The sequence below is a fragment of the Paraburkholderia unamae genome, assembly GCF_003096875.1.
In the GTDB taxonomy this organism is placed as follows: domain Bacteria; phylum Pseudomonadota; class Gammaproteobacteria; order Burkholderiales; family Burkholderiaceae; genus Paraburkholderia; species Paraburkholderia unamae.
On the sequence record NZ_QEOB01000001.1, the window covers coordinates 514,739 to 571,430 of the forward strand.

At 67.1% G+C, this 56,692-nt stretch carries 53 protein-coding genes (2 of these 53 cut by a window edge); 35 read left to right on the top strand and 18 right to left on the bottom strand.

Features of this window, described 5'->3' with window-relative positions:
* From C7402_RS02300 to argS, 3 genes are all read right to left on the bottom strand, one after another.
* On the bottom strand, window positions 1–89 hold the start of the coding sequence (locus C7402_RS02300; RefSeq protein WP_112170221.1) for a thiol:disulfide interchange protein DsbA/DsbL. 565 nt of this gene lie to the left of the window's left edge; only the first 89 of its 654 coding nucleotides appear in the window; it begins with the start codon at window positions 87–89; its stop codon lies beyond the left edge, outside the window.
* A gap of 160 nt (window positions 90–249) precedes the next feature.
* Window positions 250–1,113: an SPOR domain-containing protein gene (locus C7402_RS02305; protein WP_116609492.1), complete on the bottom strand. Its 864-nt coding sequence runs from the start codon at window positions 1,111–1,113 to the stop codon at window positions 250–252.
* A gap of 140 nt (window positions 1,114–1,253) precedes the next feature.
* Window positions 1,254–3,038, bottom strand: a complete 1,785-nt coding sequence (gene argS, locus C7402_RS02310) for an arginine--tRNA ligase (protein WP_112170223.1) — start codon at window positions 3,036–3,038, stop codon at window positions 1,254–1,256.
* Window positions 3,039–3,359: 321 nt separating this feature from the next.
* On the opposite strand from argS, the gene C7402_RS02315 reads away from it, so the two are divergent.
* Window positions 3,360–3,686 carry a DUF1840 domain-containing protein gene (locus tag C7402_RS02315; RefSeq protein ID WP_112170224.1) on the top strand — a complete coding sequence of 109 codons (327 nt, stop codon included), beginning with the start codon at window positions 3,360–3,362 and terminating at the stop codon, window positions 3,684–3,686.
* Between the two features lie 112 nt (window positions 3,687–3,798).
* On the opposite strand, the gene C7402_RS02320 is transcribed toward C7402_RS02315, so the two are convergent.
* The 7 genes from C7402_RS02320 to C7402_RS02350 form a co-directional block, all read right to left on the bottom strand.
* Entirely contained in the window at window positions 3,799–4,002 is a 204-nt protein-coding gene (locus C7402_RS02320) for an acid-shock protein (protein ID WP_112170225.1), read from the bottom strand.
* Between the two features lie 231 nt (window positions 4,003–4,233).
* A complete protein-coding gene (gene metH, locus C7402_RS02325; RefSeq protein WP_116609493.1) occupies window positions 4,234–6,951 on the bottom strand; it encodes a methionine synthase in 2,718 nt (905 codons plus the stop codon).
* Window positions 6,952–7,028: 77 nt separating this feature from the next.
* The gene (locus C7402_RS02330; RefSeq protein WP_112170227.1) at window positions 7,029–8,108 is read right to left on the bottom strand and encodes a homocysteine S-methyltransferase family protein; all 1,080 of its coding nucleotides are present in this window, start codon (window positions 8,106–8,108) and stop codon (window positions 7,029–7,031) included.
* 225 nt (window positions 8,109–8,333) lie between these two features.
* Entirely contained in the window at window positions 8,334–8,591 is a 258-nt protein-coding gene (locus C7402_RS02335; RefSeq protein ID WP_112170228.1) for a BTH_I0359 family protein, read from the bottom strand.
* Window positions 8,592–8,764: 173 nt separating this feature from the next.
* On the bottom strand, window positions 8,765–9,553 hold the full coding sequence (gene pcaD, locus C7402_RS02340) for a 3-oxoadipate enol-lactonase (RefSeq protein WP_116609494.1): 789 nt from the start codon (window positions 9,551–9,553) through the stop codon (window positions 8,765–8,767).
* Between the two features lie 422 nt (window positions 9,554–9,975).
* Window positions 9,976–11,469 (bottom strand): DUF3108 domain-containing protein, encoded by a 1,494-nt coding sequence (locus tag C7402_RS02345; RefSeq protein WP_116609495.1) that lies wholly within the window; start codon window positions 11,467–11,469, stop codon window positions 9,976–9,978.
* 148 nt (window positions 11,470–11,617) lie between these two features.
* Window positions 11,618–12,541 (bottom strand): IclR family transcriptional regulator, encoded by a 924-nt coding sequence (locus tag C7402_RS02350; protein WP_116609496.1) that lies wholly within the window; start codon window positions 12,539–12,541, stop codon window positions 11,618–11,620.
* 106 nt (window positions 12,542–12,647) lie between these two features.
* Here C7402_RS02350 and C7402_RS02355 point away from each other — a divergent pair, with 106 nt between their 5' ends.
* The 7 genes from C7402_RS02355 (at window position 12,648) to rfaE2 (ending at window position 20,145) form a co-directional block, all read left to right on the top strand.
* The gene (locus C7402_RS02355; protein WP_116609497.1) at window positions 12,648–13,640 is read left to right on the top strand and encodes a fumarylacetoacetate hydrolase family protein; all 993 of its coding nucleotides are present in this window, start codon (window positions 12,648–12,650) and stop codon (window positions 13,638–13,640) included.
* A gap of 183 nt (window positions 13,641–13,823) precedes the next feature.
* Window positions 13,824–14,990, top strand: a complete 1,167-nt coding sequence (locus tag C7402_RS02360; protein WP_224038877.1) for an ABC transporter substrate-binding protein — start codon at window positions 13,824–13,826, stop codon at window positions 14,988–14,990.
* A 47-nt stretch (window positions 14,991–15,037) separates the two neighbouring features.
* Entirely contained in the window at window positions 15,038–15,862 is an 825-nt protein-coding gene (locus tag C7402_RS02365) for an enoyl-CoA hydratase/isomerase family protein (RefSeq protein WP_116609499.1), read from the top strand.
* A gap of 160 nt (window positions 15,863–16,022) precedes the next feature.
* The gene (locus C7402_RS02370) at window positions 16,023–16,778 is read left to right on the top strand and encodes a PhaM family polyhydroxyalkanoate granule multifunctional regulatory protein (RefSeq protein WP_116609500.1); all 756 of its coding nucleotides are present in this window, start codon (window positions 16,023–16,025) and stop codon (window positions 16,776–16,778) included.
* A gap of 59 nt (window positions 16,779–16,837) precedes the next feature.
* Window positions 16,838–18,043: a patatin-like phospholipase family protein gene (locus C7402_RS02375; protein ID WP_116609501.1), complete on the top strand. Its 1,206-nt coding sequence runs from the start codon at window positions 16,838–16,840 to the stop codon at window positions 18,041–18,043.
* 565 nt (window positions 18,044–18,608) lie between these two features.
* Window positions 18,609–19,478: a ferritin family protein gene (locus C7402_RS02380; RefSeq protein WP_112170237.1), complete on the top strand. Its 870-nt coding sequence runs from the start codon at window positions 18,609–18,611 to the stop codon at window positions 19,476–19,478.
* A gap of 175 nt (window positions 19,479–19,653) precedes the next feature.
* Window positions 19,654–20,145 (top strand): D-glycero-beta-D-manno-heptose 1-phosphate adenylyltransferase, encoded by a 492-nt coding sequence (rfaE2, locus tag C7402_RS02385; protein WP_112170238.1) that lies wholly within the window; start codon window positions 19,654–19,656, stop codon window positions 20,143–20,145.
* A 62-nt stretch (window positions 20,146–20,207) separates the two neighbouring features.
* Here rfaE2 and C7402_RS02390 read toward each other — a convergent pair whose 3' ends face one another.
* From C7402_RS02390 to C7402_RS02400, 3 genes are read right to left on the bottom strand one after another with little or no spacing between them, the layout of a single operon-like run.
* Complete coding sequence (locus tag C7402_RS02390) at window positions 20,208–20,447, bottom strand: hypothetical protein (RefSeq protein ID WP_112170239.1); 240 nt, start codon at window positions 20,445–20,447, stop codon at window positions 20,208–20,210.
* Window positions 20,448–20,499: 52 nt separating this feature from the next.
* Window positions 20,500–21,288: a type III pantothenate kinase gene (locus tag C7402_RS02395; RefSeq protein ID WP_112170240.1), complete on the bottom strand. Its 789-nt coding sequence runs from the start codon at window positions 21,286–21,288 to the stop codon at window positions 20,500–20,502.
* Window positions 21,285–22,196: a biotin--[acetyl-CoA-carboxylase] ligase gene (locus C7402_RS02400; RefSeq protein WP_116609502.1), complete on the bottom strand. Its 912-nt coding sequence runs from the start codon at window positions 22,194–22,196 to the stop codon at window positions 21,285–21,287. The genes C7402_RS02395 and C7402_RS02400 overlap by 4 nt, the downstream gene beginning before the upstream one ends.
* 352 nt (window positions 22,197–22,548) lie before the next feature.
* On the opposite strand from C7402_RS02400, the gene C7402_RS02405 reads away from it, so the two are divergent.
* The 10 genes from C7402_RS02405 (at window position 22,549) to C7402_RS02450 (ending at window position 31,865) form a co-directional block, all read left to right on the top strand.
* The gene (locus C7402_RS02405; RefSeq protein ID WP_116609503.1) at window positions 22,549–23,682 is read left to right on the top strand and encodes an MlaE family ABC transporter permease; all 1,134 of its coding nucleotides are present in this window, start codon (window positions 22,549–22,551) and stop codon (window positions 23,680–23,682) included.
* A 59-nt stretch (window positions 23,683–23,741) separates the two neighbouring features.
* A complete protein-coding gene (locus C7402_RS02410; RefSeq protein ID WP_372460516.1) occupies window positions 23,742–24,623 on the top strand; it encodes an ABC transporter ATP-binding protein in 882 nt (293 codons plus the stop codon).
* A 49-nt stretch (window positions 24,624–24,672) separates the two neighbouring features.
* Window positions 24,673–25,650, top strand: a complete 978-nt coding sequence (locus C7402_RS02415) for an MlaD family protein (protein WP_112170243.1) — start codon at window positions 24,673–24,675, stop codon at window positions 25,648–25,650.
* 77 nt (window positions 25,651–25,727) lie between these two features.
* The gene (locus C7402_RS02420; RefSeq protein ID WP_224044577.1) at window positions 25,728–26,369 is read left to right on the top strand and encodes an ABC-type transport auxiliary lipoprotein family protein; all 642 of its coding nucleotides are present in this window, start codon (window positions 25,728–25,730) and stop codon (window positions 26,367–26,369) included.
* 69 nt (window positions 26,370–26,438) lie between these two features.
* Window positions 26,439–27,761: a VanZ family protein gene (locus C7402_RS02425; RefSeq protein ID WP_116609505.1), complete on the top strand. Its 1,323-nt coding sequence runs from the start codon at window positions 26,439–26,441 to the stop codon at window positions 27,759–27,761.
* A gap of 149 nt (window positions 27,762–27,910) precedes the next feature.
* The gene (locus C7402_RS02430) at window positions 27,911–28,237 is read left to right on the top strand and encodes a (2Fe-2S) ferredoxin domain-containing protein (RefSeq protein ID WP_112170245.1); all 327 of its coding nucleotides are present in this window, start codon (window positions 27,911–27,913) and stop codon (window positions 28,235–28,237) included.
* A gap of 77 nt (window positions 28,238–28,314) precedes the next feature.
* A complete protein-coding gene (locus tag C7402_RS02435; protein WP_116609506.1) occupies window positions 28,315–28,947 on the top strand; it encodes an alpha/beta hydrolase in 633 nt (210 codons plus the stop codon).
* A gap of 316 nt (window positions 28,948–29,263) precedes the next feature.
* Window positions 29,264–30,568 carry a D-alanyl-D-alanine carboxypeptidase family protein gene (locus tag C7402_RS02440; protein ID WP_181565490.1) on the top strand — a complete coding sequence of 435 codons (1,305 nt, stop codon included), beginning with the start codon at window positions 29,264–29,266 and terminating at the stop codon, window positions 30,566–30,568.
* On the top strand, window positions 30,568–31,560 hold the full coding sequence (locus tag C7402_RS02445; RefSeq protein WP_116609507.1) for a D-amino acid aminotransferase: 993 nt from the start codon (window positions 30,568–30,570) through the stop codon (window positions 31,558–31,560). Before C7402_RS02440 ends, C7402_RS02445 begins: the two co-directional genes overlap by 1 nt.
* Before the next feature lie 2 nt (window positions 31,561–31,562).
* Window positions 31,563–31,865, top strand: a complete 303-nt coding sequence (locus C7402_RS02450; RefSeq protein WP_112170307.1) for a DUF493 family protein — start codon at window positions 31,563–31,565, stop codon at window positions 31,863–31,865.
* A 106-nt stretch (window positions 31,866–31,971) separates the two neighbouring features.
* Here C7402_RS02450 and C7402_RS02455 read toward each other — a convergent pair whose 3' ends face one another.
* Window positions 31,972–32,949, bottom strand: coding sequence for a transcriptional regulator GcvA (locus C7402_RS02455; RefSeq protein ID WP_112170248.1), 978 nt, complete (start codon window positions 32,947–32,949; stop codon window positions 31,972–31,974).
* A gap of 101 nt (window positions 32,950–33,050) precedes the next feature.
* Here C7402_RS02455 and C7402_RS02460 point away from each other — a divergent pair, with 101 nt between their 5' ends.
* The 9 genes from C7402_RS02460 (at window position 33,051) to C7402_RS02500 (ending at window position 43,508) form a co-directional block, all read left to right on the top strand.
* Window positions 33,051–33,377: a DUF2917 domain-containing protein gene (locus C7402_RS02460; RefSeq protein WP_112170249.1), complete on the top strand. Its 327-nt coding sequence runs from the start codon at window positions 33,051–33,053 to the stop codon at window positions 33,375–33,377.
* A 140-nt stretch (window positions 33,378–33,517) separates the two neighbouring features.
* Window positions 33,518–34,378, top strand: a complete 861-nt coding sequence (gene lipB, locus C7402_RS02465; protein ID WP_116609508.1) for a lipoyl(octanoyl) transferase LipB — start codon at window positions 33,518–33,520, stop codon at window positions 34,376–34,378.
* Between the two features lie 13 nt (window positions 34,379–34,391).
* A complete protein-coding gene (gene lipA, locus C7402_RS02470; protein ID WP_112170251.1) occupies window positions 34,392–35,405 on the top strand; it encodes a lipoyl synthase in 1,014 nt (337 codons plus the stop codon).
* A gap of 255 nt (window positions 35,406–35,660) precedes the next feature.
* Window positions 35,661–36,713, top strand: coding sequence for a taurine ABC transporter substrate-binding protein (gene tauA / locus C7402_RS02475; protein WP_116609509.1), 1,053 nt, complete (start codon window positions 35,661–35,663; stop codon window positions 36,711–36,713).
* A 16-nt stretch (window positions 36,714–36,729) separates the two neighbouring features.
* Window positions 36,730–37,527, top strand: coding sequence for a taurine ABC transporter ATP-binding protein (locus C7402_RS02480; RefSeq protein ID WP_116609510.1), 798 nt, complete (start codon window positions 36,730–36,732; stop codon window positions 37,525–37,527).
* Window positions 37,524–38,405: an ABC transporter permease subunit gene (locus C7402_RS02485; protein WP_116609511.1), complete on the top strand. Its 882-nt coding sequence runs from the start codon at window positions 37,524–37,526 to the stop codon at window positions 38,403–38,405. Before C7402_RS02480 ends, C7402_RS02485 begins: the two co-directional genes overlap by 4 nt.
* 299 nt (window positions 38,406–38,704) lie before the next feature.
* The gene (locus C7402_RS02490) at window positions 38,705–39,991 is read left to right on the top strand and encodes a dicarboxylate/amino acid:cation symporter (protein ID WP_112170255.1); all 1,287 of its coding nucleotides are present in this window, start codon (window positions 38,705–38,707) and stop codon (window positions 39,989–39,991) included.
* 209 nt (window positions 39,992–40,200) lie between these two features.
* A complete protein-coding gene (locus C7402_RS02495; protein ID WP_116609512.1) occupies window positions 40,201–42,126 on the top strand; it encodes a sensor histidine kinase in 1,926 nt (641 codons plus the stop codon).
* Window positions 42,127–42,158: 32 nt separating this feature from the next.
* Window positions 42,159–43,508 (top strand): sigma-54-dependent transcriptional regulator, encoded by a 1,350-nt coding sequence (locus C7402_RS02500; protein WP_112170257.1) that lies wholly within the window; start codon window positions 42,159–42,161, stop codon window positions 43,506–43,508.
* A gap of 103 nt (window positions 43,509–43,611) precedes the next feature.
* On the opposite strand, the gene C7402_RS02505 is transcribed toward C7402_RS02500, so the two are convergent.
* The gene (locus tag C7402_RS02505) at window positions 43,612–44,145 is read right to left on the bottom strand and encodes a TlpA disulfide reductase family protein (protein WP_112170258.1); all 534 of its coding nucleotides are present in this window, start codon (window positions 44,143–44,145) and stop codon (window positions 43,612–43,614) included.
* Window positions 44,146–44,293: 148 nt separating this feature from the next.
* Between C7402_RS02505 and C7402_RS02510 the strand changes: the two genes are divergently transcribed.
* Window positions 44,294–44,890 carry a hypothetical protein gene (locus C7402_RS02510; RefSeq protein ID WP_244314720.1) on the top strand — a complete coding sequence of 199 codons (597 nt, stop codon included), beginning with the start codon at window positions 44,294–44,296 and terminating at the stop codon, window positions 44,888–44,890.
* Window positions 44,891–45,326: 436 nt separating this feature from the next.
* Here the strand turns inward: C7402_RS02510 and C7402_RS02515 are convergent, their stop codons facing one another.
* Both C7402_RS02515 and C7402_RS02520 read right to left on the bottom strand, forming a co-directional pair.
* Window positions 45,327–46,988: a YifB family Mg chelatase-like AAA ATPase gene (locus tag C7402_RS02515; protein WP_116609513.1), complete on the bottom strand. Its 1,662-nt coding sequence runs from the start codon at window positions 46,986–46,988 to the stop codon at window positions 45,327–45,329.
* 221 nt (window positions 46,989–47,209) lie between these two features.
* Entirely contained in the window at window positions 47,210–47,467 is a 258-nt protein-coding gene (locus tag C7402_RS02520) for an accessory factor UbiK family protein (protein ID WP_112172093.1), read from the bottom strand.
* A gap of 558 nt (window positions 47,468–48,025) precedes the next feature.
* On the opposite strand from C7402_RS02520, the gene C7402_RS02525 reads away from it, so the two are divergent.
* From C7402_RS02525 to ptsP, 7 genes are all read left to right on the top strand, one after another.
* A complete protein-coding gene (locus tag C7402_RS02525; RefSeq protein ID WP_028209287.1) occupies window positions 48,026–48,364 on the top strand; it encodes a P-II family nitrogen regulator in 339 nt (112 codons plus the stop codon).
* Between the two features lie 89 nt (window positions 48,365–48,453).
* Window positions 48,454–49,950 (top strand): ammonium transporter, encoded by a 1,497-nt coding sequence (locus C7402_RS02530; protein ID WP_112172092.1) that lies wholly within the window; start codon window positions 48,454–48,456, stop codon window positions 49,948–49,950.
* A gap of 405 nt (window positions 49,951–50,355) precedes the next feature.
* Window positions 50,356–51,645: a glutamate--cysteine ligase gene (gshA, locus tag C7402_RS02535; RefSeq protein ID WP_112172091.1), complete on the top strand. Its 1,290-nt coding sequence runs from the start codon at window positions 50,356–50,358 to the stop codon at window positions 51,643–51,645.
* 125 nt (window positions 51,646–51,770) lie between these two features.
* Window positions 51,771–52,724: a glutathione synthase gene (gene gshB, locus C7402_RS02540; protein ID WP_116609514.1), complete on the top strand. Its 954-nt coding sequence runs from the start codon at window positions 51,771–51,773 to the stop codon at window positions 52,722–52,724.
* 441 nt (window positions 52,725–53,165) lie between these two features.
* On the top strand, window positions 53,166–53,750 hold the full coding sequence (locus tag C7402_RS02545; protein ID WP_116609515.1) for a PTS sugar transporter subunit IIA: 585 nt from the start codon (window positions 53,166–53,168) through the stop codon (window positions 53,748–53,750).
* 86 nt (window positions 53,751–53,836) lie between these two features.
* On the top strand, window positions 53,837–54,106 hold the full coding sequence (locus C7402_RS02550) for an HPr family phosphocarrier protein (RefSeq protein ID WP_112172088.1): 270 nt from the start codon (window positions 53,837–53,839) through the stop codon (window positions 54,104–54,106).
* A gap of 252 nt (window positions 54,107–54,358) precedes the next feature.
* The gene (ptsP, locus tag C7402_RS02555) at window positions 54,359–56,098 is read left to right on the top strand and encodes a phosphoenolpyruvate--protein phosphotransferase (protein ID WP_112172130.1); all 1,740 of its coding nucleotides are present in this window, start codon (window positions 54,359–54,361) and stop codon (window positions 56,096–56,098) included.
* Between the two features lie 78 nt (window positions 56,099–56,176).
* Here the strand turns inward: ptsP and C7402_RS02560 are convergent, their stop codons facing one another.
* Window positions 56,177–56,692, bottom strand: the 3' portion of a protein-coding gene (locus C7402_RS02560; RefSeq protein ID WP_116609516.1) for a HesA/MoeB/ThiF family protein. It continues 246 nt past the right edge of the window; only the last 516 of its 762 coding nucleotides appear in the window; the start codon falls outside the window, past its right edge — the gene reads right to left on this strand; the stop codon is at window positions 56,177–56,179.

Consider the following 56,692-nt stretch of genomic DNA (forward strand, 5'->3'; position numbering starts at 1 on the left):
TTGCCGGCCACGGGCGCGGCGGGCGAGGCGTGAGCCACCGAGCCGATCAGCGAGAGCGAGAGCAAAAGCGTACCGAGAATTCGTTTCATGGCGTTCAAATCCGTTGGGCTTGGACCGGCGGCGGCCGGCTGTTTGCCGCACCGGCGAGGCGCCCGCGCTGCGCAGTGTCCTGCGCGGGCGCGTCGCCTCGCGTGTGCGGGGGCTTCTTATTGATGGATGGGTCCGCGCCGTGTACGGCGCGGACGGCGATTACTGCTTCGTGAAACGGATGACGGCGGTGTCGATACCGGCGTCGGACAGGCGCTGACGCGTCGAGTTCATGTCATCGAACTTCGTGAACGGCCCGATGCGAACCCGATAGTACGTGACGCCGCCGGCGTCGCGCTGCGTCACCTTCGACTCGAACCCCTGGAACGCGAGGCGCGCGCGCTGCTGTTCGGCGTCGCCCGAGGTCTTGTACGCGCCCACTTGCAGGAAGTAGCCGGTGTTGGCGTCGCCCGGCGCGGGCGCGGCGTTGCCCTGCGCGGGCTTCGCGGCCGGCGGCGTGGGCACGGCGTTGGCCGGCTTCTGCGGTGCGTTGTTGGCGAGGATCTGCGCGGGGTTGCTGCTCGAGTTGTTGCCCGAGTTGCTGGCCGTCTGCGGCTTTTTCGCGATGGACGTGCCGCCCGTGACGGTTTCACCCGTGGACGGTTGCGGCGCGACGGCCACGCCGTTGTTGTTGGCGGCGTTGTTGTTCGAACCCGAGGGCGGCACTTCCACGATCTGCGGTTCTTCGAGCATGCCCGAGGACTGCGACTGGTTCGTGGTCTGGCCCGGCGCCGTGTTGGGCGGCGTGCTTTGCGCGGCCTGCGGCACCGGCTGGCCAGGCGACTTGCCCTGGAGCACGCGGTTCGGGTCGACCTGCTCGTTGTTCTGGCTTGCGTCGGAAGCGGCCGGCGGCGCGACCTTGGAGACGAACGGCGTGGGTGCGCGCGTGATGTAGAGCGCCACCACCACCGCGATCGCAAGGCCGACGATCAGGCCCAGCACGATGCCGAGAAAGGTTCCCCCGGACTGCTTCGACTGCTGTTTTGTAGTGCGGCGCGGTTTTGCCATCGTCTGAATCACCTGCAAACAAGAGAATCCTGGAACGGCCGTCCGCGCGAGGCGGCGGCCCCAAACATGTCGCTTCGTGCGCTGCGGGCGGCGGGGGATGTCAGGACATCGCCGCCGCCGTGCTGCCGCAGCACGCGGTTACGTGGGCTTCTGTGCGCTTACATGCGCTCGGGCGCGGACACGCCGATCACGGCGAGACCGTTCGCGAGCACGCGGCGCGTGGCCGCGAGCAGGGCGACGCGGGCGTCGCGCTCGGCGACGTCGTCGACGAGAACGCGTTCGGCATTGTAGAACGAGTGAAACTCAGCGGCGAGTTCGCGCAGGTAGAACGCCACGGCGTGCGGGGCGAGTTCGCTGGCCGCGTGCGTGAGCATGTCGGTGAATTCGCCGAGTTTCGCGATGAGCGCGAGCGCGCGCTCGCTCGACAGCGGCGCGAGATCGACCTTGGGCAGCGCGGCCAGATCGCCGCCGAACTTGCCCTGCCAGTCGCCGAGGATCGACGAGATGCGCGCGTGCGCATATTGCACGTAGTACACCGGGTTTTCGTCGTTTTCCTTCAGCGCGAGGTCGATGTCGAACACGAATTCGGTGTCGGCCTTGCGCGAGATGAGGAAAAAGCGCACGGCGTCGCGGCCGCGGCGGATGGTCGCTTCGTCGAGCAGATCGGGCGAGACCTCGCTGCCGGGGTTCGCGCCGCCCGACCATTCGATCAGGTCGCGCACCGTCACGTAGCTGCCCGCGCGCTTGGAGATCTTCACCTCCTGGCCGTCGCGCATCACCGTGACCATCTTGTGCAGCACGTAGTCGGGATAGCCCTTCGGAATGCCGATGCCGAGCGCTTGCAGGCCCGCGCGCACGCGCGCGATGGTGCCGTGGTGGTCGGAGCCCTGCACGTTGATGACCTTCGTGAAGCCGCGCTCCCACTTGGTGACGTGGTAAGCGACGTCAGGCAGGAAGTACGTGTAGGTGCCGTCGGACTTGCGCATCACGCGGTCCTTGTCGTCGCCGTAGTCGGTGGTCTTGAGCCACAGCGCGCCGTCCTGCTCGTAGGTCTCGCCCGAGGCGACCAGCGCCTCGACGGTCTTTTCCACGCGGCCTTCGGTGTAGAGCGACGACTCCAGGTAGTAGCGGTCGAACTTCACGCCGAACGCCTGCAAGTCGAGATCCTGCTCGTGGCGCAGATAGGCCACGGCGAAGCGGCGGATCGCTTCGAGGTTCTCGGGGTCTTTCTCGCCCGTGACGGGCTCGCCGTCCTTGGCCGTGACGGTTTCGCCCGCGAGATAGTCGCGCGCGATGTCGGCGATGTATTCGCCGTTGTACGCGGCCTCGGGCCATTCGGCGTCGCCGGGCTTGAAGCCGCGTGCGCGCGCCTGGGTGGAGACGGCGAGGTTGCCGATCTGCACGCCTGCGTCGTTGTAGTAGAACTCGCGGTGCACGTCGAAGCCTTGCGAGGCGAGCACGTTCGAGATGGCGTCGCCGAGCGCGGCCTGGCGGCCGTGGCCCACGTGCAGCGGCCCCGTGGGGTTGGCCGAGACGAACTCGACGAGCACGCGCTTGCCGGCTTCGCGCTGCGAGCGGCCGAATGCCTCGCCCTGCTCGAACACGGCGCCGATCACGGCGCGCTTCGCGTTGGCGGTCAGACGCAGGTTGATGAAGCCGGGGCCGGCCACTTCGGCCGCCTCGACGAGGCCGGCGGCCTCGGGCTGGGCGAGCGCGGCGTCGACGATCTGCTGGGCGAGCTGGCGCGGGTTCGCGCGCATGGGCTTGGCGAGCTGCATCGCGACGTTGCAGGCGACGTCGCCGTGCGCGGCGACCTTCGGGCGCTCGAGCGTGATCGCGGGCACGACGAATGCGGCTTCGCTCGCGCCTTCGGTGGCCTTCGCCACCTGGGCGACAGCTTGCGCGAGCAGGGTCTCCAGGGTGTGTTTCTGTGCGGGCAGCATGCTGGTTGCAAGTCCTGTGCGGGTAATGGGATGCGGGGCCGGCGTACCGTGGGCCTGGGCCCCGGCTTGCCGGCGCGGGCCGCCGGTACGGCTGCGGGCGCCGGCCTTGCGGCGAGATGCCGCGTTGGCTGGCGGCCTCGTTGCGGCAGGCGGCGTGGCGGCGCACTCGGGCGCCGCGCCCTGCGGGTAATTCCGTCCTGACGGATTTTAGCAGGTGCTAATATGTGAAATGAGGTAGCGCGACACGGGCCGCCTTGGCCCGCCTGGCTTCGCAGGCCGGGAAGTCAGGCGCGGATCCGAAAAATCATAAAGGGAACAGACATGCTGGTTACTTTTAAATGTCACGCGGCGCCCGACGTCACGATGCTGGAGAACCTCGCACAATACCTCCTCGGCATTATCGGCAAGCGGCTCGGCCCGCACGGCGTGATTACCCATGACGAACTCGACACCGCTATCGCCAAGCTCGAAGCGGCCATCGCCACGGACAAGAAAGAGCGCCACGAGCAGGAAGGCCACTATCACGAAGGCGAGGATGGCCACTTGCATCACGAACTGCCGGTCGGCCTCGCGCAACGCGCCTTCCCGTTCCTCGACATGCTGCGCGCTGCGAAGAAGGAAGAAAACGATATCGTTTGGGGCATCTGACGCGCCCGAACTGCGCGGCGCCACGGCGGCTGCGCGCGACTTCCGCGATTCCAAAAGCAACGAGCCCGCATGTGCGGGCTCGTTGCTTTTATGCGGGGCGTGTCGCCTCGAATCACTCGCTGGCGGCCGCGGGTTCGGCGGCGGAGGCGGCCGACTTCTTCTCCTTTTTCTTCTTCGGCTTCTTCACGTGCTTTTCGGTGGGCGCCGAGTACGACGACACCGGGCTTGCCTGCTGCGGGGCGGCCGGCTGGGCGAACGATGGCTGCGCGAGCGCCGCGACGCCGAAGGCGGTCAACATCAACATCAGCTTCTTCATACGATTTTCTCCGTCGTGGTTGCTGCGATTTTGCGTTTTAAGGATTTGCTGATAATCGAGCCGGCGCGGCGGCGCACCCGGTGTGGCGCCATGCCCGGCCGGGCCATCTTACAAAGCCGAAAAATTGCGCGCGCGTAATCTTCACCTTGCCGGATGGCGTATGTCGGGCGGTGACAACAGAGGGCGCGCAGCGGGGAGAAGCGCGCCGCCCGAGGCGGCGCGCGGCGGTGCCTAGAGTTGCGGCGCGAGCGCGCGGCGCGCGTCCTCGTCGGAGAGCGACATGCGGCGGGCGTAGTCGGCAAGCTGGTCCTGGCCGATCTTGCCCACCGAGAAGTAGGTGCTGTCCGGGTGCGCGAGGTAGAAGCCCGAGACGCTGGCCGCCGGCAGCATGGCCAGCGACTCGGTCACGCTCATGCCGATCTCGCCCGCTTGCAGGACGTCGAACATGTCGCGCTTCACGAGGTGGTCCGGGCAGGCCGGGTAGCCGGGCGCCGGGCGAATGCCCGCGTACTTCTCGGCGATCAGCGCGTCGTTGTCGAGCGTTTCGCTCGCGGCGTAGCCCCACAGGTCGCGGCGCACGCGTGCGTGCATCGCCTCGGCGTACGCTTCCGCGAAGCGGTCCGCGAGCGCCTTGAGCATGATCGCGCTGTAGTCGTCGTGGTCTTTCTCGAACTGCGCTTCCTTCACGTCCACGCCAATGCCCGCCGTGACCGCGAACATGCCGATGTAGTCGGCCACGCCCGAGTCCTTCGGCGCGATGAAGTCGGCGAGCGAGCGGTTCGGGCGCATCACGCCGTCCACCACGGGGCGCACCGACTGCTGGCGCAGGTTGCGCCACGTGAGCGCGACTTCACTGCGCGATTCGTCGGTGTAGATCTCGATGTCGTCGTCGTTGACCGTGTTGGCGGGCAGCAGGGCGATCACGCCGTTCGCTTGCAGCCAGCGGCCTTGAATGAGGCGCGAGAGCATCGACTTCGCGTCGGAGAACACGCGGCGCGCCGACTCGCCCACGATCTCGTCGTTGAGGATCTGCGGATACGGACCGGCAAGATCCCACGTCTGGAAGAACGGACCCCAGTCGATGTAATTCGCGAGCTCGTTCAGGTCGAAGTTCTTGAACACGCGGCGGCCGATGAACTTCGGCTTCACGGGCTGGAAGTTCGCCCAGTCGATCTTCGTCTTGTTCGCGCGCGCTTCTTCGAGCGTCACGAGCGGCGTGGCCTTCTTGTTCGCGTGCTGGTCGCGAATGCGGTCGTAGTCGGTCTTGAGATCGTCGATGAACTTCGTTGCGCCCTCATCCGAAAGCAGGCTCGACGCGACCGAAACCGAACGCGACGCATCCGGCACGTACACGACCGGGCCTTCGTAGTGCGGCGCGATCTTCACGGCCGTATGCACGCGCGAGGTGGTCGCGCCGCCGATGAGCAGCGGAATCTTCTTGATGCGGAAGTAGTCGTCGCGCTGCATTTCGCTCGCCACGTAGGCCATTTCCTCGAGCGACGGCGTAATGAGCCCCGAGAGGCCGACGATATCCGCGCCTTCGACCTTCGCCTTCGCGAGGATCTCGTTGCACGGGACCATCACGCCCATGTTGACCACTTCGAAGTTATTGCACTGGAGCACCACCGACACGATGTTCTTGCCGATGTCGTGCACGTCGCCCTTCACGGTCGCGATGACGATCTTGCCCTTCGCGCGCACGTCGGCGCCCGATTCGGCGAGCAGGCGCTTTTCTTCCTCGATGAACGGAATCAGGTGCGCCACGGCCTGCTTCATCACGCGCGCCGACTTCACCACCTGCGGCAGGAACATCTTGCCCTGGCCGAACAGGTCGCCGACGATGTTCATGCCGTCCATGAGCGGGCCTTCGATCACGTTGATCGGCCGCCCGCCCGCGCCCATGATCTTCACGCGCGCTTCTTCGGTGTCCTCGACAATGAAGTTCGTGATGCCGAGCACGAGTGCGTGCGCAAGACGCTTTTCCACGTCCTGGTTGCGCCACTCCAGGTTCTCTTCCTTCTTCGCGGCGCCCGTCTTGAACTTGTCGGCGATTTCGAGCAGGCGGTCGGTCGCGTCCTCGCGGCGGTTGAGCACCACGTCTTCCACGCGCTCGCGCAACTCGGCGTCGAGGTCGGCATACACGCCGAGCTGGCCCGCGTTCACGATGCCCATGTCCATGCCCGCCTGGATGGCGTGATAGAGGAACACGGTGTGGATCGCCTCGCGCACGGGGTCGTTGCCGCGGAACGAGAACGACACGTTCGACACGCCGCCACTGATCTTCGCGTAGGGCAGGTTCTGCTTGATCCAGCGCGTGGCGTTGATGAAGTCCACGGCGTAGTTGTTGTGCTCCTCGATGCCCGTGGCCACCGCGAAGATGTTCGGGTCGAAGATGATGTCCTCGGGCGGGAAGCCCACTTCGTTCACGAGGATGTCGTAGGAGCGCTTGCAGATTTCGGTCTTGCGCGCGAACGTGTCGGCCTGGCCCTGTTCGTCGAACGCCATCACCACGCTCGCCGCGCCGTAGCGGCGAATCAGCTTCGCGTGATGCACGAACTGCTCGCGGCCTTCCTTGAGCGAGATCGAGTTGACGATGGCCTTGCCCTGCACGCATTGCAGACCCGCTTCGATCACGTCCCACTTCGACGAGTCGATCATGATCGGCACGCGCGCAATGTCGGGCTCGGAGGCGATGAGGTTCATGAAGCGCACCATCGCCGCCTTCGAGTCGAGCATGGCTTCGTCCATGTTGACGTCGATGACCTGCGCGCCGTTCTCGACCTGCTGGCGCGCAACGGCGAGCGCCTCGTCGAACTGGCCGTTGAGAATCATCCGTGCGAACGCCTTCGAGCCGGTCACGTTGGTGCGCTCGCCCACGTTGATGAACAGCGTGCCTTCGGTCACGTTGAAGGGTTCGAGGCCGGAAAGGCGCAGGGTATGGTCAGTCATGGCGTGGGACCGGATCGTAGGTTGTCGTGTGTGAGCGGGGGCTTTCGAGCGAGAGGGGAGCGGCGATCAAACGGCGCTCAGGCGGCGTCGCGATACTGGCCGGGCCAGCGGCGCGGCTTGATCTCGGCGAGCGCTTTCGCGATGGCCGCGATGTGCTCGGGCGTCGTGCCGCAGCAGCCGCCCGCCACGTTCACGAGACCGGCGCTCGCGAATTCCTTGAGCAGTCCGGACGTGTCGGCGGGCAATTCGTCGAAGCCCGTGTCGCTCATCGGGTTGGGCAAGCCCGCGTTCGGGTAGCACGAGACATAGGTGTCGCACAGCTTCGCGAGCTCGGCGATGTACGGGCGCATGAGCGCCGCGCCCAATGCGCAGTTCAGGCCGAACGTGAGCGGCTTCGCGTGGCGTAGCGAGTTCCAGAACGCTTCGACGGTCTGGCCCGAGAGAATGCGGCCCGAGGCGTCGGTCACGGTGCCCGAGATCATGATCGGCAGGTTCTCGCCGGTGTCTTCGAAAAGCTGGTCGAGCGCGAACAGCGCCGCCTTGGCGTTGAGCGTGTCGAAGATCGTCTCGACGAGGAACAGGTCGCAGCCGCCGTCCATGAGCGCCTTGGCCTGCTCGTAGTACGCGTGGCGCAGTTCCTCGAACGTGACGTTGCGCGCGCCCGGATCGTTCACGTCGGGCGAGATGCTCGCCGTTTTCGGCGTCGGCCCGATCGCGCCCGCGACGAAGCGCGGCTTGTCCGGCGTCGAGTACTTGTCGCACGCGGCGCGCGCGAGCTTCGCCGACTCCACGTTCATCTCCACGGCCAGTTCGCCCATGCCGTAATCGTCCTGGGCCACCGTGGTCGCGCCGAACGTGTTGGTCTCGATGATGTCCGCGCCCGCCGCGAGGTATTGCTCGTGAATCTCGCTGATGATCTGCGGCTGCGTGAGCGAGAGCAGTTCGTTATTGCCCTTGATGTCGCGCGGGTAATCCTTGAAGCGCTCGCCGCGGTAGGCGGCTTCGTCGAGCTTGTAGCGCTGGATCATCGTGCCCATCGCGCCGTCGAGAATCACGATGCGCGAGGCGAGCTGCGCGGGAAGCGCTGCGCCGCGCGTGTATTTGGCGTCTGCGGCGGGGCGCGAGGCGTGCGAGGCTTGGGCTGCTGGCTGGTTCATGGGTCGCGGGCGGGCGTGGCGCCGGTTGGACTGGGAAACCCATTATTGTAGCCGCAGCCGGGGCGGCCCGCTGGCCGGGGGATCGCCCGTCATGCCCGGCGGGCCGGGCGGGCAGCGGGGGCCGCGTGCGGCGAAGGGCCAAAAGAAAACCCCGCCCGGCCAAAGCCGGACGGGGTTTCGTGCGGAGGACGCCGCGCGTTGAGTGCCGCTGGGTGCGCGCGCGCGTCAGTGAAGCACGACGGGTTGCTGCATGAGGCTGTCGAATTGCCCGAGAAATTCGTCGACTTCGTCGAGCGACTGATCTTCTTTCATCAGCTTTTGCACGTCTTCGCGAAAACGCGCCGCCATCACGCCGTCAATGAAGATCTCGCGGCGCGCATTTTTGTCGACGATTTCATAGCCGCCCGCGCGCATGGCGCTGTGGCCGTCCTGCGGAGGAAACTCGACGACGCAATAGTTGGGGCTGTTGTAGATCATTTGCATGGCGACACTCCTTTTTCCTGTGCTCCCTGACCTTCTCGGCCAATACTTGGAGCGTTCGTTCTGGAATTCAAGGGGTGGGTTCCGCATCACCTCTTATGTGGACTGCTCTCCCTTTTCGCTTGCACTTCGACTGCGTCTGCTGCCACTGCGGTAATGCCTTTCGTTCGAACTGCTTAGACCAACTGCTTGAGAAACGTTTCCAGCAACGCCGTGAAACGATGCGACTCTTCTACCGGGGCCAGATGCGCTGCATCGAGCACCACGAAATGCGACCCCTCTATGGCGCGCGCCAGCGCCTGCGTGAGCGTGGCGGGCGTGCCGTTGTCGAAGCGGCCCGCAACGGCGAGCGTGGGCACGCGCAGTTGCGCGAGACGCGCCGCGGCGTCGAAGTCGCGCAATGCTTCGCAGGCCATTGCATAGCCTTCCGAAGGGGTCCGTAATAAAACGTCACAAATTTGCTGCACGGTTTGCGCGTGCGCGTGGCGAAAGTCTTCGGTGAACCAGCGCGCCATCGTCGCGTCGGCGAGCGCCGCGAGACCGTCGCGCCGCACGGTGGCCGCGCGCTCGTTCCAGGTCGCGCGCGCTTCGGGGGGCGTGTGGCTCGCCGTGTCGCATAGCGTGAGCGTGATGACGCGGTCGGGGTAGTCGAGCGCGAACTGCTGCGCGATCATGCCGCCCATCGACATGCCGACGAGATGCGCCTGCTCGATGCCGGTTGCGTCGAAGAGCGCGGCGAGGTCGGCGGCCAGTTGCGCGAAGCCGAACGGCTCGCTTGCCACCGCGCTTGCGCCGTGGCCGCGCACGTCGTAGCGCAACACGCTATGGCGATGGCGGAAATGTCCGGCGAGCGTGTCCCACACGGAAAGATCGCCGCCCAGTTGGTGAATGAACGCCAGCGCGGACCCGCCGCTCCTGTCGTCGAAGACATAGTGCGTATCGATGCCGTTGACAGTCACTTGCATGGGTTCCTCCTTCGCCTTCCAGGCTGGGAGTCAAGCCGTTTGCGAGGTACTGCGTGCACGCGATGCCAGGTGCAGCAAGCCGCGCGCCCAAAGCTCGCGGATGAAGCGCGTTGCGATGTTCGTTACCTTGTAGGTCGCGTCCCTGTTTGCTGCGTCGTTTGTTGTGCAGGCGCTGCTTTTTGTCCGCTATTTGCAGCGTGATTTCGTGTTGGTGCCGTGTTGGTCACTGAGTGCGCGCGGTGCCGTGCTGTCGCGTTCTTCTTGCGTATCGTCTGTTAATTTTTCGGCCCCTGGGCCGTGGTTCATGCCGCGCACAAGGCCTTGCAGTCATCGCCGCAAGGCACGATTCCAGTATGCGCTATTTCGTGCGTTCATGTCGTGAAGCGGGCTGCCCGAATGGCAGTGTTCGTGCGCTTGCGCGCTCAAGGGTGCTCGGGCGCGGGGCCGGGTGAGGTGGTGGAAGGTTCTGCGCCATCCACCGGCGTTTGCGGCATGGATTCTGTCTGCATATTCGCCGAGGGAGCGGCGGGTTGCATCGGCGCTTGGGGCGCGGGTTGTGCCTGTGATTGTCCCTGCGATGGCGGCTGCGCTTCGCCTGGCTGCGCGGGCGGCATTGCGGATTGTGGCGATGTTGTGTCGGGCGTTGCGTTTGGCGTGACGGCGGGTGCTGTCCCGGGCGCTTCGTTTGGCGCGGCGTTGGATGTTGCGCCTGGCGTGGCCGTGGCCGCGTCGGGCGTTGGCGCGCTCGCGTTCTGTGCGGCGGCCGGCACCGTGAGCGCGCCGCGCCACACCAGCTCGAACTGCGTGCCGTTTGGCTCGGTCTGCAAGAGCCGCACCGGCAGCCAGCCGAGCGAGGGCGCAAGCCACACGTCGATGCGTCGCTTGTCGCCCTCGCGGCGCGGCAGGCGCATGAAGTGGCGCGCCGTGACGTAGCCATGATCGGTGCCCACCGTTTCGTCGCCGATCGTGGTGATGGGCCAGGTCTCGCCGCTGTCGTTGTCGGCCACATAGAACTCGCGCGTGACGCCGGGCTTATACGCGTCGGGGTCGCCGCGCACGAGACTCGCGAGCTGCATGATCATGCTGAAGCGGTCTTGCGCGCCATCGCTCAGCGCGAGCGAATCAGGCGTGCGCGTGAAGACGATCTGCTTGTCCGTGCGATTGAACACCGTCACGTTCGAGGGGCGATGGCCGCGCGTTTCGATGTACTGATCGGGTGCGAGGCCAAAGGCGTCGACGTGGCCCTTGCTCGTCCAGGTAAAGGTGCCGACGAAGGGCAAGGGCACGGACACGACCATCTCGTAGCGCTGGCCGTCGCTCGACCAGTGGATCGTGCCGGGCTGATTGCGCACGCCGTTATAGAACGTGTCGTATTGCAGCTCGCCCGATGGCGGCACCGAGAATTTCACGCCGTGCGAAGCCTGCGTGGCCTGCGCCGAGGGTTGCTTGCCGTTGCCGGGCGCGGCGCTCGCCGTGCCGCTGCCACCGGCGCCCGCGGCGGGGGCCGAAGCGGCGGCTTCGGGCGCGGAGGCCGCCTGCGTGTCGGGCTTGGCCGCCGGCGGCGAGGCGGGCGTTTTGGGATGCGGTTTGGGCGGCGTGATCGCCCGCAACGTGTGCGGCTCGGCGGGCTTGGGCGCGGGTTTCGGCGCGGCCGCCTGCGGCGCGGGCGCGGGACCGGCGGGCCGTGCCTCGCGCTCGATGCGCTCGGGCTTGAGCAGCGCCACCTGCACCGGCACGCGCACATGCGCGGCGCTCGGCGGTGCGCCGTGATGCCGCTCGAACCACTCGGCCGCGAGCCAGTGCAGCGCCGTCACCGCGATGAACACGCCGATCCAGCGCCACGGGCGCGTGCGCCGCGGCGTGTGTGCGTCGTGGTTCTGGCGGCGTGCCTCGCGTGAGGCGGCGGAGGTGGACATCGGGCGGGTCGTGGCGTTCGTGACGTTTCTGGGCGTCGGGGCGGCGTGGGTACACACGCTAATGTGACACAACCCGCCGGGTGCGCGCAGAAAGCGGCGCGCTCACGAAGCGGGCCCGGCCGCCCACCGGCATCGCGAATGCCGGCGTTCAGCGCGGCGTCGGACTGTACCCCAATTCGTACGAAATCTTTTCGGCACAGGTGCGCAGCGCGGTATCGACCACGCCGTTCCACTCGATGTCGAACGCGCCCTCGTGACCGAGCGCGATCAGCCCAAGCGCGAGGTCGCCGCTCGCGTCGAACACGGGCGTGCAGAACGCGTGGATGGTCGGCAGCAGCATGCCTTCCACGCGCGCCGCGCCGTGCTCGCGCACCTGGGCGAGCGCGACTTCGAGCGCCTGCGCCGTGCGCGGCGTCGAGCCGTACGAGTAGTGCTGCGCGCCCGCGAGCTCGCGCTCGATCATCGGCGCGGTCTTGCTGCGCGGCAGGTAGGCGGCGAACAGCAGGCCGGTGGCGGAGCTGAGCATCGGCATCACGTCGCCGAGTTTCAGCGACGCCTTCGCGGGGTGGCTCGACTCCATCCAGTGCACGACGGTCGGCCCCTGGTTGCCCCACACGGCGATGCCCAGGGTGATGTCGAGCGTGTCGCGCAACCCGGCGAGCGCGATGCGCGCGAGCTTCACGCCATCCACGCGTGCCAGGCGCGCGAGACCGAGCTGCAACGCGAAGCCGCCCAGTTCGTAGCGCCCCGAGAGCGGGTCTTGCGCGACCATGCCGAGGCGCATGAAGCTCACGAGGTAGCGGTGCGCCTTCGCCGGGCTCATGCCCGCGCGCTGCGCGAGGTCGCGCAGCATCATGGCGCGCGGTTCGTCGGTCAGCACTTCGAGCAGGCGAAAGCCCACTTCGATCGACTGGATGCCGGAGCGCAGCTTTTCTTCGCCGCCTTCGGCGCTTTCCGTGGAATCCGCGGACTCCGCCGCTTCGGCGGTGTCGAGGGCTTCGGCGAGGTCGTCGGCGTGCGGGGCGCGAGCGGTGCTCGCGCGCGGCGAGGCGGATCGGACGGTGGTCGGCATGGAGGCGTTGGGGTTCGGGAAATGCGACGGGCGGCGCACCCGCTTGGGTCGCGCCGATTCACCATCGTAGAATACATTTCCCTTATCGTCACTCACGTCTGACTCCATGAAACTTGCCACGCTGAAGGACGGCACCCGCGACGGGCAACTGATCGTCGTTTCCCGCGACCTGCGCAGCGCCGCCATTGCCGATGCGATCGCGCCCACGCTCCAGCGCGTGCTCGACGACTGGCGCTTCTACGCCCCGCAGCTCGCCGAGCTTTATGACGCGCTCAACCACGGCCGCGCGCGCAACGCGTTCAGCTTCGACGCGCGCAACTGCATGGCGCCGCTGCCGCGTGCCTACCAGTGGGCGGACGGTTCGTCGTACGTGAATCACGTGGAGCTGGTGCGGCGCGCGCGCGGCGCGGAAATGCCCGCCGAGTTCTGGACCGACCCGCTCATGTACCAGGGCGGCAGCGACGACTTCATCGGGCCGTGCGACGACATCGAGTGCGCGTCCGAGGCGTTCGGCATCGACTTCGAAGCCGAGGTGGCCGTGTTCACGGGCGACGTGCCGATGGGCGCGAGCCCCGACGAAGCGCTCAGGGCCGTGCGCCTCGTCACGCTCGTCAACGACGTGTCGTTGCGCAATCTCATTCCTGCGGAACTCGCGAAGGGCTTCGGCTTTTTCCAGAGCAAGCCGGCGAGCGCCTTCGCACCGGTTGCCGTCACGCCCGACGAACTCGGCGAGCACTGGCGCGAAGGCCGCGTGCATCTGCCGCTGCTTGTGCACTGGAACGGCAAGAAGGTCGGCCAGCCCGACGCGGGCACCGACATGGTGTTTCACTTCGGCCAGTTGATCGCGCACGCCGCGAAAACGCGCAACCTGCGCGCGGGCGCCATCGTCGGCTCGGGCACGGTCTCGAACAAGGACGCCAAGCGCGGTTACTGCTGCATCGCCGAGAAGCGGTGCCTCGAGATGATCGAGAGCGGGCAGGCGAGCACGGAGTTCATGAAGTTCGGCGACAGCGTGAAGATCGAGATGCTCGACGAAGCGGGCAAGTCGATCTTCGGCGCGATCGATCAGGCCGTGGCGCCGCTTCACGGCGAGTCGTGAAGCCAGCGACAAGCCAGCGCTGAAGGGTTTCGCCGGATGCCGCGCGCCACGCGTGCGGCTACACTGGCGAACACCCTTTTTTCTTCAAAGCGATCGAGGAGACCGGCACAACCCCAAGCCCTGGCCGCACGCAGTATCCGAAGCCGTACGCAGAATACGCTCGCCCCAACACGAGGAGACCCCGTGAACGCCACTCGCCCCAGCCGTCTTGCTGCACGCATTGCCCTGCTTTTCAGCCTCTGCGCGCCCACGCTCGCGCTAGCACAAATCAAGATCGGCCTCGTCCTTTCGCTCACCGGCCCGGCCGCTTCGCTGGGCATTCCCGCGCGCGACACCGCCGCGATGCTGCCCACCGAGATCGCCGGGCAGAAAGTCCAGTACATCGTGCTCGACGACGCCTCCGACACGACCCAGGCCGTGCAGGACACCAAAAAGCTCATCGACGAACAGCACGTCGACGCGATCATCGGCTCGTCGATCACGCCCAATTCGCTGGCGATGCTCGACGTGATCGCGCAGGGCGAGACGCCCACCATCTCGCTCGCTTCGTCGGCGAAGATCATCGAACCGGTGGACGACAAGCGCCACTGGATGTTCAAGACGCCGCAAACCGACGCGATGATGGCCGGCGCGATCATGGAGCACGCGGCCGCGCACAACGTGAAGACGCTCGCCTATATCGGCCAGGCCGACGCGCTCGGCGAAACCTTCTACGCCGAGATCGCGAAGGCCGCGCAGCAGCGCGACATCAAGCTCGTTGCGAACGAGCGCTTCAACCGCACCGATCCGAGCGTGACGGGCCAGGTGCTCAAGATCGTCGCGGCGCATCCCGACGCCGTTGTGGTGGGCGCGGCCGGCACGCCCGCCGCGCTGCCGCCCAAGGCGCTCAAGGAGCGCGGCTACAAGGGCCTCATCTATCACAACCACGGCGTGGGCAACCGCGACTTCCTGCGCGTGTGCGGCGCGGACTGCAACGGCACCTTCCTGCCCGCGAGCCCCGTGCTCGTGGCCGCGCAACTGCCCGAGGACCGTCCCGGCCGGCGTCACGCGCTCGACTATATTTCGCGCTACGAAGGACGTTACGGCGCGGGCACGGTGTCGGCGTTCGGCGCTTACACGTGGGATGCGGGGCTCCTGCTCGGCAACGCGATTCCTGTTGCGCTGAAGTCGGCCGCGCCCGGCACGCCCGCGTTTCGCCATGCGTTGCGCGACGCGCTGGAAGCCACGCGCGGGTTGCAGGACACCAACGGCGTGGTCAACATGAGCGCCACCGATCACCTCGGCCTCGACGCGCGGGCGCGCGTGATGGTCGAGATCCGCGACGGCAAGTGGATCTATCAGCCGCATTGACGTTATTTCCAAAGCATCAGTAATCCGAAGCAAAGGAGGGCCAGCCCATGAACGATCCTTTTTATGCCCACTACCACGCCCTGCGCGTGCGGCGGCACGAGCACGGCATCGTCGAGATCGTGATGAGCGGCGAGGGTGCGAACAAGAGCGGCCTCGCGACCGCCGACGCCCACATGCACCGTGAGCTGGCCGAGATCTGGCGCGACGTGGACCGCGATCCCGATGCGCGCGTCGCCGTGATTCGCGGCGAGGGCAAGGGCTTTTCGGCGGGTGGCGATCTGCAACTCGTCGAGGACATGGCTACGCATTTCGATGTGCGCGCACGCGTGTGGCGCGAAGCGCGCGATCTCGTCTACAACGTGATCAACTGCGGCAAGCCCATCGTCTCGGCCATGCACGGTCCCGCCGTGGGCGCGGGGCTCGTGGCGGGCCTGCTCGCCGACATTTCGATCGCCACGAAAACGGCGCGCATCATCGACGGGCATACGCGCCTCGGCGTCGCGGCGGGCGACCACGCGGCCATCGTGTGGCCGCTCCTGTGCGGCATGGCGAAGGCGAAGTACTACCTGCTGCTGTGCGAGCCGGTGAGTGGCGAGGAGGCGGAGCGTATCGGCCTCGTCTCGCTCGCCGTGGACGAGAACGACTTGCTGCCGAAGGCGTTCGAAGTGGCGAAGCGCCTCGCCAACGGTTCGCAAACCGCGGTGCGCTGGACCAAGTACGCGCTCAACAACTGGCTGCGCATGGCGGGGCCGAACTTCGACACGTCGCTCGCGCTCGAATTCATGGGCTTCGCCGGGCCCGACGTGCGCGAGGGCGTGCAGTCGCTGCGCGAGCGGCGCGCGCCGCAGTTTCCGGGCGGCGATCCGTTCTGATTGTCCGCGCGCGGCGGGCGTGGCGTCGCACGATGTTCACACGCCGCGCCGCCATGCGCGCGCTATCATCGAAGAAGCGGGTTTGCGCGCGCCGCCGCGCGAGGCATGACGCGGCGCGCATACGCGCATCCGACCACTTACCAATGCGAGGGAGATCCGCATGACCGACCCAGCAGGCTCCATGCCGCCGTTCCCGGGCTTTCCCGGCTTTCCGCCCGCCGAGATGCTCGACCGCATGTGGGGGATGATGCGCCTCACGCCGTTCGGCAGCGCCTTTCCCGGCAGCGAGCCGGGCGTGGCGCAAGCCTTCGGCCCGTCGCTGTCGATGATGTCCGACATGATGACGCCGCTCACCAACATCGAGGAGCTCGACAAGCGCATCACCGATCTGCGCGCCGTCGAGCAATGGCTCAAGCTTAACCTCGGCATGCTGCAATCCGCCATTCAGGCGCTCGAAGTGCAGCGCGCCACGCTCTCCACGCTGCGCGCGTTCGGCGCGTTCGCGCAGGCGCAGATGAACCCGTCGCCGGCCGAATCCGAACCGGCGAAAGCGGGCTTCGCGCGCGAGCGGGCCGCCGAGCCCGAAGCCGCGAGCGCGGCCGACGCCCCCGACGGCTCGGCCTCCGCGCCGCCGGGCTTCGACGCGGCCTCGTGGTGGAACCTCGTGCAGGCGCAGTTCAACCAGCTCGCGCAATTCGCGATGGCGCAGCCCGCCGCCGCGGCGCAGGCGGCCGCCGATGCGGTGAGCGAGGCGCAAACGCAGGGCGAGGCCGCCGCAGCAGCAGCAGCCGCGGCCGCAAAACGCAGCGGCAGCGGCAGCAGCACGGCCAAACGCAGCAGCAGTAGCAATACCGGCACCGGCACGCGCAGCAGCGCGCCGCGCGGGGCGAAGAAGGCGCCGGCGCAGCCGGAATAAGGCGCGCGGCGTCAGGAAGAACCGTCCCGCGGGACGACAACACGGGGAGCGTCGGCGTCATGCGGCTTGCGCTCGTGATGATGGGCGGCGGCGCGCGCGCGGCTTACCAGGCCGGCGCGTTGCGCGCGCTTGCCGAGCTGGCCGCCGAGGCCGAGCCCGCGCGCCGCGCCATGCCCTTCACGGTGATCTGCGGCACCTCGGCGGGCGCGATCAACGCCACCTCGATCGCGAGCCACGCCGACCAGTTCGCGCACGGCGCGGCGCACCTCGTCGATGTCTGGTCGAACATGCGCGCCAACCAGGTCTATCGGACCGACTGGCCCGGCGTGGCGGCCGCGGGCGCGCGCTGGCTCGCCACGCTCGCATTCGGCTGGGCCGCCGGCAGCGTGGGCGCGCGTGCCGCGCCGCGCACGCTGTTCGACAGCACGCCGCTCGCGCAGATGCTGCCGCACACACTCAACTTCCACCGCATCGAGCAGATGCTCGACGAGCGCCTGCTGTATGCGCTCGCCGTCACGGCGCTGAGCTACTCGTCCGGGCGGCATGTCACGTTCTACCAGGCCTGCGAGCCGATCAGCGCATGGCGGCGCGCGCAGCGCACGGCGCGCATGGTCGCGCTCACGCCGAAGCACCTGCTCGCGTCGGCGGCCATTCCGTTCATGTTCCCGGCCGTGCGCCTCGAACTCGACGGCCGCCACGAATACTTCGGTGATGGCTCGATTCGCCAGATCGCGCCGCTTTCGCCCGCCATTCATTTCGGCGCGGGGCGCATTGTCGTGCTGGGCGCGGCCGCACCCACGCCCGAGGTGCCCGCCGCGCGCCCCGACATCGACGTGTATCCGACGCTCGCGCAAATCGGCCAGCAGGTGCTCGCGAGCGTGTTCCTCGATTCGCTTGGCGCGGACATCGAGCGCATCGAGCACGTCAATCGCATGGTGTTGCAATTGCCGCACACGGTGGCGCCCGAAAGCGGCTGGCGACACGTGGAAGTGCTCGCGATCGCGCCGAGCGAGCGCATCGAGTTGATCGCCGCGCGCCATCTCCAGCAGTTGCCGCGCTCGGTGCGTATGCTGCTCGGCGCGGTGGGCGGCAATCGCGCGTCGGGCGCGGCCTTCGCGAGCTATTTGCTGTTCGAGCGGGAGTTCACGCGCGAGTTGATTGAGTTGGGTTATCGCGATACGCAAGCGCAACGCGAAGTTCTTTTGACGTGGCTCAAAACTCCAACGGACGGCGCAGCGATGGATTTGGGGCTGCTCCGGAAGTGAAAGACCGGCATGCTATTATTGTGTAAGGTTTTTCTGGTCAATTTGACGGAGTGTCAGGGGCGTCACGCGCTTCGCAGCGCGGGTTCCACGGCATTCACGGGCGCAGTGCTGGCCCGCCGGAAAAGCCGCCGGCAAGATGTGGCGGACGGGGCAGTCAGTGTGTTGGGCGGGATTTGGCCAGCTTTTGGCATGCATGCGGCATTCTGTCGCATCGCCCGACAAAGACGCCACAGGCCTTGCGGGAACGCCGGGCGCGCCGTGCCAAAAGCGCGGCGAACGGCCGGCAAGACACGCGGTTATCGGCAGTGATCAGCAGTTTCAGGCAGCCGGGTTCGAGGCACGGAGCAGCTACCCAGAATCCACGACGGCGCCTTTCATTCCGGTTGGCTGGATTGTCGTGGGGCAACGCCGAATGCGTTGCCCGTTCGTACGATTGCGTCCAGGGGGCCGGATACCGCGTAAAATTAAATGCTTTTTTGCCAGCGCGCCGCGTCATGAGACGCGGATCCCGCGGCACGCTACGAATTCGTCATGCGCGCGTTTTGCGCAGATCAGGGGCGGGACTATGAACACGATGCTTTATCCGGAACTTTACAAATCGCTCGAATCGGTCCGTTGGGACATGGAAAAGGACATTCCCTGGGACAAGTTCGACGCGTCGCTCCTTACCGACGAGCAGGCCGCGACCATCAAGATGAACGCGATCACCGAGTGGTCGGCGTTGCCCGCGACGGAAATGTTCCTGCGCGACAACCACCACGACAGCGACTTCTCGGCGTTCATGAGCGTGTGGTTCTTCGAAGAGCAGAAGCATTCGCTCGTGCTCATGGAATACCTGCGCCGCTTCAAGCCGGAAATGGTGCCGACCGAGGAAGAGCTGCACGCCGTGCGCTTCGAGTTCGATCCGGCGCCGCCGCTCGAAACGCTCATGCTGCACTTCTGCGGCGAAATCCGCTTGAATCACTGGTATCGCCGCGCTGCCGAATGGCACACGGAGCCGGTCATCAAGGCGATCTACGAAACGATTTCGCGCGATGAAGCGCGCCATGGCGGCGCGTACCTGCGCTACATGAAGAAGGCGCTCAACAATTTCGGCGACGTCGCGCGCGCGGCGTTCGCGAAGATCGGCGTGCTGATGGCCTCGGCGCGCCGCACCGAGAAGCCGCTGCACCCCACGAACCTGCACGTGAACCAGGCGCTGTTCCCGCGCGACACGGTGCAGTCGCGCCTGCCCGACCCGGAATGGCTCGAGCGCTGGCTCGACGAGCAGATCCGTTTCGACGACGGCTGGGAAAAGAAAGTGATCGAGCGCATTCTGCACAACCTCTCGATCCTGTTCGAACGCACGTTCAACACGGCGCAGGAACTGAACCGCTATCGCAAGGAAGTGGTTCAGCGCCTGCAAGCCGAGCAGGGCACGCAGCAGCCGGCCTGACGCGCCAGCACAACTCGCGTGCGCGCCGCTTCGTGCCCCATTGGCGGCGCGGTGCGCGCAGGACGGCCCGTAGCGCTTTTCGCGTGACGGGCCGTTTTCATTGGTGCTTTCCACTCGCGTGCCGGTCAGTGGCTTGACTGATCCTGATCGGCGCCTTTTATCCGAGCCTCATTCCATGCCCGCTACTTTCGAACGCAAGATCACGACCCGCGAAGCGCTCGCGCAACTGCGCGCCTCGCTGCCCGGCCCGGTGGTGTTCACCAACGGCGTATTCGACATCCTGCACCGCGGGCACGTCACCTATCTCGCCGACGCGAAGGCGCTCGGCGCCACGCTGATCGTGGGCGTGAACAGCGACGCTTCGGTGAAGATGCTCGGCAAGGGCGACGACCGCCCCATCAACAACGAGAACGACCGCATGGCGCTGCTGGCGGCGCTGGAAAGCGTGGACTGGGTGGTGCAGTTCGGCGAGCGCACGCCGATCGAGCTGATCGAGGCCGTGCATCCGGACATTCTCGTGAAGGGCGGCGACTACGACATGGACGCGCTGCCCGAGTCGGCCGTGGTGCGCGGCTGGGGCGGGCGCGCGCTCGCGATTGCGTTCGAGCACGACCGCTCCACCACGAAGCTGCTCCAGAAGGTGCGGGCGCAGGAAGGCGCGAAGTAAGTTTCGAAGTCGAGCCGCCCGGCTGCGGCTCAACTGGGGCTCAACTACCTCTCAACTGCGGCTTACTGCGCGAGGCTCGACGCCTGCACGGCCGGGTCCGCCACCGGGCCGCCCACGGTCGGCAGGTCCGCCGATTCGGAGGGCCGGATCGCCTTCACCACGAGCCGCTCAGGGTGGATCTGCCGGTTCAGGTGCTGGGTTTCGCGCGAGCCCGACGCGGGCGTCGGGCCGAACATGCCGCCAATTGCCGCGAAAGCCAGCAGGTTGGCAAGAATCAGGATGGCGAGCAGCCAGCGCAGCATCGTGTGAAGCTCCGTCGATTTCGTTTGTTCAGATCAGATCAAGGCGCGGCGCTCAGGACTGCGCCGCGATGAGCGCCAGCCCGGCGAGGACCAGCGCGTCGTGGCGAGTATGCGGCACCTTGAGCGCCGCTGTCACTTCCGCCGCTGCGCCGCCGCTCACCACGAGCCGTACCGGCATTTTCCACGCATCTTGCAAATCCGCCCAGGCGCGCTCGATGAGCGCCGCCTGCGCGAGCGCGCAGCCCGCCGAAATCGAGCTGCGCGTGTCGGTGGCGAAGGCGATGCCGGGGGGCGGCGCATCGGCCATGCCGCCCGCCACCACGGGCAGTTGCGCCGTGTGCTCGCCGAGCGAGCGCATCATGAGCGTGAAGCCCGGCGCGATCAGGCCGCCAACAAACGTGCCGTCCGCACGCAGCGCTTCGAGCGTGGTGGCCGTGCCGAAGGTCGCGATGAGGAGCGGCTCGCCCGGATACGCCGCGTGCGCGCCGATCATGCCGGCCCAGCGGTCGCTGCCGAGCGCGTCGGGCGTGGTGTAGCTGTTGGTCACGCCGCCCTGGCGCGCGCAGGCGCGCACGGCGGTGCGCGCGAGACCGGGCCAATGCGCTTCGACGAGCGCGTCGAGCCGTTCTCCCACGGCCGCGCCCGCGACGTTCGAGATCCATGCGCCGGAAGGCCGTGGCAGTCCCGGCCATGCTTCAGGGCAGGCTTGCGCGGCGTCGGCGCCTTCGTCGCGCACGTGGTCCATCGCGCCCGCATGCAGGCGCGACCCGTCCGGTGCGACCAGCGCCCATTTGATCCGGCTGTTGCCTGCGTCGATCAGCAGATATGGGCCGCGGCTCATGCGCCGCCGTCCGCGAGCCGCAGCGACACGTCACCGGTCGTGACGGTCTCGCGCCCGTTCGGCGTATCGAGGAGCAACTGGCCGCGCTCGTCCACGCCGGCCGCCTTGCCGCGCATCAGTTCCTTGCCTTGCTCGTAGAGGGCGACCTCGCGGCCCGCGTACGCATGGCACGCGTTCCAGCGCGCCTGGAAGGGCGCGAAGCCCGCCGCGCCGAAGCGTTGCAGCGCGTCTTCAAGCGCGTTGAGCTCGGCGGCGAGGGTGTCGGTGAGGTTGGCGTTCGGCCACGCGCGCGACAGTGCCGTGGGCGTCGTGCCGGGCACGGCGGCCGTGCTGCCGCCCGCGGCGTTGAGCGCCTCGACTTTGGCGTTGAGCGCGTCTTCGCCGCGCACGTTCGTGCCGATGCCGATCACGACCGCGGTGGCGTCCGCCGTGCTCCAGGCCGTCTCCACGAGTATGCCCACCAGCTTGTCGCCTTCGAGCAGCACGTCGTTGGGCCACTTGAGCGCGATCTGGCCGGGCGCGGTCACAGGCAGCGTGCGCAAGCCGTCCACGAGCGCCGAGCCGATGGCGAGGCTCAGGCCCGCGAGCCCTTCGATCGGGCGCGGCAGCACGCAGCCAATCGAGAACAGCAGCGCGTCGCCGGGTTGCGCGACCCAGGTGCGGCCGCGCCGGCCGCGGCCCGCCGTTTGCAGGTAAGCCACGCGCACGATCGGGCGCGCCAGGGCGTCGCGCTTTTGCGGCAGCGCCTTCAGGCGCGTCATCAGGTCGGCGTTGGTCGAGCCGGTTTCCTCGACGATCTCGATGGGCCAGTCGTGCGCGGCGGGGCCGAACAGCGTGATCGCGCGGTTGCGGTCGATGCGCCAGTCGCCGGCGCTCGGGGTATCGGGGGTGGGGGGCGTCGCGTTCATGTCTCGTATTGTAGTGGCTGGGGCGCGGGCAGCAGCGCCCGGCTTCGTTTGCCCCGGATTTCGCGCTCCGTGTGCCCGAAAAGTGAGCAATTCACAGGCAATCCACAGTTGGCTCACAGCTTATCCACGGAATCATCCACAGGTCGCGGCCGTTCGCTCCCCAGGCGGATTGGCGCCCAATCTGCTTAACTCTTAGTCAATTCACAGCGTACCCACAGGGGGTCCACACGTTATCCAGAGAGTTACCCACAATCCGTTCGCCATTCGTTTGCCCGCAATGCGCGTTCGGGCCGCCGAAACGGGGCTCGTTCGCTACAATGTTTGCTCACCCCGATCCGTCGAGTGCACACCCTTGAATCAAGACACGCCGCCCGGCCTTGAAGTCACGGCCGGCACCCGCGGAAAAACCGTGCGCCTGTCCGGCCAGTGGACCGCGCTCGCGCTCGCGCGCGACCGCGACCAGGGGGGCGCTGCGACGCGTCTGCGCGCGCTCGCCGACGAGCACGTCGGCGAATGGGATCTCTCGGGCGTCGAGCGCATGGATCACGTGGGCGGCCAGGCGCTCTGGCGCATCTGGGGCCACAAGCTGCCGGCGGATCTCGTCGACCTCACGCAGACGCAGCGCGACATCTTCGAGCGCATCGCGCTGCTCGATTCGGTGCGCGAGGCGCCCGAGCGCATCGTGCGCATCGATCCGATCACCCAGCTCGGCCTCGCAATCTTTTCGTTCTTCGACCACCTGTACGGCGGCATCTCGATGTTCGGGCGCGTGATCCTCGATCTGCTGCTCGTGCTGCGCAAGCCGAAGGTCACGCCCTGGATCGAGATTTCGGCGAACATTTACAACGCGGGCGCCCGCGCGCTGCCGATCACGGCGCTCGTCGCGTTCCTGATCGGCATCGTGCTGTCGTACCTCTCGGCGCAGCAATTGCGCCTCTTCGGCGCGAACCAGTTCATCGTCAATATTCTTGGCCTCGCGGTGATCCGCGAACTGGGGCCGGTGCTCTCGGCGATTCTCGTGGCGGGGCGCTCGGGCTCGGCCATCACGGCGCAGATCGGCGTGATGCGCGTGACCGAGGAACTCGACGCCATGCGCGTGATGGGCATCTCGCACGGCCTGCGCCTGATCCTGCCGCGCGTGATCGCGCTGGGCATCGCCATGCCGTTGCTCGTGATGTGGACCGACATCATTGCGTTGCTAGGCGGCGCAATCGCGGCGAAGATCGTGTTGGGCATCGACATTTCGTGGTTCTTCCGCTCGCTGCCCAGCGTCGTGCCGATCGCCAACCTGTGGATCGGTCTCGGCAAGGGGGTGGCGTTCGGCATGCTGGTGGCGATCGTGGGCTGTCATTTCGGCTTTCGCATCAAGGCGAATTCGCAGAGCCTGGGCGAGGGCACGACCACGTCGGTCGTCACGTCGATCACGATCGTGATCCTCGCCGACGCCGTGTTCGCGATTCTGTTCCAGAACGTGGGGCTGTCATGAGCACGACCGGCACGATTGGCACGATGAGCACGATTGCCGCGACCAAAACCACCGGCACGATCACTACGCCGCTCAAGGAGGTCGCGCAGGACCTGCCGCTGCCCGCCATCGGCGAGCCGGTGATCGAGGTGGAAAACCTCACGAAGCGCTATGGGCGCAACATCATCCACCAGCATCTGAACCTCGAGGTCCGGCGCGGCGAGATCGTCACGCTCGTGGGCGGCTCGGGTTCGGGCAAGACCACGCTCGTGCGCCAGATCCTCGGGCTCGAGCGGCCGACCTCGGGCACCATCAAGATGTTCGGCGAGAACATCTCGACCATCGACGCCGAACGCGCCCGCCTCATGCGCACGCGCACCGGCATGCTGTTCCAGCAAGGCGCGCTGTTCTCGTCGCTCACGGTGTTCGACAATATCGCGCAGCCGGTGCGCGAGCTCGGCAAGGTGCCGGCCGCGCTGATGCGCGACATCGTGATGCTCAAGCTCGAAATGGTCGGGCTGCCGTGCAAGCACGCTTCGAAAATGCCCGCCGCGCTCTCGGGCGGCATGATCAAGCGCGTGGGCCTTGCGCGCGCCATCGTGCTGGAGCCGGAACTGCTCTTTCTCGACGAACCGACGGCCGGGCTCGACCCGCGCTCCTCCGACGAAGTGGTGGAGCTCATCAGCACGCTGCACCGCGCGCTCGGCCTGACCGTCGTGCTGGTCACGCACGACCTCGACGCCATGGTCGCGCTTTCCACCCGTGTGGCCGTGCTGGCCGAGCGCAAGGTGCTGGTGGCCGCGCCCGTGGAGGAGGCGGCGTGCGTCGATCATCCGTTCATTCGCGAATATTTTCTGGGCATGCGCGGGCGCCGTGCGCTCCAGGCGCTGCCGCCCGAGCGGCGCGCGAAGCTGCCGCCGGCGGCGCTCGCCTCGGCGTCGGTGGGAGCGAGACCGTGCTAGGACACGCCATTTACCGGCGCGCCGCGGCCGCCAATGAAGGAATCTGACGATGGAAAACAAACCGCATGCGTTCTGGGCGGGCATGTTCACGATAGGCTTGCTGGTCGTGATCGGGCTGGCGGTCATCTTCTTCAGCGCCGACCGCGCGGTGCGCGTGCCGTACGACCTCATCTCGCGTTCCAGCGTGACGGGGCTGTCGCCGGACGCGGCGGTGCGCTATCGCGGTCTCGACGTGGGCAAGGTGCAGACGATCAATTTCGATCCCAAGCGGCCCGGCACGATCCGTATCCGCATCCTCGTCGACAAGCGGGCGCCCATGACGCGCTCGACCTACGGCACGCTCGCGCTCCAGGGCGTGACGGGCATCGCCTTCGTGCAGCTCGACGACAACGGCATCGACCTCTCGCCGCTGCATTCCTCGGAGGCGCATGTGGCCGAACTGCCGCTGCGGCCGGGTCTGCTCGACCAGCTCCAGCGCCGCGGCGACGCACTGTTGCGCAAGCTCGACCGCATTGCGGGCGACATCGACGACATGCTCTCCGAAGACAACCGCAAGCAGGTGATGGCGGCCGTGAACAGCCTCCAACAGGCCGCGAGCAGCGTGAACGGGCTCGCCCAGCAGCTCGAGCCCACCACGAAGCAGTTGCCGGGAGCGGTGAGCGAGTTGCAGCGCACGCTGCACTCGACCAACACGCTCATCACGAGCATGAATCGCCCCGATGGCCCGTTCCAGACCAATCTGAACAAGGCCGGGACGGCGGCGGCCCAGGCGGGCCAGGCGCTCACTTCGATCGACGCCTCGATCCAGGATCTCTCGGCGCGCGTGGGCTACGACACGCTGCCGCGCGTCGATTCGCTGACCGACGACGTGCGCTCGGCCATGCGCTCCGTGGACCGCGCGGCGGGCACCTTCAGCAAGAGCCCGCGCAGCGTGCTGTTCGGCGGCGCGCCGCAGCCGGCGCCGGGGCCGGGCGAGCCGGGCTTCGTCTGGCCTGCCGCCTCAGGGTCGAATGCGGGGACGAAATGAGCCACATGCAAGCGCCGGAACCGCAAAGGATCCCCAAAGGAAACGCAATGTCACGCACACCACGTCTGCCACGATCGATGCAACACGCCGTCCCGGCGCTCCGGGCGAGGCTCCAGGCCTTGCTGGCGGCGTTCGCGCTCGGCGTGCTGCTCACCGCGTGCGCGGGCAATGCGGGCTCGATCAACGACGTTCGCTACGACCTCGGGCTGCAAAGCGCGCAGGCGGCGCCCGCCGCCGCTGCCGCGCCCGGCGCGAAGCCGCTGCTGAAGGTGCTGGCGGTCGTCGCGCCGCCGCCGCTCGACAACGACGGCATCGTCTACCGGATGGCCTTCGATTCGCAGCGCACGGCGCGCTACGCGGAGAGCCGCTGGGCGATGTCGCCCGCGCGGCTGCTCACGGAGCGCCTGCGCACGTCGCTCGGCGCACAGGCCACGGTGCTCTCGGGCGGCGACGCCGTGCAGGCGCCCATGCTCAAGGTCGAACTGTACGAGTTCGAGCAGGTGTTCGAAAGCCCGACGCAAAGCTCGGGCGTGCTCTCCGCGCGCGCGACGCTCATGCAGGGCGGCAAGGTGCTGGCGCAACGCTCCTTCGCCACGCGCGCCCCGGCGAGCACGCCGGATGCGGCGGGCGGCGTACGCGCATTGCAGGCGGCCAGCGACGACTTCGTGAACCAGGTGGGCGCCTGGCTGGGCGGGCAGTCGCTCGCGAGGACGCCTTGATGGCGGCTCACCTGCGCGACGGCACGACGATGCGCGGCGCGACACCGGGGGCAAGGGCGGGATAGCGGCATGATCGACGCGGGACGGTTGCGGCTGCGGCTGCGCGCCCCGCACGGCGGGCGGCGCGGGACGGATGGCGGCGAGGGCGGTGGCGGCGAGCGCGAGGCCGGTGGCGAACCGGGCAGCGTGAGCGATGTCAGTGATGTGAGCGATAAGCGCGCGCCGCACACCGGCGCCCGCGAGCCCCTGCCGCGCCAGGCCTCGACGCTCTCGCGCCAGTCGCTCGCGCTCTACACGGCGCTGATCGTCTACGGCTCGTGGTATCCCTTCTCCGGCTGGCGCTCGCTCGGCCTCAGTCCCTTCGCGTATCTCGGCGATCCGTGGCCGCGCTACTGGACGGTCTTCGACATCATCACCAACATTCTCGGCTACATGCCGTTCGGCGCGCTGATCGTGTTCGCCGTATGGCCGCGCTGGCGCGGGCCGGTCGCGGTGCTGCTCGCCACGGTCGCGGGCACGCTGCTCTCGGGCGTGATGGAAGCCGTGCAGACCTGGCTGCCCACGCGCGTGGCCTCCAATCTCGATCTCGCCTCGAATGCGCTTGGCGCGTTGCTCGGCGCCGTGCTCGCGGCGCCCGCCACCGGCGCGCTGCTCGAACGCGGCTTCCTGCGCCGCCTGCGCTTTCGCTGGTTCGAGCGCGACGCGGCCGTGCTGATGGTGCTCGGCGCCCTCTGGCCGTTCGCGACGATGTACCCCGCGCCGCGCCTGTTCGGCATGGGCGACTGGCCGCGCGCGCTATGGCAGCGCCTGGACGTGTCGATGCAGGACGCCGTGATCGCCTGGACGCCCGCCGCCTGGCATCTGCGCTCGCTGCCGGACATGCTCGTTGCGCGCCTGCCCGACAGCGGCTGGGAGGCGCTCGTCGCGACGCTCAACCTGTTCGGCGCGGCGGCGTTCGCCACGCTCCCCATGCGCTCGCGCGCGCCGCGCGCGCGGCTGGTCGTCGCGCTCATCGCGACCACGCTCGCCGTCAAGGTGGGCGCGACCTTCCTCCAGTCCCAAAGCGGGCTCATCTTCGACTGGGCGACGCCGGCCGCGCTCGCGGGGCTCGTGTGGGGCACGCTCGCGGCGCTCCTCGCGCTGCGCCTGCCGCGCGGCGCGCGCGCGGCGGCGGCGACGCTCGCGCTCGCGGTGGCTCTCGTGCTCGTGAACCTGCTGCCCGTGAACCCGTATTTCGATGTGGTGCTCGCGGACTGGCGCCAGGGCCGCTACTTGCACTTCAACGGCCTCGCACGCTGGCTCTCGTGGACATGGCCCTGGGCCGCGCTTGCGTGGACCGCGTTCTCGGTCGAGCGCGCCTGGCTCGCGCGGCGCGCGCGCGAAAGCGGGTGAGTCCACGCGGCGGAGCGCGCCTGAGCGTTCACGCCATGCTCGTTATAATCGAGCGCATCGCCGCGCACCCAACGCCATGCCTCAAGGCGGCCAGCACGCATTCAGCCTGGCCCGCTCTCACCGCAAGACACTCACCGGTACCCCACGCCATGACCGATTCGTTCTACAAGTACCACGTCTTTTTCTGCCTGAACCAGCGCGAACCCGGCGCGGACCGCCCGAGCTGCGCGAACTGCAACGCGCAAGGCATGCAGGAATACGCGAAAAAGCGCGTGAAGCAGCTTGGCCTCGCGGGGCCCGGCCAGGTGCGCATCAACAAGGCGGGCTGCCTCGACCGTTGCGAGGAAGGGCCGGTTGTCGTCGTGTATCCGGAAGGCACGTGGTACACGTATATCGACGAGAGCGACATCGATGAGATCGTCGTCTCGCATTTGCAGAACGGCCAGGTGGTCGAGCGCCTGAAGATCGATCGCTGATCCGCGCACAAGCAACGCCAACAAGCGCCAACCCGTACCGATCAGTACCCATCAGCACCCGTAAGGACTGCCGCACGATGAACGCCCAGACACAAAAATTCCAGATCGACGGTCCCGTCGGCAAGATCGAATGCGCGCTCGACGTGCCCGAAGCCGGCACGCCGTCGCGCGGCATTGCGCTCGTCGCGCATCCGCATCCGCTCTTTGGCGGCACGATGGACAACAAGGTCGCGCAAACGCTCGCGCGCACGCTCGTCCAGCTTGGCTACACCACCTATCGCTCGAACTTTCGCGGCGTGGGCGAAACCTCGGGCACGCACGACAACGGCATCGGCGAGCAGGACGATCTGCTCGAACTGATCGCCTACATGCGCGCGCAACCGGGCCAGGCCGACGTGCCGCTCGTGCTCGCGGGCTTTTCGTTCGGCACCTTCGTGCTTTCGCACGTCGCGAAGCGCTATGTCGAAGGGGGCGGCGCGATCGAGCGCATGGTGTTCGTCGGCACGGCGGCGAGCCGCTGGGAAGTCGCGCCGGTGCGCGAAGACACGCTCGTGATCCACGGCGAACTCGACGACACCGTGCCGATTCTCTCGGTGTACGAATGGGCGCGCCCGCAGGAATTGCCGATCGTCGTGATTCCAGGGGCGGAACACTTCCTGCACCGCAAGCTGCATATCCTCAAGCGCATCATCGTTGAAGCCTGGCGATAAGTTTTGCGCTTCATCTGACTGACTCCGCTTGAAACTCCGCTGGACACTCGCCGCATCACGCATTTCAAGGGCCCGATGCAAGCCGTTCGTCATGCATCGTATGGCGGCAGAAATGCGTGAAAAATGCACGACAGGTATGCGCAAACGTGTGACATCGCGAAAATCCGCCGCGACGCGACGCGTATAATGGTCGCCATTTTTGTGCTTGCTGCGCCGCAATCGGTGCATGCGCGGCACGAGCAATCCGGCTCTCACAGACCGTGCGCCGCATGGCGCGCTACGTTCATCCCGTCCCCATTCAGCCCGACCTGAACCTATGCGTTTTCTCTCCTCCGGCCAACCGTCTTCTCTCGTTTCTTCCTCCATCGTTCGCAACGTCACGCTCGCAGCGCTCTTGCCCGCCACGCTTCTGGCGAGCGCAGGCACGTTCGCCCGCACGCCCGCCCACACTGCGGGCGTGAAAGTGCAGGCGCAGCCGCAAGCCGAAGTGGCGGTCGGCACTCCCGCGGACAACGTGCTCGGCGGCCTGCCGCCTCCGGGCGTGAACGCGCGCTCGTGGGTGCTCGTCGACGCGACCGCCAACCAGGTGCTCGCCTCCGGCAATGCCGATGAGCGCGTCGAGCCCGCGTCGCTCACGAAGCTCATGACCGCGTACCTCGTGTTCGAGGCGCTGCAATCGAAGAAGATCACGATGGATCAGATCGTCACGCCGAGCGAAGCCGTGCGCCGCGTGAAGAACGACGAGTCGCGCATGTTCATCGAAGCGAACAAGCCGGTGTCGGTGCACGACCTCGTGTACGGCATGATCATCCAGTCGGGCAACGACGCGGCCATCGCGCTCGCCGAACTGGTGGGCGGCAGCGAGGCGAACTTCGTCAACATGATGAACGCCGAAGCGCAGAAGCTCGGCATGGCGCATACGCACTTCGCCGACGTGAACGGCATGCCCGACCCGAATCACTACACGACGGCCGGCGACCTCGCCCGGCTCTCCGCGCGCCTGATTCGCGACTATCCCGAGTACTACAACATCTTCTCGGTGAAGGAGTTCAAGTACAACAACATCAAGCAGCCCAACCGCAACCGCCTGCTGTGGATCGACCCGACCGTCGACGGCCTGAAGACCGGCCACACCCAGGCCGCGGGCTACTGCCTGATCGCTTCGGCCAAGCGGCCGCTCGCGGGCGGGGGCGAGCGCCGTCTCGTCTCGGTGATGATGGGCGAGCAGAAGGAACACGACCGCGTGCAGGACAGCCTGAAGATGCTGAACTACGGCTATAGCGCGTACGACACCACGCGCATCTATCAGGCGAATCAGGCCGTGGCCACGCCGCGCGTGTACAAGGGCACGCTCGACGCCGTGAAGGTCGGCGTGCAGAAGGACCAGTTCGTGACGCTGCCCAAGGGCGCCGCCGACAAGGCCAAGCCGCAGGTCGAACTCACCAGCCCGCTGATCGCGCCGCTCACGCTCGGCCAGCAGGTCGGCACGGCGAAGTTCGTGGGCGCGGACGGCAAGGTGCTCGCGCAGGTTCCGATGGTCGCGCTCGAAGCGGTGCCGCAGGCAGGCATCGTCGGCCGCGTGTGGGATTCGCTCATGCTGATGGTCAACAAGAAGAAGTGATGACGGCGGCTCATGGCGCAGCGCCGGCTGTGGCGGGGGCGGGGAGTGAAACCGCCGAGCCGCTCGTCTGGCTCAACGGCGAACTCACGCCGCTTTCCGAAGCGCGCATTCCCGTGCTCGATCGCGGCTTCATCTTCGGTGACGGCATTTACGAGGTCGTGCCCGTGTATGCGCTCGCCGTGGATGAGGGCAAGGTGCGCGTGCCGTTTCGCATCGCGCAGCATCTCGCGCGGCTGAAGCGCTCGCTTGAGAAGGTCGGCATTTCGAATCCGTTCGACGAGGCGGGCTGGCGCGCGCTGGTGGCGCGCCTGATCGAGGCGAACGAAGCGGCGGGTGCGCTCGCGCGCGATGCCCACGCCAATGTCTACGTGCAGGTCACGCGCGGCGTCGCGCCGCGCGGCCATGCGTTCCCGGCGGCGGCCACGCCCACGGTGTTCGCCATGGTCAATCCGCTCAAGCTGCCCACCGCTGCGCAGCGTGAAGCGGGCGTGCGCTGCGTGAGCGCCGAGGACAAGCGCTGGCTCAATTGCGACATCAAGTCGACCTCGCTGCTCGGTAACGTGCTGATGGCGCAACACGCGGCGGAGCACGACGCGTTCGAGACGATCCAGTTGCGCGACGGCTTCGTGACCGAGGCTTCGTCGGCGAACGTGTGGGTCGTGAAGGACGGCGCGCTTTTTGCGCCGCCGCGCAGCAACCGGATTCTCGAAGGCATTCGCTATGGCCTGATCGAGGAACTGGCCGAGGCGTGCGGCGTGCGGTTCACGGCGCGTGAAGTGAGCGAGGCCGAACTGCGCGCAGCCGACGAGATTCTCGTGACCTCGGCGACGAAGGAAGTGCTGGCGGTCGTCGCGCTCGACGGCAAGCCGGTGGGCGGCGGCAAGCCGGGCTCGGTCTATGCCGGGCTTTACGCGGCTTACCAGCGCGCGAAGCAACGCGAGGCGCAGGCGCTGCGCGCGCCGGCCGCCGAGCTACAGGAAGTGGAGAAATGAAGATGACCCAGACAGGCAAACCCGGCACCCCCGGCAACCCCGAAGCGAAAGAATCGCTGATCGAATTCCCCTGCGATTTCCCCATCAAGGTGATGGGCAAGACGCACCCCGAGTTCCAGGACACCATCGTGACGGTGCTGCGCGAATTCGACGGCGGCTTCGACGCCACGACCATCGAGTCGCGCCCGTCGAGCGGCGGCAACTACACGGGCCTGACCGTGACGGTGCGCGCCACGAGCCAGGTGCATCTCGACGACATGTACCGCGCGCTCACCGGGCATCCGATGGTGAAGATCGTGCTGTAAACGCCGGCGTTTCGCAGGCAGAGACGCGAACGACGAGGGCCGCCATGCGCGGCCCTCGTCGCATTTGCAGTATTCGCTTTGCGGTATTCGTATTGCGGCCTGCGTTTCAGGGCACGTCGCCCACGCGGGCGCGTTGCGCGGCGGCGGCGGCCGTCATCAGCGGGCCGGCCTCGCAGGCGTCCTCGTAAAGCCGCCGAAAGCGCGCGACTTCGTCGAATACCCAGTCGCGGAATGCCTGCACGCGCTCCGTCTGCATGCGCTGCGGCGGGCAGATGAAGTAGTAGCGCCACGGGCTCGGCCCGTCGATGTCCTTGCACAGGCGCACGAGGCGCCCGAGCGTGATTTCGTGCATGGCGAGCGAACGGCGCACGAGCGCGATGCCCTGGCGGTCCATGGCCGCTTGCAGCAGGTTCGACGAGTCCTGGTAGAGCACGCCGCGCTTCGGTTCGGGCAGGTCCTGGAGGCCCGCCGCGTCGAACCAGGGGCGCCAGAGCTCGTCGTCCGAGCGCAGGAGCGGCAGCTTCGCGAGTTCGCGCGGGTCGGTGGGCAGCTTGCCGCCGTTGAAGTCGGGCGAGCAGGCGGGAAAGAAGATCTCGTCGAGCAGCAGCTCGGCGTGCAGCCCCGGATAGTGGCCGTAGCCAAAGCGGATGGCGACGTCGACATCGTCGCGCGCGAAGTCGGTGAGCGAATTCGTGGATTGCAGCTCGACGTCCCATTGCGGATGCGCCTCGATGAAGCGGCCGATGCGCGGCGTGACCCAGCGCGCCGCGAACGACGAGAGCATCGAGACGACCAGCCGCCGGTCGCGGTCGCCCGCGCGAATTTCCTGGGTGGCGTGCGCAAGCTGGTTGAGCGCCTCGCGCACCTGGCCCGCGTAGCGGCGGCCGGTGTCGGTCACGCGCACGCGCTTGCCGTCGCGCGCGAACAGCGCCACGCCCAGCTCCGCTTCGAGCGCGCGAATCTGGTGGCTCACGGCGCCGTGCGTGACGAAGAGCTCGTCGGCGGCGCGCGAGAAGCTTTCGTGGCGGGCGGCGGCCTCGAAGGCCTTGAGCGCATTCAGCGCGGGGAGCTGGCGCAGGTCCATATCGTATTTTTTCTCACATAGCCGTGAAAATTGATCGTTTTGCTCGACCCCTTATGGCATCTACGATTGTAGCCATCGGAGCAGGTCATTCGGAGTCGAAAATGAGAGAAATTTCTTCGGATATCACGTTTGAAGTGGCAGCCGCTCAAATGGCGTCGGTGCGCGTCACGCGCAGCACCCGACTCACCGTGAAGTGCGGCACCGTGTGGGTCACGCGCAGCGACGACACCGCCGATTACTGGCTCGAACCCGGCCACACGCTGCGGCTGCGGCGCGGCGAGCGCCTGTGGATCGGCGCGGAAGGCGGAGCTGCCGCCTGGGTGGGTTTCGCGGCGCCGGCGCGTCTGGGCGAGCGCGTGGTGGATTGGGCCGCGCGCGCCGCACAGCGGGCGGGCGTTCACATCGGCGACGGCTGGCGCACCGTTTGAGCTTGCGCACGGTGGTTCGATAACGGCGGCGGCGGGAGGGCAACCCGCCGCCGCCGTTTTTCGTGATTATTCAAGGCTATGCAGGGTTATTCGCGGCATGCCCGGCGCGCTTGTCCCGAATTCGGTAAACTCCCGAAATCATGTGCGCCACCCCGGTTTCATCTCCACAAACTTCTTCCGACCCCGGCTTGCCGGCGGCCGCATTGCAAACGGCAAATTCGCCCGTCGTCGTGCGCTGGCGCGGCAACGAGGCGTATCAAGCGAGCTTCGACGCCATGCGCGCGTTCACGGCCGACCGTGACGCCGATACGTCCGACGAAATCTGGCTCGTCGAGCATCCGCCGGTGTTCACGCTGGGTCAGGCCGGCAAGCCCGAGCACCTGCTCGTGGCCGACAGCGGCATTCCGCTCGTGCAGATCGATCGTGGCGGCCAGATCACGTATCACGGGCCGGGCCAGGTGGTGGCGTATCTGCTGCTCGACTTGCGGCGCCGGAAGCTGATGGTGCGCGAGCTCGTCACGCTCATCGAGGACGCCGTGATCGAAACCCTGGCGGCGTATAATCTCGCCGGTGAGCGCAAGGCCGGCGCGCCCGGCATTTACGTGCCAGAACACGCGAGCGGGGCGAGCGCGCTGCACGCGGGCGCGAAAGTCGCCGCCCTCGGCCTGAAGATCCGCAACGGCTGTAGCTATCACGGCGTGAGCCTGAACGTGTCGATGGATCTGGCGCCGTTTCTCGCGATCAATCCGTGCGGATACGCCGGGCTCGAAACCGTCGACATGGCGACGCTCGGCGTAAAAGCGAACTGGCGCGACGTGGCCGCGACGCTGGCGGCGCGGGTCGAGGCGAATCTCGCGGCGCACGCAGCAACACTTCTTTCGGCGGCCGAAGCGGCTGCCACAGACCCTTCAGCCGAAGCGGCTGGAGAGGAACCGGCCGTTTGCGCGGCCTCTGGCGGGGAACCGCCGCAACCGCAGGCTGGCGTTGCACCGGCGGCCTGACTGGATCGAAAGCATGACTGACATCACCGCGAACCCCGCGACGAATCCCGCAGCGAATCCGGCCGCAAGCGCCGCCGACGCCGTTCCCTACGACGCCACCGCAAAGCAGAAGGCGCAGGCCAAGACCTCGCGCATTCCGATCAAGGTCATTCCCATCGAGAAGCTCAAGAAGCCCGAGTGGATCCGCGTGAAGGCGGCCACGGGCAATTCGCGCTTCTACGAGATCAAGAACATTCTGCGCGAGCACAACCTGCACACGGTGTGCGAGGAAGCGAGCTGCCCGAACATCGGCGAATGCTTCGGCAAGGGCACCGCGACGTTCATGATCATGGGCGACAAGTGCACGCGCCGCTGCCCGTTCTGCGACGTCGGCCACGGCCGTCCCGATCCGCTCGACGCCGACGAACCGGCCAACCTCGCACGCACCATCGGCGCGCTCAAGCTCAAGTACGTCGTGATCACGAGCGTGGACCGCGACGACCTGCGTGACGGCGGCGCCGGCCACTTCGTGGAGTGCATCCGCCAGGTGCGCGAGCAGTCGCCCGAAACGCGCATCGAGATTCTCACGCCGGACTTCCGCGGCCGTCTGGACCGCGCGATTTCGATCCTCAACGCCGCACCGCCCGACGTGATGAATCACAACCTCGAAACGGTGCCGCGCCTGTACAAGGAAGCGCGCCCGGGTTCGGACTACGCGCACTCGCTCAAGCTGCTCAAGGACTTCAAGGCGCTGCATCCCGATGTCGCGACGAAGTCGGGCCTGATGGTCGGCCTTGGCGAAACGCCGGAAGAGATTCTTCAGGTCATGCGCGACCTGCGCGCGCACGACGTCGACATGCTGACGATCGGCCAGTACCTCCAGCCTTCCGAGCATCACCTGCCGGTACGCGAATACGTGCATCCCGACACGTTCAAGATGTACGAGGAAGAGGCGTACAAGATGGGCTTCACGCACGCGGCCGTTGGCGCGATGGTGCGTTCGAGCTATCACGCCGACGTCCAGGCGCATGGGGCGGGCGTGGTGTAAGCCAACCCGCGCTTGCTTGCACGCATGCATCGAAAAAGCCCGCTGAAAAGCGGGCTTTTTCGTTTACACCTTCGTTCCACGCCGCACTCGAACAGCGGAAGTCGCGCGTCGGTCCCACGCCCATCCACTTCCGCGCGAAAAGCAATGCTTCAGCAGCGTCATTAGCTATCGCGGATAAATTAGAACCGCCCGTCGCCAGACTCCCTATAGTCGGAACCTTCTTTCACTCGAACGTCGTTCCGCCGGAGTCTCACGATGAACCCACGCGCTCTCTCCGCTTTCGCACACCGTCCGCGCTTTGCCGCCGTTGCATTCGCAGCCGCGTGCCTCGCCGCCACGTTCGGCGCGCCGCGCGCGCATGCTGAAACGCGCGAGGTCGTGATCGCGTATCAGGACATGGTGGTGCCGTGGCGCTACGCGCAGGCAACGGGCGAAGTCGAAAAGGAAACCGGCTACAAGGTCACTTACCGCAAGCTCGCGAGCGGCGCCGACGTGATCCGCGCGCTCGCCTCGGGCTCGGTGCAACTCGGCGAGGCGGGCTCCAGCCCGATCGCGGCGGGCCTCTCGCAGGGCGTGGACCTCTCGCTTTTCTGGATTCTCGACAACATCAACGACGCCGAAGCGCTCGTCGCGCGCGACGGCTCGGGCGTGACGAGCGTCGCGGGCCTCAAGGGCAAGACGATCGGCGTGCCGTATGTTTCGACCTCGCACTTTCATACGCTCGTCGCGTTGCAGAACGCGGGTGTGAATCCCGCCGACGTGAAGATCGTCAACCTGCGTCCGCCTGAAGTCGCGGCCGCCTGGCAGCGCGGCAACATCGACGCGACCTACATCTGGGACCCCGTGCTCGCGCAGGTCAAGAAGAACGGCAAGGTGCTGATTACCTCGGGGCAGGTGGCGAAGGCCACGGGCAAGGCGACCTTCGACGGCTTCGTGGTCGATCGCCGCTTCGCGAAGGACAACGGCGACTTTGTCGCGAAGTTCGTGAAGGTGCTGGCCGCCGCCGACGCCGATTACAGCGCGCACCGCAGCGCATGGAACGCGGCTTCGCTCCAGGTGCAGGCGGTGGCGAAGGAGTCGGGCGCGAATGCGGACGAAGTGCCCGCGAGCCTCGCGCTCTACGCCTTCCCCACGCCCGCCGAGCAGGCCTCGAAGCAGTGGCTGGGCGGTGGCGCGCAGTCGGGCGCGGCGCAGTCGCTGCTCGCCACGGCGACCTTCCTCAAGCAGCAGGGCACGATCCAGAACCTGTTGCCCGACTACTCGGTGGGCGTCGATCCGCAATACGTGCAGCGCGCCGCTGCGCACTGAACGCAAGGAAACGCACATGAGCGCGCTCGCGATCCGCGATCTCACCGTCATCTATGAGGGCGCGCAACGCGGTGCGCCGCCGAACGTCGCGCTCGCGAACGTGAACCTCGAAGTGGCGAGCGGCGAGTTCGTCGTGGCGCTCGGCGCTTCGGGCTGCGGCAAGACCACGCTGCTCAACTGCATCGCGGGTTTCATCGAGCCCGCGCAGGGCGAGGTGCGCGTGAACGGCGAACGGGTGGAGGGGCCTGGCGCCGAGCGCGGCGTGGTGTTCCAGAAGCATGCGCTGCTGCCGTGGCTCGACGTGCTCGACAACGTCTCGCTCGGCTTGCGCTTTCGGCGTGTGCCGAAGGCCGAACGCGAGCGCATCGCGCGCGAACAGCTTGCGCTCGTCGGGCTTCAGGCGCAGGCGCGCGAGCGCGTGTACGCGCTTTCGGGCGGCATGCAGCAGCGCGTGGGCATTGCGCGCGCGCTTGCGAGCGACCCGCAGATCCTGCTGATGGACGAGCCGATGGGCGCGCTCGACGCCATGACGCGCGAGCAGGTGCAAACGCTCGTGCTCGACGTCTGGGCGCGCACGCAAAAGACGGTGTTCTTCATCACGCACAGCGTGGAGGAGGCGCTCTTTCTCGCGACGCGCATCGTCGTCATGACGCCGGGGCCGGGCCGCATCGAGCGCGAATACGAGGTGCCGTTCGCGCGCCGCTATCTCGCCACGCGCGATGCGCGTGCGATCAAGTCGTCGCCGGAATTCATCGAATGGCGCGAGCGGCTGGTGGGACTGCTGCACGCGGACGCGCACGAGGAGCCAGCATGAGCGTGCCCCAAGAATCGTTGAGGGAAGTCGCGCTGAAGGCGCGCAGGGTGCCGGCGCGTTCCGCGACCGGCACGCAGGCGGGGCGCTCGAAAGTCTGGCGCATGCCCGGCGAGGGTTCGACGGCGGCGCTCAGCGCCGCTTCGGTGGCGGCGCTCGCGCTGCTCTGGTGGCTCGCCACGCATCTGCACTGGCTGCCGCCGCTTTTTCTGCCGACGCCCGAGGCGGTCTGGCAAGCGTTCACCGACGCCTGGCACGGCCGCATCCAGGGCGGCCTGCCGCTCTCCGAGCATCTGTTCTGGAGCGCGCTGCGCGTGTTCGGCGCGTTCGCGCTCGCGGCGCTCACGGCCGTTCCCGTCGGCATCCTGATGGGCGTGTCGCGCATCGCGCGCGGCCTGCTCGATCCGCCGCTGGAGTTCTACCGGCCGCTGCCGCCGCTCGCCTATTTGCCGCTCGTGGTGATCTGGTTCGGCATCGACGAAACGGCCAAGATTGTCGTGATCTATCTTGCGTGCTTCGCCCCCATCGCCATGGCGGCGCGCGCGGGCGCGAAGAGTGCGAGCGTGGAGCAGATCCGCGCGGCGGCGTCGCTCGGCGGCGGCTTCACGCAGATCGTGCGCTTCGTCGTGCTGCCGGCCGCGCTGCCCGAGATCCTCACGGGGCTGCGCATCGCCATCGGTTTTGGCTGGACCACGCTCGTGGCCGCCGAGATGGTGGCCGCCACGGCCGGCCTCGGACAAATGGTGCTCAATGCGTCGAGCTTCCTGCGCACCGACGTCGTGGTGATGGGCATCGTGCTGATCGGGCTCATTGCCTGGGGCTTCGATCTGGGCATGCGCGCGCTCGAAAAGCGGCTCGTCCCGTGGAAGGGGCGCGGCTGAGGCGGGACCCCCGCCGTTTCCGGAAATCCAAACACCCATCGGGCGCGTTTCTGGAAAACCAGATTCGCGCCTTTGTTCGTCGAATAAAAATCCTTATAAATCAAAGGTGTGAGCGTCTGTTCACGCTGGCATTGTCCTTGCAAATAAGAACGCGCGGCCAACCCAAGGCCGCGACATAAAAACAGCAAGGAGACAGCCGATGTCCGATCCCACCTTCCGGTTTCGCTGATCCCCAGTTTCGTCCTGTCGCGGCCCGACCAGCTTCGTTCGGCCATTGGCTTAACTCATTTGCGGGAACCATCGTGAAGAAACCTCTCCACAAAGTCCTCTACTTCCAGGTGATCGTGGCGATCGTCATCGGCGTGATCCTGGGCCATTACTGGCCCGCCATCGGCATCGACATGAAGCCGCTCGGCGACGCCTTCATCAAGCTCATCAAGATGGTGATCGGGCCGATCATCTTCTGTACCGTCGTGACCGGCATCGCCGGCATGGAGGACATGAAGAAGGTGGGCCGCGTGGGCGGCAAGGCGCTGCTCTACTTCGAGATCGTCTCGACCTTCGCGCTGGTGCTCGGCCTCATCGCCACGCACGTGCTCAAGCCCGGTGCGGGCTTCAACGTCGACGTCCATTCGCTCGACGCCAAGGCCGTGGCGAGCTTCGCCGAAAAGGCGCATGGCCAGAGCAGCGTCGACTTCCTGATGCACATCATTCCGGACACGATCACCTCGGCGTTCGCACAGGGCGAGATCCTCCAGATCCTGCTGATCGCACTGCTGTTCGGCGCCGTGCTCACGCAACTGGGCGAGCGTGGCCGCGTGGTGACCGAGTTCATCGACAGCGTCTCGGGCGTGCTGTTCGGCGTCGTGAAGATCGTCACGAAGCTCGCACCGATCGGCGCGTTCGGCGCGATGGCGTTCACCATCGGCAAGTACGGCGTGGGCTCGCTCATTCCGATGCTCAAGCTCATCGGCACGTTCTATCTCACGTCGGTCGTGTTCGTGCTCGTCGTGCTCGGCACGATCGCGCGCTTCACCGGCTTCTCGATCATCCGCTTCGTTTCCTACATCAAGGAAGAACTGCTGATCGTGCTCGGCACGAGCTCGTCGGAATCGGCGCTGCCGCAACTCATGCAGAAGCTCGAGCGCCTCGGCTGCTCGCGCTCGGTGGTGGGCCTCGTGGTGCCGACCGGTTACTCGTTCAACCTCGACGGCACCAACATCTACATGACGATGGCGGTGCTTTTCATCGCCCAGGCGACCAACACCGACCTCACGTGGACGCAGCAGCTCACGCTGCTCGCGGTGACGATGCTCACCTCGAAGGGCGCAAGCGGCGTGACCGGCGCAGGCTTCATCACGCTCGCGGCGACGCTCGCCGTGGTGCCGACCATTCCGCTCTCGGGCATGGTGCTGATTCTCGGCATCGACCGCTTCATGAGCGAGTGCCGCGCGCTCACCAACATCGTCGGCAACGGCGTGGCGACCGTCGTGGTGTCGGCATGGGAGAAGGAGCTCGACCGCAACAAGCTGCGCGCCGTGCTCTCGGGCGATGTCGAAGAAGTGAAGGAAGGCGCGGGCGTGTAAGCCACGCCATGCGGGGCGGGCGGGCGATGCCGTCGCGTCCGCCTCGCGCCGTCCGCGGCTTCGCCTGACCGTTTCATCTTCATGCGGCTCGTGCCGTTGGGCGGTGCACCGTTTCCCCTGCGTGCGCATCGCCCGTTTTTGCCTTTCCACCCAAGCCGGCCCGGCGCCGCTTCACATCGCGCGTTCTCCCCGGACGCCGCACGGCGAGCATGTGCCACAATTCCGCTCATCCCCTCGACCGTCTGGAAGCCGCTGACGTGACGCGCCGCCTCATCATCCTCTTCGCGCTCGCCGCCGGGCTCGTCGCGGTCTGTGCGCTCACGTGGGCGCTCACCTGGCAGACCGGCATCGACGCGCTGCGCCGCAACGCCGCCGTGCGCGGCGACCGCACTGCGGCCTCGCTCAAGAGCACGCTGGAGCGCTACGACTCGCTGCCCTATATCGTGGGCGAGCATCCGCTCGTGCAGGACGTGCTTGTCGATCCGAAGCCCGAGTGGGTCGCCGCGGCGAACCGCTATCTCGAAGACGTGAACCGCCACGCGCGCGCCACCACAACCTACATCATCCGCGCCGACGGCATGAGCATCGCGGCGAGCAACTGGCGCGACCCGGACAGCTTCGTGGGCGTGGATTATCGCTTCCGCCCGTATTTCATCGACGCGATGCAGGGCGGCGTGGGCCGCTTCTTCGGCATCGGCACGATTTCGCACGATCCGGGCTACTACGTGTCGCAGCCCGTGCGGCGCGACGGCAAGATCGTCGGCGTGGCCGTGGTCAAGCTCAATCTCGAATGGTTTCCGGGCACCGATGCCTCGGAGCCGCTCCTCGTCACCGACGATCACGGCGTGATCTTTCTCTCCTCGGTGCCCGCGTGGAAGTACCGCACAGTGCGCCCGCTGCCGCCTGCCGTGGTCGCCTCGATCGACGCCACGCGCCAGTACGCGAGCGAGCCGATCGCGCCGCTGCCCACGAGCGTCGAGCGCGTGCTGCAAGGCGACGCCGACATCGTGCGCATGGGCGCGGGGCTGCGCGCGCCGCGCTACCTGGAAACGCGCCGCTCGCTCGGCGAGCCCGACTGGCACCTCGTCACGATGTCGTCGATCGATCCCGTGCTGGACGCCTCGCGCAACGCGACCATCATGACGGGCTTCGGCTATGTGTCGCTGTGCCTCTTCGGCTTTTACTGGCGCATGCGGCGCGCGCGCGTGAAAGAGGTGATGCGCAGCCGCGCGATGTTGCAGAAGGCCTATGCGATGCTCAACGAGCGCGTGGCCGAGCGCACCGCCGATCTTTCGCAGGCGAACGAGCGCCTGCAACGCGAGGTGGCGGAGCGCACGCGCGCGGAAAGCGTGCTGCGCGCGACCCAGGACGAACTGATCCAGGCGAGCAAGCTCGCCGCGCTCGGCCAGATGGCGGCGGGCATCACGCACGAGCTGAACCAGCCGCTCGCCGCGCTGCGCAGCTTTTCCGACAACACGCGCGTGTTTCTCGAACGCGGCCAGTACGCGGCCGCCACCGAAAACCTGGAGGCGATCGCCTCGCTCACCGAGCGCATGGGCAAGATCGTCAACCAGCTCAAGCTGTTCGTCGGGCGTGCGCGGCCCAGAAGCGCGCGCGCGCCGGTTGCGCGCGCGCTGCGCAACTCGCTCGCGCTGCTCGGCAAGCGGCTCGAGGGCGTGCGTGTGGAGCTTGCGCTGATCGAGGACGGCGCGCCGCCCGCGCCGCTCGACGCGAGCGCGGAGTACCCTGATCTGGTCGCGCAGAGCGACGACCTGCGGCTCGAACAGGTGCTCATCAATCTGCTCGGCAATGCGCTCGACGCGGTGGCGGGCGTGCCCTCGCCACGTATTGCGATCGACGTTCTGGCGAGCGCCGCGACCCTTGCCATCGCGGTGCGCGACAATGGCCCGGGCATTCCCGAGGACGTGCTGCCGCGTCTCTTTGAGCCGTTTTTCACGACCAAGGAAATGGGGCAGGGGCTCGGCCTCGGGCTCGCGATTTCCTCGTCGATCGCACGCGACTGCGGCGGCACGCTCACCGCGAGCAATGACACGGGCGGTGGCGCGTGCTTCGTGCTGACACTGCGCCGCGCTCGCGCGGATGCCGCGAGCGTCGCGCGGGCGGCGGGACTTTGAAGCCCGACAATGAATCAGGATGACGAACGAATATGGTCAATGCAACGCCCGGCCGGGTGCTCTACGTAGAGGATGACGAACTCGTGCGCCGCGCGGGCGTGCAAAGCCTGCAACTCGCGGGCTTCGACGCCGCCGGTTTCGCGAACGCCGAAGCCGCGCTGCCGCTCGTCGATGCCGACTTCGCGGGCATCGTGGTGAGCGATATCCGCCTGCCCGGCATGAGCGGGCTCGACCTGCTCGCGCAGTGCCACGAGCGCGCGCCCGATGTGCCCATCATCCTCGTGACGGGCCACGGCGATATCTCGATGGCCGTGCAGGCCATGCGTGACGGCGCGTACGACTTCATCGAGAAGCCGTTCGCCTCGGAGCGCCTCATCGAAACAGTACGGCGTGCGCTGGAGCGGCGCCTCCTGATGCTGGAAAACCACGCGCTGCGCCGCGAGCTGGCGGGGCAGAACGCGCTCGCGCCGCGCATCATCGGCAAGAGCCCGGCGATCGAGCAGGTGCGCAAGCTCATTGCGAACGTCGCGCCCACGGATGCCTCGGTCATCATCAACGGCGACACCGGCGCGGGAAAGGAGCTGATCGCGCGCAGCCTGCACGAGCTGTCGCCGCGCCATGACAAGCCGTTCGTGGCTGTGAATTGCGGCGCGCTGCCCGAGCCGATGTTCGAGTCGGAGATGTTCGGCTACGAGGCGGGGGCGTTCACGGGCGCGGCCAAACGCCGGATCGGCAAGCTCGAACACGCGAGCGGCGGCACGCTCTTTCTCGACGAGATCGAGAGCATGCCGCTGTCGTTGCAGGTGAAGCTGCTGCGCGTGTTGCAGGACGGCGTGCTGGAGCGCCTGGGTTCGAACCAGCCGGTGCGCGCCGACTTGCGCGTGGTCGCGGCGGCCAAGGGCGACATGAACGAGCACGTGGCGGCGGGGACCTTCCGGCGCGACCTGCTGTACAGGTTGAACGTCGTGACGATCGCGCTGCCGCCGCTCGCCGAGCGGCGCGAGGACATCGTGCCGTTGTTCGAGCATTTCCTGCTCGACGCGGCGGTGCGCTACCAGCGCCCCGCGCCGCTGCTCACCGAGCGCGACCGCATGCGGCTCGCGCAGCGCGACTGGCCGGGCAATGTGCGCGAGCTGCGCAACGCGGCGGACCGCCGGGTGCTTGGGATTCCCGACGATCTCTCGACGGACGCGGCGGGCGGCGCAGACGAGGCGCAGCCGCTCAAGGAGCGCGTGGAGCAGTACGAGCGCGCATTGATCGCCGACGCGCTGCAACAGAGCAACGGCGCCGTCGCCCAGGCGGCGGAGCGCCTGCAAATGGCAAAGGCCACGCTGTACGAGAAGATTCGCCGCTACGGGCTCGTGGCGCGCGGCGAGGGCTAGTCGCGCCGCGGCATGATCGGCATCGCGGTGTGCAGGCGTAAAAAAAGCAGCGGGTTTCCGCTGCTTTTTTCATGGGCGACTGGATCGCGCGTTGTATCGCAAGTCAGGTCGCAAGCGCCTTTTGCAGCAGCTTGTCGAGCTCCGCGAACTGCGGCTCGCCCACATAGCGCTTGAGAATCTTGCCGTCGCGGCCGATCACGAAGGTGGTGGGCGTGAGCTGGACATTGCCGAACTGCTTCGCCGCCGAGCCGTCATCCATCGCCACCTTGAAAGGCAGCTGGCGCGTTTGCGCGTAGTTGGCCACGTACATCGGCGCGTCGTAGTTCATCGCCACGGCCACGAATTCGAGACCGTCGCCCTTGAAGCGGTTATAGGTCTGAATCATCTTCGGCATTTCCTGCATGCAGGTCGTGCAGCTCGTGGCCCAGAAGTTGATGAGATAGACCTTGCCCTTGAGGTCGGCCGTGGAGACCTTCTGGCCGGAGAGCAGCGTGAAGGTGGCGTCCGGCACGCGCTGCTGGCTGCCGAAGAACGCGAAATAGCCGGCCACGGCAATCGCGACGACGACAACCGCCGCGCCGATGCGGCGGATCGCGCCGGAACGCGGGTTCGATGAATTCGGGGATGCAGCGGTCATGAGCCTTGCCTCGTGCGCCAAATGGACGCGGGAATGGAGCCCGGTTATTGTAGCGCCGAATTTCCCGACATAGCGGTTGCGGCACGCCGTTGCGCGCGCCTCAGCGGATAATGGCGCGCTCCTTTCACTTTTGTGACGATCGCGCCCCATGGTCTTAGCCACTCTCCGCCGTGCCCGTCTCTCGCTCGGCGCGCGGATCCGCGTGCCGCACGCTGCCTTCGCGCCTGCGCTGGGCGCGCTCGCGTTGGCCGGCGCGCTGGCCGCCTGCTCCCCCACCTACGACTGGCGCACGATCTCCAACAACGAAAGCGGCTACACGGTGGACATGCCCTCTAAGCCGGACAAGGACGAGCGCGGCATCGACGTGAACGGCACGCCCATGCGCATGCGCATGCAAACGGCCGAAGTCGCGGGCGACGTGTTCGTGGTCGGCACGCTCGATCTGCCGGACGCGCAGCCCGTAACGCAGCAAAAGGCGCTCGATTTCCTGCGCGCCGGGCTTGCGCGCAACGTGGGCGTGCCCCCCGACGCGCACGCGGTGCCGGTGCCGCTCGCAACGGGCGGCGCCGTGGAGGGCGTGGAGATGCAGGTCGCCGGCAAGGCTGGGGCGAACGGCGAAACGCGCACGATCCACGCGCGCCTCGTGGTGAAGGGCGCGCGGGCCTACCAGGTGGCGATCGTCGGGCGCGCCGAACCGCCGGTCGAGCAGGTTGACCAGTTCTTCGGATCTTTCAAGCTCTACTGAGTGTCGGGACTCCGGAGCACACGCGCGGCGGTACAAACCCACCCACGCAGCGACGGGCAGTTACGGTCGGGAGTGAAAGTTTACCCAAAGGTTTACGCGCTAATTCACGGATTTGATTGAAGGTTTACCGGTTACCCACAGCGGCTGTGGGTAACTTTGTGGAAAAAGTGCGTTCGCAGGCCGCAAAGGGCCGCCCTGTGGGCCTTCTGTTAGTTTTGGCGGCTTCCCGCTGAATCCTGAAAAGCTGAAGAATCAAGGGCTTGGCGAATCGCTCGGCGTGTAATGCGAACCATGCACAAATTCGGGCTCAATACGACCAAATGTGCATAAGTCAAGTCTTGACTTCGATTTATTGGCGCTATCCACATTCCGCCGCGGCACAAGCGACCCAAGCGCCGCCCACTTTCGCCGGCTGATTCGCTGGACCGCAGCGGCCCTACCGCTCGGCCAGCACGCGCCGGTACTGCACGGCCTCGGCCACATGCGCGGCGCCTGGCATGGGCGCGTCCGCGAGATCGGCAATCGTGCGGGCGACCTTCAGCACCCGGTAGTGCGCGCGCGCCGACCAGCCGAAGCGCTCGCCCGCCTCGCGCAACAGGGTTTCTCCTGCGGCGTCGAGGCGGCAGACCGCGTCGGTTTCGCGGCCGCTCAATTCGCGATTGGGCTTGCCCTGGCGTTCGATCTGGCGTGCGCGCGCCGCCTGCACGCGAGCGGCGATGACGGCGCTCGGCTCCGCGTTCGCGCTGGCGCGAGCGGCCAGTTCGGCGGGCGGCAGGGCGGGAATCTCGATCTGGATGTCGATGCGGTCCAGCAGCGGCCCCGAGAGTTTGCGCAGGTAGCGCGCGGCGCTTTCGGGCGTGCAGCGGCAGCGCCCGGCGGGGTCGCCGCGCCAGCCGCACGGACAAGGGTTCATCGCGGCGACGAGCTGGCATGCGGCGGGGAAGTCGGTTTGCCAGGCGGCTCGCGAAATTGTGATCGAGCCTACTTCGAGCGGCTCGCGCAGCGTTTCGAGCACGTGACGGTCGAACTCGGGCAACTCGTCGAGAAAAAGCACGCCCAGGTGCGCGAGCGTGATCTCGCCCGGCTGCGGCGGATTGCGCCCGCCGATCAGTGCCGCCGCGCTCGACGAATGATGCGGCGCGCGAAACGGCCGGCGTCGCCATTGCTGCGGCGTGAAGCCGATTGCGCTGGCCGAGAGGATGGCGGCGGACGCCAGCGCCTCGTCGTCGGTCATGGGCGGCAGCAGGCCCGGCAGGCGGGCAGCGAGCATGGACTTGCCCGCCCCGGGCGGTCCGACCATCAACAGATGATGACCGCCCGCCGCCGCGACTTCGAGTGCGCGGCGCGCGCCGCGCTGGCCGATCACGTCGGCCATGTCGGGCGGTGCGGCGCCTGGCGCGGCTTCGAGGTCGCTGGCGCGCACGGGCGTGAGACGCGCGTCGAGCGCCGTGCCCGCGAGGTGGGCGCACAGCGAACGCAGGTCCGCCACGCCATACACGGCGACGCCTGGCACGAGCGCCGCTTCGGCCGCGTTTTGTGCGGGCAGATAAAGCTCGGGTGTGCCGGGCCTGTTGCGCTGTGCGAGCGCGACGCAGGCCGTTGCTTCGTCTACCTCAGTGTCAGGATTCCGAAAGATTGCGCCGACGCCAGAATCATCGGCGGGTGAAACCGTCACGTCGTCGTACGCAACATTGTCCCGATGGGCGCGCGCCGCGCCGCATGCCATGGCAAACGCGCCGCGCATGGGCCGCACGGCGCCGGTGAGCGAAAGCTCGCCCGCGAACTCACGATGCGCGAGCGAGGCGGCCGGGATCTGCCCGCTCGCCGCGAGGATGCCGATTGCGATCGGCAGGTCGAAGCGGCCCGACTCTTTGGGCAGGTCGGCAGGGGCGAGGTTGACGGTGATGCGCCGCACGGGAAAGTCGAAGCCGCAGTTCGAGAGCGCCGCGCGCACGCGCTCGCGGCTCTCGCGCACTTCGAGGTCGGGCAGGCCGACGATGGAAAACGACGGCAACCCGTTGGCGAGATGGACTTCTACGGTGACTTCGGGCGCGCGGCCAGCAGCCGGCGCGCGGCTGCGCACCACGGCAAGCGACATGGGATTCTCCGGAAGGCGGGCACGCGGGAGCGGTGCGCGCCGCGTACGCGTTGTGTAGACGCTTCGTACACGTACCGTGCGCCGTGCATGCGCCAGGCTGGTGAGGCGTATGCCCCTTTACGGTTCCATTTCGTTGCGCGTACGGATCGCTTGCGGTGATGCGTCAGTCAGCCGGGCACGTGCGCGCAGGTGAGTGAGCGCCAACGTGCACGGCAAAATGATCAGGACGACTGGTGAGTCACCGGCAGCTTCTGTTCGAGCTCGGCCACGCGGCGTTCGAGCTCTTCGAGGCGTGCGCGCGTGCGCACGAGCACCTGCGTTTGCGCGTCGAACTCCTCACGCGTGACGAGCTCCAGCTTCGAAAAGCCTTGCGAGAGCATGGCGCGCACGTTGCGCTCGACGTCGCGCGCCGGAGAGTTCTTGAGCAGATCGCTCACGCGCGACTGCAAATCGTTGAATACGTCGTTCGGTTGTTTCATTCGGTTCCCCTTCGCTGCACAAAAAATGTGCAAATTTCGTTTCGGCTGTGCCCCGCTTCGGATCGTGGTCGATCTTGGTGCGAACCGGCCGGCGCGCCGGCGTGCGTGCGCGCAACTGGTGCGCACCGCCCGCCCGCGTGTGATCCATGTTCGCTGCCGGCCGCTGGTAGCCCGCCGGCAGCCCGCTCATCGCCCCGTGATGGCCACCTTTCGGGGCCCCGCGCGGGAGCGAAGCCTCAGAACACTGTAGCAACGTTCCCCCCGCGACGCCACCGCGCGCGCGCCACGCTGGCCGTTCGGCCAGGGCCTTGCGCGCCGCGCCCCTCAAGGCGCGGACCGGCATTGTCCCCGGCTTTGGCCGAGCTTGCATCGAAGTCCGTCACACAGGGTTTGACGTGGGGTGCAGCAAATTGGCACGGGTGTTGCTACTACTGCCCCGCGCACCGAACGACAGATGACTCGCGGTGCGCCGGCGAAGCGGAGGCGAGCACAGGCACCGCACGCAAGGCGCCCGTAGCAGAAGCAAACAAGACATGAAGCAACCACAGCGAGGACTACATGAAACTGATTACAGCAATCATCAAGCCGTTCAAGCTCGATGAGGCGCGCGAAGCCCTCTCGGCGATCGGCGTTTCGGGGATCACGGTGACGGAGGTGAAGGGCTTCGGGCGCCAGAAGGGGCACACCGAGCTGTACCGCGGCGCGGAATACGTCGTCGACTTTCTGCCGAAGGTGAAGATCGAGGCCGCCGTGGCCGACGACATCGTCGAGCAAGCCATCGAGGCGCTCGAGCGCGCGGCTCGCACCGGCAAGATCGGCGATGGCAAGATTTTCGTGACGCCGATCGAACAGGTGATCCGCATCCGTACGGGCGAGACGGGCGCCGACGCGCTGTAAGGGCGACCCGCGGTCATGGGACCAGAGTCAAGGCCGCAGCGCCGGCTCTGGTCGACACACAGAGAGACAAGAGGAAAGAGGAAACCGAGATGCGCAAACTTTTGATGTCCTTGCTGATGGCCGGCTCGCTGCTGGCCGGCGGCGTCGGCGCCGCGCTGGCGGACGACGCCTCCGCTCCGGCCGCGGCCTCCGCGCCGGCTACCGCCGCTTCGGCACCTGACGCTTCCGCGGCCGCACCGGCGTCCGCACCCGCCGCCGACGCCGCTTCGGCTCCGGCCGCCGCCGCAAGCGCGCCGGCCGATGCGTCGGCAGCCGCCGCAGCAGCGGCGCCCGCCGCGCCGACCGCGCCGTTCTCGGTCGATTCTTCGAAGATCAACTCGGGCGACACCGCCTGGATGCTGACTTCCACCGCGCTCGTGCTGTTCATGACGATCCCGGGTCTCGCGCTCTTCTACGGCGGCATGGTCCGCAAGAAGAACGTGCTCGCCACGCTCATGCAAAGCTTCGCGATCACCTGCCTCGTCACGATCATCTGGACGGTGGTGGGCTACTCGATCGCGTTCACGCCGGGCGGCTCGTTCATGGGCGGCTTCTCGCGCGTGTTCCTTGAAGGCATGAACTACATCAAGGGCGACAAGGCGACGACGCTCACCGTGAGCCACCTCGCGCCGACCATCCCCGAGAGCGTGTACTTCGTCTATCAAATGACGTTCGCGATCATCACGCCCGCGCTCATCACCGGTGCGTTTGCCGACCGCATGAAGTTCTCGTCGATGCTCGTGTTCATGACGCTGTGGTCGATCATCGTCTACTCGCCGATCGCGCACATGGTGTGGGAACCGACCGGCTGGCTCGCCAGCGCCGGCATCCTCGACTTCGCGGGCGGCACGGTCGTGCACATCAACGCCGGTATCGCGGGCCTCGTGTGCTGTATCGTGCTCGGCAAGCGTGTGGGTTATGGCCGCGAAGTCATGGCTCCGCACAACCTCGTGCTCACGCTGATCGGCGCGGCCATGCTGTGGGTGGGCTGGTTCGGCTTCAACGCGGGTTCGGCAGTCGCCGCTGACGGCCGTGCCGGCTTCGCAATGCTCACCACGCAAATCGCCACCGCCTGCGCGGCGCTTGGCTGGATGTTCGCGGAGTGGATCGCCAAGGGCAAGCCTTCGGTGCTCGGCATCGCTTCGGGCGCCGTGGCCGGTCTCGTGGCCGTGACGCCGGCGTCGGGCTTCGTCGGCGTGCTGGGCGCGATCGTGATCGGCGTGGTGGCGGGCGTGGTCTGCTTCTGGTCGGCCACGTGGCTCAAGCACAAGTTCGGCTACGACGATTCGCTCGACGCGTTCGGCGTGCACGGCATCGGCGGCATCATCGGCGCCATCCTGACCGGCGTGTTCGCGGTCAAGGACATCGGCGGCGCCGACGGCAGCGTGATCCTTCAGATCAAGGGCGTGGCCACGACCCTCATCTACAGCGGCGTGGTCAGCTTCATCCTGCTGAAGGTGATCGACATGGTGATGGGCCTGCGCGTCACGGAAGAAGAAGAGCGCGAAGGTCTGGACGTGATCCTGCATGGCGAGCGTGTGGAATAAGCGTCTCGTGCCTCAAGGTTTGATGCAGTGTTGATGTAGCAAGGCAGCAAGCAGCAGCGACCTGGGCCCGCCTTTTTGGCGGGCCCTTTTTCTTGGCGCCGCCGGAAGGCAAAAAGAGGCGCGGCGGGAATAACGCATGCGCCCGTGCGTTCGCATAGTGCCCCTTCAAACCGTGTGCCCAATTGCGTCCAGCCGGGTGCGCGGTCCAGAATGGATATCCGGCGTGAGTTTTCCGTGCGGGCCGGGTGAGGCCGGGTCGAATCGCTTAACGTGATCAAGGCGATGAACCCCGCTTTGCCCAAGGGGATCCGTGAGCGCAAAGCCATCTTGCAACTGGCGCAATCGTCCCCAGATAAAGGGCCGGTTTCCCTACAATCTCAGCATTACGTCCGCGAGTCACCCCTTATGGTCCCGCATCTGGTTACGGCGTTGAATGGCCCGCTCCTCGAACTGGAGCAGCGCATTCTCGACGCGACGCCGGCCATCGAGCGCTGGTTCCGCCTCGAATGGCAGGAGCACACGCCGCCGTTCTACGCTTCGGTGGACCTGCGCAACGCGGGCTTCAAGCTCGCGCCGGTCGACACCAATCTTTTTCCCGGCGCCTTCCACTGTCTGCCGCAGGAAGTGCTGCCGCTCGCCGTGCAGGCGGCGATGGCCGCGATCGAGAAGATCTGCCCCGACGCCAAGAACCTGCTCGTGATTCCCGAGATGCACACGCGCAACGCGTTCTATCTGGAGAACGTGGCGCGGCTCGCCACGATCATGCGCCAGGCGGGCCTGAACGTGCGCTTCGGCACGCTGGACGAAACCATCGCCGGGCCGGTCACGATCTCGCTCGCGGACGGCCAGAAAATCGTGCTCGAACCGCTCGAGCGTTCGCAGCGCCGTTTGGGTCTGAAGAACTTCGACCCGTGCTCGATCCTGCTGAACAACGATCTGTCGGGCGGCATTCCGCCCGTGCTCGAAAACCTGCACGAGCAGTACGTGTTGCCGCCGTTGCACGCGGGCTGGGCGGTGCGCCGCAAGTCCACGCACTTCTCCTGCTATGACGACGTGGCGAAGAAGTTCGCCAAGATGGTGGGCGTGGACCCGTGGATGATCAACCCGTACTTCTCACACGTGGAAGGCGTGGACTTCGAGGCGCGCACGGGCGAGGAGCAACTGGCCACCGCCATCGACGCCGTGCTCAAGAAGATCGCGAAGAAGTACCGCGAGTACGGCATCACCGAAAAGCCTTATGTCGTCATCAAGTCCGATGCCGGTACGGACGGCCGCGGCGTGATGACGGTGCACGACGCCTCCGAGGTCGCCGCACTCACGAAGCGCGAACGTGCGAAGATGTCGGCCACGAAGGACGGACTCGAAGTGCGCGACGTGATCGTGCAGGAAGGCGTGTACACGTTCGAGCACATCGGCGACGAAGTGGCCGAGCCGGTCGTGTACATGATCGACCGCTACGTGGTGGGCGGCTTCTACCGCGCGCACGGCAGCCGCGAGCGCGACCAGAACCTGAACGCGCCGGGCATGCATTTCGTGCCGCTCGGCTTCGAGCACACGGCGCTGCCCGACACGCGCGCGAAAGCGGGTGCCGCGCCGCCGAACCGCTTCTACATGTACGGCGTGGTCGCGCGGCTCGGTTTGCTCGCGGCGTCGGTCGAGCTGGAGAAGACCGATCCCGAGGCGATTCAGGTCTGAACCGCGCGAACGGCTCGTTCGCCATTCTTCGGACAATACAACGCAGCGCCCGCCACCGTGCGGGCGTTGCCGTCATGACACCCGGCATCACACCCGGTGCCACGCAGGGAAACGACAGGGACGATATGGATATTCTCTTCATCGCCGATCCGCTCGAGCGGTTCAAGATCTACAAGGACTCGACCTACGCGATGATGGCCGAGGCCGCGAAGCGCGGCCACACGCTCTTTGCGTGCGAGCCGCAGCACCTCGCATGGATCAATGGCCAGGTTGAAGCCGACGTGCGGCGCTTCGAGATCGTCGGCGATACGGCGGACCTGCATCGCGAAACGTGGTTCAAGGACGCGCCGGATTCGCGCGCGCTCACCGGCTTCGACGCCGTGATCATGCGCAAGGATCCGCCGTTCGACATGGAGTACGTCACGTCCACGTGGCTGCTGGAGATCGCCGAGCGAGCGGGCGCGAAGATCTTCAACAAGCCGCAGTCGATTCGCGACCATTCGGAAAAGCTTGCCATCGGCGAGTTTCCGGACTTCGTCGCACCCACGCTCGTCACGCGCAGCGCCGCGCGCCTGCGCAAGTTCCACGAAGAGCACCAGGACGTGATCTTGAAGCCGCTCGACGGCATGGGCGGCATGGGCGTTTTCCGCGTGAAGGCGGACGGCATGAACCTCGGCTCGATCATCGAGATGCTGAGCCATGACGGCGCGCGCAGCGTGATGGCGCAGAAGTTCATCCCCGAGATCAAGGACGGCGACAAGCGCATTCTGCTGATCGGCGGCGAGCCGGTGCCGTACTCGCTCGCGCGCATTCCTCAGGGCAACGAAGTGCGTGGCAACCTGGCTGCGGGCGGGTTGGGCGTGGCCCGGCCGCTCACCGCGCGCGACATCGAGATCGCCAAAGCGCTCGGGCCGACGCTCGCGGCACGCGGCCTGCTGCTCGTGGGGCTGGATGCCATCGGCGACTGGCTCACCGAGGTCAATGTCACGAGCCCGACGTGTTTCCGCGAAATCATGGAACAGACCGGCTTCGACGTGGCCGCGATGTTCATCGACGCGCTGGAGTGCGCGGCTGCCTGAACTGGGCTGTGATCGGCGTCGCGGCCGCGTTTCGAGGGCCGCACCTGGCGTGCGGGCTTGAAAGCCCGCTGTATGGCGGCATCTGACGGATGTGGGCGTTTTGCAGGGCAGGCGCTCCACCAGGACCTTGCGTGGTCGGGCCGCTTCGGGCGGCTTCTGGCCTTTTCGGACCACGAAAGGTCACGCAGGCGGCGCAGGTCTGTGAACGGCGCGCGACATCTGTCGCCGCTGTGAGCAGAACCGCCTCGCGTGCGCGAAAATGACCCTGCTACAATGCCGCGAGCCTGCGTTCCGGGCTGGCAAGCCGGCGTCATACAAGACGTTCCGGCTGCCGCGCGGTGCGTGTTCCGACCCTGCGAGCCCACGGCTGGCCGCGGGTTCGGCGCTGCCGGATGCGTATCCGGCGAGTCAACCAGAGCCGTTTATTGCAGTCACGCTGACATGGCAGGAATTCTGATCATTGCGCACGCACCGCTCGCCACCGCGCTACGCGAGTGCATCGCGCATATCTATGGCGGTTGCCCGGCGCGCATCGGCGCGCTCGACGTGTTGCCCGACAGCGACCCTGCGGAAGTGGTCGCCAAGGCGAATTCGGAGATCGAGCGACTGCGCGAGGAAAACGGCGCGCTCGTGTTGACCGACATGTTCGGCGCGACGCCCTCGAACATCGCGGCGCGTCTCGCCACCGTGCCCGAGGTGCGCGTGCTGGCGGGCGTGAACCTGCCGATGCTCGTGCGCGCGGTGTGCTACCGCGCCACGCCGCTCGACACGCTTGTCGAAAAGGCGCTGGCCGGGGCGAGCAAGGGCGTCCAGACCATCGGGCCCTGCACGCCGCCTCCCGCCGAGTGCGGCTGCGCGCCTACCCCGTGCGCCGAGGCCGTGGCCGACGCCGCAAGCCAGGTGGCGAGTCAGGCTGCGAACCCGGTTGCGAGCCAGGCTGCAAGCGAGAGCGCAACGAGCGCGACGCGCGGCACGGTTGGCGCGGATTGCGCCCAGGCGGGCCTGCTAAGGCCGGCGGGCACCTGAGCGCGGGGCGCACCACGGCGAGCCAGGCCACCAGACTCACCGCAAGAACATAGCCACACTTCCACACACTGCGTCCGGATCGACCTATGCTGCAACAAGAAACGACCATCGTGAACAAACTCGGCCTGCACGCGCGGGCGTCGGCGAAGCTGACGCAGCTTGCAGGCAACTACCAGGCGGAAATCTGGATGAGCCGCAATGGCCGCCGCATCAACGCCAAGAGCATCATGGGGGTCATGATGCTGGCGGCGGGCATCGGCAGCACCGTGGTGATCGAAACCGAAGGCCCGGACGAGGCCGACGCCATGAGCGCGCTGCTCAAGCTGATCGCCGACAAGTTCGGTGAAGGTCAGTAAGACGCGCGTAGTTCTCGCGTCAGTCCGGAACGCCGCGCTTAGCCGCGGCGTTTTCTTTTGTGCGGCGCCTTCGTGAGGATGCTTGACGATGCTTCCGGGCGGCGCCGCAGGCTGCTGCACGAGGACGCAGCGAGTCCTTTGCAGGCGCACATCGCCACATTCGGCCGCCGCGGAATTTATAATCATCGCCGGGGTCTGAGAGAGCGCATTGCAGCGGTTTGCCGCAGCATCAAATAACCAGAGGAGGTGCGCGTGCCGTTCACGCTGCATGGAATTCCCGTATCACGCGGTATTGCCATCGGGCGAGCGTATCTGATCGCCCCGGCTGCACTCGACGTCGACCATTACCTCATCGAGCCCGCGCAGATCGAGGACGAAATCGTGCGTTTTCGCGCGGCGCTCAAGGCCGTCGAGCAGGAACTCGACGCGCTGCGCGCCGACCTCGCCGCTGACGCTCCCTCTGAAATGGGCGCGTTCATCGGCGTCCACCTCATGATCCTGAACGACGTGATGCTCGTGCAGGAGACTATCGACCTCATCCGCACGCGCCGCTTCAATGTGGAGTGGGCGCTTACCGAACAGCTCGAACGCCTCTCGCGTCACTTCGACGACGTGGAGGACGAGTACCTGCGCGAGCGCAAGGCCGATATCGAGCAGGTCGTGGAGCGCGTGCTGAAGTCGCTCGCGGGCGCGATGCCCGCTACGCTGCACGGCGGCTGCGACGAGATGATCGTCGTCGCGCACGACATCGCGCCCGCCGACATGTTGCAGTTCAAGGGCCAAACCTTCCAGGGCTTCGTGACCGATCTGGGCGGCCGCACCTCGCACACGGCCATTGTCGCGCGCAGTCTCGGCATTCCGGCGGCCGTGGGCGTGCAGCAGGCGAGCGCGCTGATCCGTCAGGACGATCTCATCATCGTCGATGGCGACCATGGCATCGTGATCGTTGATCCCGCGCCCATCGTGCTGGAGGAGTACACCTACCGGCAAAGCGAGATGGCGCTCGAACGGCGCAAGCTGCAACGCCTGAAGTTCTCGCCCACGCAAACGCTGTGCGGCGCGAAGATCCAGCTTTACGCGAACATCGAGCTGCCGGAAGACGCGCAGGCCGCGCTCGACTCGGGCGCGACGGGCGTGGGTCTCTTTCGCACCGAGTTTCTGTTCATGAATCACAAGGACCAGTTGCCGGAGGAGGATGAGCAGTTCGCCGCCTACCGCCGCGCGGTCGAGCTCATGAACGGGCTGCCCGTGACGATCCGCACGATCGACGTGGGCGCGGACAAGCCGCTCGAAGCCATGACCGGCGCCGACGGCTACGAAACCGCCGCGAATCCGGCGCTCGGCCTGCGCGCGATCCGCTGGAGCCTGTCCGAGCCGCAGATGTTCCTCACGCAGTTGCGTGCGATCCTGCGCGCCTCGGCCTTCGGCGCGGTCAAGATCCTGATTCCGATGCTCGCGCACGCGCAGCAGATCGACCAGACGCTCGACCTGATCCGCGAGGCGAAGCGCCAGCTCGACGACGCCGGTTTCGCCTACGACCCGAACGTCCAGGTCGGTGCGATGATCGAGATTCCGGCCGCGGCGCTCGCGCTGCCGATGTTCCTGCGGCGTCTGGATTTCCTCTCGATCGGCACCAACGACCTGATCCAGTACACGCTCGCCATCGACCGCGCCGACAACGCCGTGGCCGATCTGTACGACCCGCTGCATCCGGCCGTGCTGCAACTGATCGCGCATACGCTGCGCGAGGCGAAGCGTGCGGGCGTGCCGGTTTCGGTGTGCGGCGAAATGGCGGGCGACCCGGCGTTCACGCGCTTGCTGCTCGGCATGGGGCTCACCGAGTTCTCGATGCATCCGAGCCAGTTGCTCGTGGTGAAGCAGGAGATCCTGCGCTCGCAGCTCAAGTCGCTGGATAAGCCCGTGGCCGATGTGCTGGCGGCTTATGAGCCTGAAGAGTTGCAGGCGGCGCTGCAACGTGTGACGCAGGCCTGAGCGCTCGCGGGCACCGGGCGCAAAGTCAAAAAGCCCCGGCTATGTCCGGGGCTTTTTGCGTTCTGGCTCAACCGTGCTTCAGGCGTGCCGGTGCGGCTCGCCGCACACCGCGCAGTCCGGCTGCCGCGCCACGCGCATCGTGTTCCACTCCATGCGCAGGGAGTCGAGCATCATGAGCCGCCCCACGAGCGGTGTGCCGATCTCGCCGATCACGCGCAGCGCCTCGGCGGCCTGCATCGCGCCGATGATGCCCACCGTGGGCGCGAACACGCCCATCGTTGAGCACGCCACTTCCTCGAACGGCTGATCCTCGGGAAACACGCAGGCGTAGCAGGGCGAGGCCTCGTCGCGAAAGTCGAACGTGCTGATCTGCCCGTTGAAGCGCAGCGCCGCGCCCGAAACGAGCGGCACGCCGTGCTTCACGCACGCGCGGTTGATGGCGTGGCGCGTGGCGAAGTTGTCGGTGCAGTCGAGCACGACACTCGCGCCGGGCACGTGCGCGTCGAGCCACGCATCGTCGATGCGCGTTTGCAGCGCGTTCACCTTCACCTCGGGATTCAGGCGCGCGATGGCGTCGCGGCCCGACTCGACCTT

Coding starts and splice junctions, on each gene's coding strand:
- C7402_RS02525 (WP_028209287.1), top strand. CDS start 48,026: ATGAAACTGATTACAGCAATCATCAAGCCGTTCAAGCTCGATGAGGCG.
- C7402_RS02365 (WP_116609499.1), top strand. CDS start 15,038: ATGAACGATCCTTTTTATGCCCACTACCACGCCCTGCGCGTGCGGCGG.
- C7402_RS02545 (WP_116609515.1), top strand. CDS start 53,166: ATGGCAGGAATTCTGATCATTGCGCACGCACCGCTCGCCACCGCGCTA.
- C7402_RS02440 (WP_181565490.1), top strand. CDS start 29,264: ATGCGTTTTCTCTCCTCCGGCCAACCGTCTTCTCTCGTTTCTTCCTCC.
- tauA (WP_116609509.1), top strand. CDS start 35,661: ATGAACCCACGCGCTCTCTCCGCTTTCGCACACCGTCCGCGCTTTGCC.
- C7402_RS02450 (WP_112170307.1), top strand. CDS start 31,563: ATGACCCAGACAGGCAAACCCGGCACCCCCGGCAACCCCGAAGCGAAA.
- C7402_RS02375 (WP_116609501.1), top strand. CDS start 16,838: ATGCGGCTTGCGCTCGTGATGATGGGCGGCGGCGCGCGCGCGGCTTAC.
- C7402_RS02350 (WP_116609496.1), bottom strand. CDS start 12,541: ATGCCGACCACCGTCCGATCCGCCTCGCCGCGCGCGAGCACCGCTCGC.
- C7402_RS02400 (WP_116609502.1), bottom strand. CDS start 22,196: ATGAACGCGACGCCCCCCACCCCCGATACCCCGAGCGCCGGCGACTGG.
- C7402_RS02515 (WP_116609513.1), bottom strand. CDS start 46,988: ATGTCGCTTGCCGTGGTGCGCAGCCGCGCGCCGGCTGCTGGCCGCGCG.
- lipB (WP_116609508.1), top strand. CDS start 33,518: ATGTGCGCCACCCCGGTTTCATCTCCACAAACTTCTTCCGACCCCGGC.
- C7402_RS02520 (WP_112172093.1), bottom strand. CDS start 47,467: ATGAAACAACCGAACGACGTATTCAACGATTTGCAGTCGCGCGTGAGC.
- C7402_RS02445 (WP_116609507.1), top strand. CDS start 30,568: ATGACGGCGGCTCATGGCGCAGCGCCGGCTGTGGCGGGGGCGGGGAGT.
- C7402_RS02355 (WP_116609497.1), top strand. CDS start 12,648: ATGAAACTTGCCACGCTGAAGGACGGCACCCGCGACGGGCAACTGATC.
- C7402_RS02505 (WP_112170258.1), bottom strand. CDS start 44,145: ATGACCGCTGCATCCCCGAATTCATCGAACCCGCGTTCCGGCGCGATC.
- C7402_RS02370 (WP_116609500.1), top strand. CDS start 16,023: ATGACCGACCCAGCAGGCTCCATGCCGCCGTTCCCGGGCTTTCCCGGC.
- C7402_RS02485 (WP_116609511.1), top strand. CDS start 37,524: ATGAGCGTGCCCCAAGAATCGTTGAGGGAAGTCGCGCTGAAGGCGCGC.
- C7402_RS02425 (WP_116609505.1), top strand. CDS start 26,439: ATGATCGACGCGGGACGGTTGCGGCTGCGGCTGCGCGCCCCGCACGGC.
- lipA (WP_112170251.1), top strand. CDS start 34,392: ATGACTGACATCACCGCGAACCCCGCGACGAATCCCGCAGCGAATCCG.
- C7402_RS02480 (WP_116609510.1), top strand. CDS start 36,730: ATGAGCGCGCTCGCGATCCGCGATCTCACCGTCATCTATGAGGGCGCG.
- C7402_RS02460 (WP_112170249.1), top strand. CDS start 33,051: ATGAGAGAAATTTCTTCGGATATCACGTTTGAAGTGGCAGCCGCTCAA.
- C7402_RS02530 (WP_112172092.1), top strand. CDS start 48,454: ATGCGCAAACTTTTGATGTCCTTGCTGATGGCCGGCTCGCTGCTGGCC.
- C7402_RS02495 (WP_116609512.1), top strand. CDS start 40,201: ATGTGCCACAATTCCGCTCATCCCCTCGACCGTCTGGAAGCCGCTGAC.
- C7402_RS02430 (WP_112170245.1), top strand. CDS start 27,911: ATGACCGATTCGTTCTACAAGTACCACGTCTTTTTCTGCCTGAACCAG.
- metH (WP_116609493.1), bottom strand. CDS start 6,951: ATGACTGACCATACCCTGCGCCTTTCCGGCCTCGAACCCTTCAACGTG.
- C7402_RS02455 (WP_112170248.1), bottom strand. CDS start 32,949: ATGGACCTGCGCCAGCTCCCCGCGCTGAATGCGCTCAAGGCCTTCGAG.
- C7402_RS02510 (WP_244314720.1), top strand. CDS start 44,294: ATGGTCTTAGCCACTCTCCGCCGTGCCCGTCTCTCGCTCGGCGCGCGG.
- C7402_RS02435 (WP_116609506.1), top strand. CDS start 28,315: ATGAACGCCCAGACACAAAAATTCCAGATCGACGGTCCCGTCGGCAAG.
- C7402_RS02315 (WP_112170224.1), top strand. CDS start 3,360: ATGCTGGTTACTTTTAAATGTCACGCGGCGCCCGACGTCACGATGCTG.
- C7402_RS02550 (WP_112172088.1), top strand. CDS start 53,837: ATGCTGCAACAAGAAACGACCATCGTGAACAAACTCGGCCTGCACGCG.
- C7402_RS02330 (WP_112170227.1), bottom strand. CDS start 8,108: ATGAACCAGCCAGCAGCCCAAGCCTCGCACGCCTCGCGCCCCGCCGCA.
- C7402_RS02415 (WP_112170243.1), top strand. CDS start 24,673: ATGGAAAACAAACCGCATGCGTTCTGGGCGGGCATGTTCACGATAGGC.
- pcaD (WP_116609494.1), bottom strand. CDS start 9,553: ATGCAAGTGACTGTCAACGGCATCGATACGCACTATGTCTTCGACGAC.
- C7402_RS02500 (WP_112170257.1), top strand. CDS start 42,159: ATGGTCAATGCAACGCCCGGCCGGGTGCTCTACGTAGAGGATGACGAA.
- C7402_RS02320 (WP_112170225.1), bottom strand. CDS start 4,002: ATGAAGAAGCTGATGTTGATGTTGACCGCCTTCGGCGTCGCGGCGCTC.
- C7402_RS02390 (WP_112170239.1), bottom strand. CDS start 20,447: ATGCTGCGCTGGCTGCTCGCCATCCTGATTCTTGCCAACCTGCTGGCT.
- argS (WP_112170223.1), bottom strand. CDS start 3,038: ATGCTGCCCGCACAGAAACACACCCTGGAGACCCTGCTCGCGCAAGCT.
- C7402_RS02380 (WP_112170237.1), top strand. CDS start 18,609: ATGAACACGATGCTTTATCCGGAACTTTACAAATCGCTCGAATCGGTC.
- C7402_RS02335 (WP_112170228.1), bottom strand. CDS start 8,591: ATGCAAATGATCTACAACAGCCCCAACTATTGCGTCGTCGAGTTTCCT.
- gshB (WP_116609514.1), top strand. CDS start 51,771: ATGGATATTCTCTTCATCGCCGATCCGCTCGAGCGGTTCAAGATCTAC.
- C7402_RS02345 (WP_116609495.1), bottom strand. CDS start 11,469: ATGTCCACCTCCGCCGCCTCACGCGAGGCACGCCGCCAGAACCACGAC.
- rfaE2 (WP_112170238.1), top strand. CDS start 19,654: ATGCCCGCTACTTTCGAACGCAAGATCACGACCCGCGAAGCGCTCGCG.
- C7402_RS02420 (WP_224044577.1), top strand. CDS start 25,728: ATGCAACACGCCGTCCCGGCGCTCCGGGCGAGGCTCCAGGCCTTGCTG.
- gshA (WP_112172091.1), top strand. CDS start 50,356: ATGGTCCCGCATCTGGTTACGGCGTTGAATGGCCCGCTCCTCGAACTG.
- C7402_RS02395 (WP_112170240.1), bottom strand. CDS start 21,288: ATGAGCCGCGGCCCATATCTGCTGATCGACGCAGGCAACAGCCGGATC.